We start from the raw sequence: 57,127 nt of genomic DNA on the forward strand, positions 1-57,127 counted from the left end.
CCTGAATGGTGTGATGATTAACGCTGAGCGAATAAAAAGAGACAAAGTAAGGGGTTGGGTTATGCGCAATAAGCTGCCTGCCTTCATGGCGAAAAGAGAGTTGTTGCCAGGCGTCAGCCGGATTTCCCTCCAGTTCTTTTGGTCGATAAAAGAGCTTGAATTTCGATTTAATATTGACCTGCAGCTGATTACTTTTATCGCGTGGTGTGGGTGAAATAGATTTCACATTGAGCCAGAACACCGATTCACGATCTTTCGGCAGCGGCATTCCCAGATAATTAATCCTTAACAGATTCTCTTTTCCCGCATCGAGACGAAAAAGCGGTGGCGTGACAATAAACGGCACCCGGGAATGATTATCTGGATTGAAATTCTCTATCCACGACTCCACCAGATAGGGCATATTTTTATCCTGATTCGTGACCGAAAGCGTTGCCTCCTTTTTTCCTTCCACAAAGATAATACGCGTCCCTCCCATCACAACACCTGCATGAGCAGCCATGCTCAGCATACACGCAGAGAAAAGCGAAATAAGTCTTATTACCTTAAACATAGCCATTTACGCCATTAATCTTCAGAAGGATAAGCAGGGTTGCCCCTGCTATTTATCAGTTATAAACCATCACGAAGTTTGAAACTGCGTTGGCCGGACCGACTGCGATTTCAGCACCATCACTTTTATAATCGGCATAGAAAATCAGGTCAGCAGAACCGCCCTCTTCGGTCTCCACCATTTTATCGACCCCTTTAGAGATGGAGCCAATTGCGATCGGCGTGCTGCGGTCCCCTTCGTAAAGTTTAATGCCCACGCCGGTAGCGCCTCCATCGGCCACTTTCAGCAGGGTATTATCCCCAGCGTCTTTATCGCCATCGAACAATACAGCCACTTTAGTAACCGATGCCGGGCAGTCCTTGACTGAAATAGTGAAGGGGGTTTGGGTGGTTTCGGTGCGGCTCTCGAAATAGGATTTTGCCCATTTACCTAAATCAACGCTCTGTTTTTTACTGGCAGTTGAAACGTCACATGAAACATCGGTAATTTCACCGGTAAATTTCACTTCGCCACCTGCACCCTGAGTGCCGGCTGATGCTCCCGGATTAGTATTCATCGGTGATGGGCCGTCAGTTGCTGCAGCTAATGCCGATCCGGAAATCATAAGTCCAGCCAGTGCCACTGGCAGAATACGTTTTCTGATATTCATCAAACCTGTCTCTTTTCAATACATACAAAGTGGCTGGGGTCAGCCACCTGATGGATAGATATGCATTTATTAAATGCGCCAACATAACAACCCGGAGTTTATTATGTTGCCAGCATATTAACCGCGCATAACTATATAAAAGATAAACAGACGTTTCCATTGCCCCTTCAGGCAATATAACAACCTCTTTTATTGTTCTGGATCAACCTGTGACAATTTAAGAAAAGTATTAACTGACCTTTTCACTGCACTCATCAGCTATTATATTCACTTCTGTAGCGCATTCTATTTACATTGAAAAAATAAAGACTCCAGAATGAGAATATACTTAGAGAGTAATCACAATAAAGTCATGGATGGACGTCCTGAATAATTGCCCGCCACGATCATTACGAGGCTCAGATCCCTGCTCCAAAACTAATCAGAGATGAATGTCTGGCTCGCCCGTCGCCGGTCAGTAGAACTTAAAGCCGATCATGATCCATCGGCGTGCGAAAAGCGTGACGTGCGGCAACCATCAACTGACTGGCTGTCACGGTGGTGGGGAGTCGAAGCAGAATTTTACTCGCCTGCCAGTAACAGAGCACCATGACCTCATCCTCCTCTTTTTCAGCCAGCTCATGCAGCCGTGCGCGCAGTGATAACACGTCAATACTCTGCTGCTCATCCAGCATGTCAGAGATCGTCTTGTTGATAACGCGATGGAGAATTTTCCAGGTAAGATCGGTATACAAAATCAACCTCTTCTAACGCTTATCGGTCCCAGGCAGACGATCAGCAGGCAAAAAGCAGAAATGACTTCATCATTCGGACGAGCAAATTCTGCAGATAACTATAGCTGCTCGCAAGTGACGATGCAGGGCCAGCTGTTGAGAATGCCAAAGCCGATAATTCTAACGATTAATGGCCCTGGCTGTCGCCTGTTACGCGCAGGTCAGCCGCTGATTGCTGTTTTTTGTAACAATTGCGGCTGATTCTTAACTGGCTGATGTGATGCGAATTTGCCAGGGTAAGGACACTTCCCGTTCCGTTTATCTTTAAGGAGTTTACGATGAGTCAGCATGCTGATGTCCTGGTCTGGGGCCACGGTCCCGCAATCTTTGAAGTCTTTCTGGAACCCACCTGCCCTTTTTCGGTACGCGCGTTCAATAAATTTGACGCGTTACTGGCGCACGTGGGTGAAGAGAAGATGACCCTGAAGATTCGCCTGCAATCACAGCCGTGGCACCTCTATTCCGGCGTGATTGTGCGTTATATCTTTGCCGCCGCCAGCGACAGTAAAGAGGCGGCGAAGACGGTGATGCAGGCCGTCGCCGATCATCGCGAAGAGTTTGAGTTTACCGATCACTGTACCGGCCCGAATCGGGATGCAACGCCGAACCAGATTCTGGCGCGCCTGAAAGAGTACAGCGGCGTGGATGCCAGCGCCGCATTTGATCAGCCCGATCTGCAGAATGCAATTAAATGGCACTGCAAATATGCCCGTCAGAATGGTATTCACGTTTCACCCACCTTTATGGTGAACGGTCTGGTGCAACCCGACATCAGCAGCGGTGACGACATTGAACACTGGGCGAGCTTCCTGATGCGTTAGTTATTGTGCGCGGCTGTAGCTGGCCGCGTCAGACTGTATCTCTCCTCTGCAATCCCGCACGCACGCAAACCCAATCTCCTGAAAATTAAGCCTGTTTTCCCATGAGCAGGCCGGGTAAGCTGTAGCGCTATCAGCAGCATCTACACTGCTGCACCATCATCTTAACAGCGACGCTGACCTGTATTTATGCCGGTCAGGCGCTTATTTTATTGAGGATTTTCGGATGTCGATGACGCTGGAACAACTGCAGGACAAATATCCGGGTGCCTTCACAGATGCATTCGGTGATTCCCCGGAATTAGCCAGCGCGCTGGCAACGCTGATTATTGCCGGAAAGAAGGTAGCAAGCTGCGGTTCGTTGCAGAGCTGGCAGGAGCAGGAAGCACTGCCGCAGCCAGGTGGTTACAGCATTGTGCTGAACGGCGAAAAGCAGCCCGTCTGCGTGATCCGTACCACCGGACTGTTCCTGACGCGTTTTGACCGCGTCACGCCAGAGATGGCGATGCTGGAAGGTGAAGGCGATCTCAGCCTCGACCACTGGCGCCAGGAGCATCAGCGTTACTTTGAGCGTGAAGGCTATTTCCATAAGGAAATGGAGCTGATTTTCGAGACGTTCCAGCTGGTCGAGGTTGTGTAGACCGGCAGGCTACAGCGTGTTTGCCGCCATCAGCGCCAGCCAGCTGATCCCCCGTGCGGCAAGGTTTTCTGCCGCCTGAGCTGCACGCATGCCACTGGCACACACCAGCACCACGCGCCGATCGGACGGCGGCTGCCAGGCCGCTATCTGCTGCGGCAAAATGCGTAGCACCCGTTCGGCCACACTGACCGGTGCTTCGTCGGGACTGCGCAGTTCCACAATGCAATCGTCCTCACTCAGCATCGGCTTATCGATAAACGGGATGCCCGGCGCGTCGGGTTCAGGCGCGTCATCAAAGCGGAATTGCCTGACGTGCCAGTCCACAAAGTCGCAGTGGATCATGCAGCCGAGCGGCGATGGCGTCAGTTTCAGCAATACGCTCAGCACCATCTGCGCCTGCATCGCGCCCAGCGTTGCTACCGCAGGCCCCATTACGCCAGCCGTGTTGCAGTTACCCGAAGCCATCGGCAACTGAGGAAACAGCGCACGATAACCGGGCGCACCGCCGCAGAATCCACCGACGTAACCTTTACGACCCAGTACCGAGGCGCAGATCAGCGGCAGACCACGCGGAGAGCAGGCGTCAGAGAGTTGATAGGTAATGGCGAAGTTATCCGCCGCATCCACCACCAGAACGATCCCCTCCAGCGCCTGCGGCAGTTGGCTGGCGCTCAACATCCGGGGATGCGCCTCAACGTGGCAGTCAGGATTTCGCTGCGCCAGCGCGCGCTGCGCGCAGATTGCTTTGGGCTGGCCCACATCCCCAATGCCAAACAATGTCTGCCGGTGAAGGTTGTGCAGCTCAACCCGATCGCCATCGTAAAGCCGAATAAACCCCACGCCCGCGCCGGCCAGCAATGGCAGCAGTGTGGCGCTGAGTCCGCCCGCGCCCACCACCAGCACGCTTGCCCCGCTCAGGCGCTGTTGCCCCGCTTCACCAATCTCCGGCAACATGGTCTGTCGCTGATACCGATCCATTGCTGCTCCTCAGAACTGTGCCAGACCAAAAATGGGTGTTGAAGCTGACGCCATGTCACGCTGCTCCATCAATCCCGCCTGAAACGCCTCATGCCCGCCGTGGATCGCGGCGGCAAAGGCACCCGCCATCCGCACCGGATCGCGTGCTTTCGCCACCGCGGTGTTTAGCAGCACGCCATCAAAACCCATCTCCATCGCCTGCGCCGCCTGGCCTGGCGCACCGATGCCCGCATCAATTATCAGCGGCACATCTTTAAACCACGCACGCATGGCGCGCAGCCCTTCGATATTGCGCAGCCCCTGGCCGGAACCAATCGGTGCGCCCCAGGGCATCAGCACTTCACAACCCGCTTCCAGCAGTTTCTCGCCGACAATCAGATCTTCGGTGGTGTAGGGAAAGACCTGGAAGCCATCAGCGCAGAGGATCCGGGCGGCTTCAACCAGCGCAAAGGGATCGGGCTGCAGCGTGTCGGCATGCCCAATCACCTCCAGCTTGATCCACGGCGTGTCGAACAGTTCACGTGCCATCTGTGCCGTCGTCACCGCCTCTTTCACCGTATGACAGCCCGCGGTATTCGGCAGAATCCGTTTGTTGAGCTGCTGCAACAGCGTGCGAAAGGCGCCGCCTTCGCTGCCTTCACGACGCAGGCTGACGGTAATAATCTCCGCACCTGATGCGTCGATCGCCTGATGCAGAATGTCGGGTGACGGATATCCGGCGGTGCCAAGCAGAAAACGGGATTGCGGAGTAAATTGATAGAACATGGTTAACCTCCCTGCATCGGTGACAGGATTTCCAGCTGGCTGCCCGCTTCAAGCTGCTGGCTGACATAACGGCTGCGCGGCACAAACTCACCGTTCAGTGCGGTGGCGACGGTGCGCGGGTCGATCTGCTGCTCCGCCATAAGTTCCGCCAGCGTTGTTGCGCTGGTTTCAATCGTGCATCCATTAAGTTGAACTCGCATGAGTCATCTCCTGAGTGAGTTGCAGTATGAGTTTCTCAGCCATAATCGGGGCCAGTAAAAAGCCGTGGCGGTACAGCCCGTTTAACGAGAAGCGCCCATTTTCATAGCGGACTTCCGGCAGGTTCTGGCGGTAGGCGGGACGCAGACCGGTGCCGCTCTCTACGATCCGTGCTTCAGCCAGCGCCGGATGCAGACTGTAAGCCGCGCTCAGCAGCTCCATCATCGCCCTGGCGCTGATCGGGCTGCTGTCGTGACTTTCGACCATGGTGGCTCCAAGCATGAAGTGGCCTCCGGCACGCGGCACCAGATAGCAGGAAAAGCGCGGATGCAGCAAACGGACCGGACGGGAGAGCTGAACGTCATGCGTATGCAGGATCAACATTTCGCCCCGCACGGCGCGCAGAGCGGGCTGCTGATCAAGAGCGTGGATGCCGCGGCAGTCGATGATTTTGCCGCCGGGTTTGCCGCTGTGAAAGGGTATGCCCGCCTCGTGCAGTGTGACGCGCAGTTGCTGCAGTGCGCTGCGCGGATCAAGATGCGCCTCTGCGGCAAAGAACAGGCCACGGGCAAAGCGATTTTCCAGCGCCGGTTCGATGTCACCAGGCGCAACCCACTGATGCTGCTGCGTCATGCTGGCGAAGCGCGTCAGTTCGCGGCTGTCTCGCGGCGGCGCAACCACCAGCGTGCCCTGCTGCTCCACGCCGTCGACGCGTTTCGCCCACCATCCGGCAGCGTGCTGGCCCCATTCGATGACCTGGTGTGGCGAGCTTTCTGCTTCGCACCAGGGCGCAAGCATGCCCCCCGCCCAGTGCGAGGCGGCACGACAGTCAGGCTGCGTAATGACTTCAACGGCTTCTCCCCGTTCCAGTAGTAGCGTGGCGACACACAGCCCGGCAACGCCGCTGCCGAGCACCGACCAGCGGCTCATGGTGCCCACCGGAGAGGAAGAGAGTGATTAAGAATGAGATGTTTCACTTTGGCCTCGTTATTGGTTAACGAAGACCCGTGATACAGAGGGAATAGGCAAAGACGTCGCGAACGCGCGCCTGCGGCAAGTATCGGATGCGATACCCGTCTTCCTACGCCAGTATCAACTGGGTCAGGTTCTAAGGGTCGCTAAGCCGCGCACTGCGCTATTAGCCTCTCAGTCTCTCTGGCGAGACTCCCCTGACGGCTTTAGTTGTAAGTTAAGCGGGCAGCTTCGTCAAGCCGCGTGCGTGAAGACGAGTCAGAAATCCGGGGGATAGGTGCAGGCGTTTACTGTAAGTGCAAAGACTCAGTATTCGCAGATAAGATAACAGAGAAGTGCTGAAACGGCAGGCGCCCTAAAGCGCCTGCAGCGATTGTGTCACCACGTCGGTTATTTCACGAATACGTGGTTCAGCGCGGCGATAATAGGTCCACTTCCCGACTTTGCTGGCTTCGACCAGTCCCGCATTGTGCAGGGCTTTCAGGCATAACGAAGTAGCGGGCTGTGATAAGCCCGCCTTGTCCTGGATGAGGGTGGCACAGACGCCATACTGAGCGAAGGGATAGAGCTGAGAATAGCCCGCAAACGCTTCGTCAGGATTTTTAAGCCACTTTAGTACTGCCACCCGGGTCGGGTTGGACAGTAACTTCAGGGCATTTTCGGGGGACATGCCGCCTCACATAAGATCAGGATTGAAAAACAGGATAGTCAGTATAGCCTTTCTCAGTGCCGCCATACAGGGAAGCGTGATCCACGGGATTCAGCGGATAACCTGCTTTAATGCGTGCCGGCAAATCGGGATTCGCAATAAACGAGCGGCCAAAACCCGCCAGATCGCCCCAGCCTTTATCAAGCATATGCTGTGCTTTTTCCGCCGTGTAGCGACCAGAATAGATGATCGGAGAACGGAATGTTTCCCGCAGCGCAACCCGGAAACTCTCAGGCATATCCGGGCTATTATCCCAGTCCGCTTCGGCAATAGAGAGATAGCCAACTTCCAGCTCATTCAGCAACTCCGCGGCGCGGATATAGGTCGCATGGGGATCGCGTTCAACCAGGCCAAGATAGACGCGCTCTTCGTCAGTACTCGAAAACAATGGCGCAAACCGCACGCCAACACGGTGGCTGCCAAATACCGCGCTGACCGCCTCAACAACTTCACGCAGGAAACGCAGACGATTCTCTGCTGAGCCGCCATATTCATCCGTGCGGAAGTTAGTGTGCTCCGAAATAAACTGGTTAATCAGATAACCGTTGGCAGAATGCAGTTCCACACCGTCAAAACCGGCCTCTTTGGCATTTTCCGCCGCGCGTCGGTAAAGCGCCACGATCTCTTTGACTTCCGCGTTGGTCAGTGCCCGTGGTTCGCTGGGTGCGGTCAGTATCCCCGCGCCTGGTCCGGTTTTAATGAATACCCGAACGTTATCGGCGGCGATGGCTGAAGGCGCAACGGGAGCCTGCTTGCCTGGCTGAAGTTCATTGTGAGAGACGCGACCAACGTGCCAGAGCTGACAGAAAATCGTGGCGCCTTCCTGATGCACCGCCTCTGTGACCTTTTTCCAGCCCGCGATCTGGGCGTCGCTGTGGATCCCCGGCGTCCATGCATAGCCCTGCCCACGAGGTTCAATCTGGGTGCCTTCAGTGATCATCAGTCCCGCGCTGGCACGCTGACGGTAATACTCCACCATCAACTCGCCGGGAATATTACCCGGCTGCTCACTGCGGCAACGCGTCAGTGGCGGCAATACAATGCGGTTACGAAGCGTGAGATCGCCCAGGTTCAGGGGGGTAAACAGTGACGGCATGACAAAAATTCCTCTGATGTGTAAGAGGCGCCATTATATTTACACATTTAAATTTGTAAATGTGTAATCAGTGCTTTTTGTTTTAAGCCGGGTTTATGAGAGTGTCAGCTTGCAGACTCGACGCTTCGGGGCGATGAAGTAATCAGTTAATAAGACGTAATCTCTTTGGTTCATGCAGACGCCGCCCTCAGCCCGGTATTCAGTAATTTTTCTGCCGCGCGTTATTGAACGGATAGTCGTCAGCGACCAATGTGTTAACAATACGGCTATGCTCAACCTTCGTTCAGGGCTAGTGTGATCAACCGGACTTAAATAACTCAGGACATTTGATGAAAAAAATAATTCTTGTGCCGTCAAATCTGGGCCTCAACCCACTTTATGAAGGTCATATACCGGGCACACGCCGCGCACCTGCTGTTCTTATGCAGCACGGGCTTCAAAATACTTATGCCGCCTATGAAGTCATTTCCCTCCGGTGCCCTGATTACAGTCCTGAAAGTGAACCAGGAACTGACATCCTGAACGGTCACAAACTTCGGCATCTTAATTTAAGGCTGGCTGATGAAGTTGAAATTGCCCGCACTCAAAAACTCAAGCCCGTCGTTATCGGGGGGGATTGCGCAATATTGCCGGGTGCTCTATTGGGAAGCCGGCGAAGCGAAGGGCAAATAGCGCTGCTGCATATTGACGGGCATAGTGACTTCCGACACCCTGGTAACTGGACTCGCGCGTCTAAGCCAGGTGCGGCAGCTGGAATGGATCTGGCGTTGGTAACCGGACGTGGAGAAGCATTGCTGACTGAATGGCCAGGTATTGATGGGCCGCTGGTCGCAGATGGCGCAGTTATTCAGCTGGGTGAACGTGAGTCACACCTTGAAGATTATGAATGGCCTGACATTGCAGACACAGATATCCAAAGAATAACGATCTTTGACGCTTTAGCATTATCGGATAACCAACTGATCAATATGATTTTCAAGCGGCTGGATGTCACTCCTCTGACATCCTTCTGGATACATCTGGATATCGATATTCTTGATAGCGGGGAAATGGCTGCAGTTGACTGTCCGGGCACGCCGGGATTACCCCCTGATAAACTTATTTATCTCTGCAGTACGCTGTTCAGCCACGTTCGCTGTTGTGGGATTACCGTGACTATTTATGATCCCGATCGGGATCCCGATGGCACTGCTGCTGATCTGGTTGCCCGGATTATAGGTAGCATAACCGGGGATATCTGAACCTTTCGACTGCCGTTTTTTATTTTACGTGCTCATTTTATTTTTTCTAACGCAGTCTGATTCACGTATGGCTGAACGATGAGAACGTTCACACTAAAGAAGTGTGAAAGATACTGATATTGCTCAGTATATTAGCCTGAATTTGAGGTTTTTTTATCTCTGATTCAAGGCATTAAAATGTATCAAAACCCAATCTTACAGGGATATTTAAAAGGGCATATTGTGAATAATGCACTCACTTTAGAGGCGCTGGGACCACGCATTTGTATTATGGGTCCTTCAAACAGTGGTAAATCTACCTTAGCTGAGGCTATTTCCCGCAAAACGAATTTACCTGTTGTTCATCTTGATCAACTTTACCATCTTCCGAATAGTCAATGGATTCCCAGAGCACCGGAAGCATTTCGCCATTTGCATGCAGATGCAGTGAGTCAGAAAAATTGGGTGATGGAGGGGAATTATACAAAATGCATTGAGGAACGCTTTACTCATGCCACGGGATTGATTCTTCTGGATGTAAAAGTGACCGTGGCACTGCTGCGTTATATTCGCAGGTGTTATTCATCGACACCGCGAATAGGGGGGCTCGGGATGAGCAGAGAGTCCGTAACCCTGGAGATGCTGAAATATATTATCCGTACTGCCCCGCAGAATCGTAAGTATCATCAGACGCTTTACGACCAGGTCAGATTGCCAAAAGTTCTGCTTCATTCTCCACACGAGATTAAAGCCTGTTCAGAATACTGGGGCTTAAAGTTAAAAAATAAGTAACCCACACCGCTGTGATTAATCAACAATCTTTAAGCTCGTCAGCAGTGCATTCAGCGACGTTACTGGCCCCGCATGATTAGTCTCTGAGCGGGTATGGTCCCACGGCATGGCGTCATCGGTACAATAATCCCCTATGCAGTGCATCGCGACTGGAGTATTCAGTAAGCCGATCGGAAGCCAGATGTAAGGCCGGCCGCGCAATCGGTTTGGAACGGCAGAACCACAGCTGACGCAAAAGTCAGTGCGATAACCTGTCGGTTTACGCCACGACGCGATCTGGCTTTCGCCTGCTATCCAGGCAAAATCACGCTCTTTTATCAGCGTTGCCAGGTTATAACCGGTTCCGGTCTGCTTTCTGCACAGAGAACAGTGACAGCGGTAATAGAGCGTGGGGGTTACCGAAATCTCAAAAACAACGGTTTCACACAGACATGAGCCTTTCATTTTTCGCCTTTTGAATCAGGATTCGGGGTTGTGCGCGGGCTATCGGATTGCATCGCCTCTGCCGCTTCGGCTCATCACCTGATCGTTCCGGGTGATGAGTCAAAACGGATGACGTTCCGCCATCATTAGCTGTAATTAGTTGCGGCTTAAGACCAGTTTCAATCCTGCAAGCGCAAAGCAACAGGCTAACAGTGCATCCAGCCCGCGACGAATGCGGCGGTAAAAAGCGCTCATTACAGCTGTCGAGAACAGCAAAGCATAGCCACCGAACACAACCATACAGATCGCCGCACAGCCGCAGATGATCATCGGTAACGTCGAGGAGACCGCATCCGGTTTAAGGGCAAATGACATAATTGCCACCCAGGTCAGAATCGCTTTGGGGTTGCCGATATGCATCAGGATACCCTGACGGAACAGGCTGCCATAAGCGACCCGGGTATCGCTGGTTTTAAATTCACCGGCTTCCGTGCGGCGTAATGCAGATTTACCGGCTTTAAACGCCAGCCAGAGCAGATATATTCCGCCGCCAATTTTTAACGCAATCAGCAGTTGAGCAAAGGTTGTCAGCACGGTCAGCACACCGCAGGCTGCGAGCAGCGCCCAGATCATCGAACCACTCACGACACCCGCAGCCAGCGCCAGCGCGGCACCTCTGCCCTTTTTCATCGCTGTCCCCATTATCGCCATATTGCTCGGCCCAGGGCTGGCCGTCGCGACAAAATAGGTCGTAAAGATCATGATTAACTCGTGTGAAAGCGCCATATTTTTCTCTGCGATGCGGGGTTATCAATATGTTATATCCGCTGGCAAAGAAATTTACTATTCATTCACATATTGCAGGTTTTACGGATAAGGCTTAATTAGTACCGGCAGGCAGCCGATACGGCGGCGATGGGCTGTCCTTACAGAGTGGCAGGTGTGCGTTAATGGCTACTCAGACGTTGCTTTCCGCTAATGCTGGAGCAACATCGATCAGCCTGACATCATCCACAATGAGTGACCCAGTCACATAATGGTCACCTCCTGTCAATCAGGGTCACTGACGTTAAGGGAGCAAACTATGCCGATGCCGATCTCCTGAGCATTCACAAATGCACTGTGCCTGCCGTCCAAAAAATGCAAGACGTCCAGGAACCGCTCTCTCTGCACTCATCCCCTGATATCACCCCTCTTCAGCTGCCATGACCCTTTTAACAACCCCTTCACGGTGACATATCTTGATCTGTTCATGACGAAAATTCAGCCATTTGTGACCATTGACTTATTTGGTCACAGGAATGAGAATGCGCAAACTATCCTGTTACCGCTTTAAGGGAACTTATGCTCAGGCTTAAATCCGCCACCCTTGCTGTTTACGTGTTGCCGCTGGCCCTGGTGGCCTGCGGTGAACCCTCCACCCGCGACGATCCCCGAACGCAGGCTCCACTGGTGCGGACTGCAACCGTGGTAAGCGCGATAGATCGAACCCACGCCTTTACCGGCGTTGTGGTCGCCCGGATTCAAAGCGATCTCAGTTTCAGAGTACAAGGCAAAATCCTTGAACGTCTGGTGGATACCGGTCAGGCGGTCAAACGCGGTCAGCCGCTGATGCGTCTGGATCCGATTGACCTGACACTGCAGTCTCAGGCTCAGCAACAGGTTGTGGAGGCAGCACGGGCACGGGCTAAGCAAGCCACGCAGGATGAAGCGCGCTATCGCGGCCTTGTCGCGACGGGTGCCGTGTCGGCATCAGCCTACGACCAGATAAAGGCCGCCGCCGATACGGCAAGAGCCGATCTCAGAGCCGCACAGGCCCAGGCCAGCGTCGCGCAGAATGCAACCGGTTATGCGGTGCTGCTGGCCGACGCCGATGGCGTTGTCGTGGATACGCTGGCAGAACCGGGTCAGGTGGTCAGTGCCGGACAGGCCGTTATCCGCCTCGCCAGAGCCGGTCAGCGCGAGGCCATTGTGCAATTACCGGAGACGCTCAGGCCTGCGCCGGACAGCGATGCTCAGGCCACGCTTTATGGCTCCGGCGATAAACAGGTGCCCGCCAGGTTACGCCTGCTATCCGATGCCGCTGATCCGGTGACGCGAACCTTTGAAGCGAGATATGTCCTGGAAGGTTCACTGGCTAATGCACCGCTCGGCTCGACCGTCACGCTTAACATCGCGGAAAACGCCAGCAAAGCTTCGGTCATGAACGTGCCCTTAGCCGCGCTCTACGATCCGGGGAAAGGGCCGGGCGTCTGGGGCATTTCAGGTCAGCCCACAACCGTCTCATGGCGACCGGTGCAGGTGATCAACCTTGGGGATGACAATGCCGGCGTTGTCGGAAACCTCAAGCCGGGTGAGCAGGTCGTTGCGCTTGGCGCGCACCTGCTTCATGAGGGTGAAAAAGTGCGCACGGCACCGCAAGGCAACGAGCGCAGCGCGGGGAGTCATCCATGAGCAAGGAACGTTTCAATCTCTCGGCGCTGGCTGTGCGCGAGCGCTCGATTACCCTCTTCCTGATCATTCTGATTACTGTCGCCGGTATCCTGTCGTTCTTCGAACTGGGGCGAGCGGAAGACCCGCCTTTTACCGTCAAGCAGATGACCCTTATCACGGCCTGGCCGGGTGCTACAGCGCAGGAGATGCAGGATCAGGTTGCTGAGCCGCTGGAGAAGCGTCTGCAGGAGCTTAAGTGGTACGACCGCAGTGAGACCTATACCCGTCCGGGTCTGGCGTTTACCCTGCTGTCACTGCAGGACAGCACGCCGCCTTCACAGGTACAGGAAGAGTTCTATCAGGCGCGCAAGAAAGTCGGTGATGAAGCCAGCAGCCTGCCCGCGGGCGTTATCGGACCGATGGTTAATGACGAGTTCTCTGATGTGACTTTTGCCTTATTTGCGCTTAAGGCCAGGGGGGAGCCGCAGCGTCTGCTGGCAAGGGATGCTGAATCGCTGCGCCAGCAGCTTCTGCATGTACCCGGCGTAAAAAAGGTCAACATTATTGGTGAACAGAGTGAGCGAATCTTTATCTCGTTCTCTCATGACAGGCTGGCCACGCTCGGCATTTCTCCCCAGGATATCTTTTCTGCCCTGAACAGTCAGAACGTGCTGACCCCGGCCGGTTCAATAGATGCCAGCGGTCCCCAGATTTTTATCCGTCTTGATGGCGCCTTCGACACCCTGGAGAAGATTCGCCAGACGCCTGTCGTTGCCGGGGGCCGAACACTGCGCCTTTCAGATGTCGCGACTGTGGAGCGAGGCTATGAAGATCCGGCGACCTTTATCGTGCGTAATCAGGGCGAACAGGCGCTGTTGTTAGGCGTCGTTATGCGCGACGGCTGGAATGGCCTTGATCTCGGTAAGGCACTGGATGAGGAAACGGCCAGAATTAATGACGGCATGCCGCTGGGTATGACGCTGACGAAGGTCACCGATCAGGCCGTCAACATCAGTTCAGCCGTAGACGAATTCATGATCAAGTTTTTTGTCGCCCTGCTGGTGGTCATGGTGGTCTGCTTTGTCAGTATGGGCTGGCGGGTTGGTGTAGTGGTCGCCGCAGCCGTGCCACTGACGCTGGCTATCGTGTTTGTTGTGATGGAGGCTTCCGGCAAGAATTTTGATCGCATCACGCTGGGTTCACTGATCCTTGCCCTGGGTTTACTGGTCGATGACGCCATCATCGCGATTGAAATGATGGTGGTCAAAATGGAAGAAGGTTATGACCGCATCAAAGCCTCTGCTTATGCCTGGAGTCATACGGCGGCACCGATGCTGGCGGGTACGCTGGTTACCGCTGTGGGCTTTATGCCCAACGGTTTTGCACAGTCTACTGCCGGTGAGTACACCAGCAATATGTTCTGGATTGTCGGTATCGCCCTGATCGCCTCGTGGATCGTCGCGGTGGTGTTTACGCCTTATCTTGGCGTGAAAATGCTGCCGGAGATCAAAACGGTGGCGGGAGGACATACCGCGATTTATAACACCCGCCATTACAACCGCTTCCGTTATATTCTGGGCCGCGTCATCGCAGGTAAATGGCTGGTAGCCGGTTCGGTGGTGGCTCTGTTTACGCTTGCCGTGCTCGGCATGGGGATGGTTAACGCACAATTTTTTCCCACCTCTGACCGTCCGGAAGTGCTGGTGGAAGTCCAGATGCCTTATGGCACCGCTATTGAGGAGACCAGCAACGCGGCGGCAAAAATCGAAGCCTGGCTGCAGAAGCAGCCGGAGGCAAAAATCGTCACATCGTATATCGGACAAGGATCACCGCGTTTTTATCTGGCCATGGCTCCCGAGTTGCCTGACCCCTCATTTGCAAAAATAGTTGTGCTGACGGACAGCCAGGAAGCGCGCGAAGCACTTAAACACCGGTTACGCGAAGCGGCGGCTGATGGACTTGCAGCAGAGGCGCGCATCCGCGTGACACAGCTGGTGTTTGGTCCCTACTCGCCCTATCCGGTGGCATATCGCATTATGGGGCCGGATGCCGACACGTTGCGCACCATCGCAGCCGACGTAGAGGCAGTGCTACAGGCCAGTCCGCTGATGAGAACAGTTAATACGGATTGGGGTCCAAAGGTGCCGACGCTGCATTTCACGCTTAATCAGGATCGCCTGCAGGCCGTGGGGCTGACATCGAATGCGGTGGCAGAGCAGCTTCAGTTCCTGCTCTCTGGCGTTCCGATTACCTCAGTGCGTGAAGATATCCGCTCCGTGCAGGTTATGGGACGCGCAGCGGGTAACATCCGCCTCGATCCGGCCAGAATAGCGGGCTTTACCTTAGTCGGTTCCTCAGGTCAGCGTATTCCGCTCTCTCAGATTGGCGACGTTGACGTACGCATGGAAGATCCGATTCTGCGTCGCCGCGATCGCACTCCGACGCTGACGGTGCGCGGTGATATTGCTGAGCATCTGCAGCCGCCGGATGTCTCAAAGCAGATGCTCAACGCGTTGCAGCCCATCATCGATTCACTGCCAGCGGGCTACCGCATTGAACAGGCGGGCTCGATTGAAGAATCTGGTAAAGCGACCAAAGCAATGGCACCGCTGTTCCCGATTATGATCGCCATGACGCTGCTGATTATCATTCTGCAGGTGCGTTCGATGTCGGCGATGGTGATGGTCTTTCTGACGTCGCCTCTGGGACTGATTGGTGTGGTGCCGACGCTACTTCTCTTTAACCAGCCGTTTGGCATCAATGCACTGGTTGGACTGATAGCGCTATCGGGCATCCTGATGCGTAACACGCTCATCCTGATAGGCCAGATTCACCATAATGAACATGAAGGACTCTCGCCTTTTGATGCGGTGGTGGAAGCAACGGTACAACGTGCGCGTCCGGTGCTGCTGACGGCAATGGCTGCCATTCTGGCCTTCATTCCGCTGACGCACTCCGTATTCTGGGGAACGCTGGCCTATACCCTGATTGGCGGTACGTTAGGCGGTACCCTGATTACGCTGGTATTCCTGCCAGCGATGTACGCGATCTGGTTCAGAATCCGCCCGGATCACCCCCGCTCCGCTGACGAAACGCTGAGCTGAACGTAATCTGAAACGGGCGCGATCGCTGACCAGGTGATTCACGCCCGACAGCATAGCGAATTACGCTACTGAGGTTTCAGAACAGGGAATCTGAACGTGATTTAAGAGGAGTGGAATGAAGAGCCTACAGAGATGGATAGCGGGACAGACAAAGTTAAAGTAAGGGCAGCCTCAGTCCGGCTTTCAGGCATCTGAAGCCGGACTGAGGCTACTCAGGAAAAGATTATTTTCCCAGAATTTCTCTGCGGACAATCTCTGCACCCGCACTCAACGCATGCAGTTTGCCATTGGCAACCTGACGCGGCAGAGGAATCATGCCACAGTTAGTTGAAGGATAGAGATTTTCAGCATCCACGAACTGCAGTGCTTTGCGCAGCGTGTTAGCCACTGCTTCCGGCGTTTCAATCTCATGAGTAGCCACGTCGATAGCACCGACCATGACTTTTTTACCGCGAATCAGCTCGATCAGATCCATCGGCACGCGCGAGTTCTGGCACTCCAGTGAAACGATGTCGATAGCTGAACGCTGCAGTTTCGGGAAGACCTCTTCGTACTGACGCCACTCTGTGCCCAGCGTTTTCTTCCAGTCGGTATTCGCTTTAATGCCGTAGCCGTAGCAGATGTGAACGGCGGTTTCACACTTCAGCCCTTCGATAGCTCGCTCTAACGCGGCGATACCCCAGTCATTCACTTCATCAAAGAAGACGTTAAAGGCTGGTTCGTCGAACTGAATAATATCAACGCCCGCGGCTTCTAACTCTTTCGCTTCCTGGTTGAGGATTTTTGCAAATTCCCAGGCCAGCTTTTCACGACTTTTATAATGATTGTCATAGAGGGTGTCGATCATCGTCATCGGACCCGGCAACGCCCATTTAATAGGACGATCGGTCAGCTTGCGCAGGATTTTTGCATCTTCAACAAATACCGGCTTCTGACGTGAGACTTCACCCACCACGGTCGGCACGCTGGCGTCATAACGATTACGGATGCGGACCACTTCACGCTTCTCAAAATCCACGCCGCTGAGGTGTTCAATAAACGTCGTCACAAAGTGCTGACGGGTCTGCTCACCATCACTGACGATATCAATGCCGGCGCGAACCTGGTCGTCCAGACAGAGACGCAGTGCATCTCTTTTACCGTCAACTAACTCTTCATCCTGCAGTTTCCAGGGTGACCAGAGCACCTCTGGCTGCGCGATCCAGGACGGTTTAGGCAGGCTGCCCGCAGTGGATGTCGGTAATAAAGTTTTCATAGCAGGTGACCTTTAGTTTTTAATTAATCAAAGAACGGATTCAGCAGACCATTGTGCGAGAAGTGTCTGATTCGGCTTGATGAAATGCGCCTCAGTAAACTTACCCTGCTCAACGGCCAGACGGCTGCGCTCTTCGCGATCGTAAACGATGCGGGTTAATGAATAATCCTGATGCTGCAGCGTTGGCTGATAGCACTGTCCGGCTGCAGAATTCGCGTTGTAAATTTCCGGGCGATAGATTTTCTGGAACGTTTCCATGGTGCTGATGGTGCTGATCAGCTCAAGATTGGTGTAATCGCTGAGCAGGTCACCGTGAAAGTAGAAGGCCAGCGGCGCAACACTGCCCTGCGGCATAAAGAAACGCACTTTCAGGCCCATTTTTCCAAAATAAAAATCCGTCAGCGAAGGCGCATCCTGCTGGTATTCGATGCCCAGCACCGGATGCACATTACCGGTACGCACATAGGTATTTTTGCTCGACACACTCAGGCAGATGACCGGCGACTTATTGAAGTTTTCTTTATAGGCCGCTGAGTTGACGAAGCTTTTAAAAATGTTGCCGTGCAGCTGGCCAAAATCATCCGGCAGACTGAATTCAGTCTGGCCTTTATTGTGCTCTGTCAGCACTACGCTGAAATCATAATCACGCACGTAGGAGGAGAAGTTATTGCCGACAATCCCGTCGAAACGTTCACCGGTTTTGTGATCGACGATATGGGTCTTCAGAATCTCAATCGCCGGGAACGATTCGTCGTTGCTGCCTGGCTGAAGATTCAGCTCAGCAGAAATAATCTCAAGTTCGACAGCGTAACGGTCGCTTTTTGGGTTATCCCAGTGCGCCAGCGCGTTGAACCGGTTGTCGATCATCGCCAGGGCGTTATGCAGGTTTTCCTGGCGTTTTTCGCCACGCGCCAGATTCGCGAAGTTAGTCGTCGCCCGCGTATTTTTCGAAGGGTTATAGTTTTCGTCGAAACGAATGCGCTTGAGGGTAAAGGCTAAGTTGTTCATCGCTATCGGGTATCCTGGTCGCTGATATGATTTGTTGCTTCAGGGTTATGCAGCTTTGCTATCCCTTAACACCCAGTCATATGACTCAAAGTTATTAACAATTCTTACTTTATGCCTCAACATCCGGTTGAAAAAAAGTGATTAAATTTCAACGAACATGAAGGAAATTCATGTTGAGGCGGTAGAGTGGGGGATTTTTCATGCGGCCAGCGTGCCATTAAACATCTGACGTTAAATCAGAATGTTTAAAGGCGCACCGGAAGTAAATTATTTTAACAAATATCAATGACTTAATATCACTCCATCACAGCGGCGGGTCTTTTGAGAATTAAGTACTCAGGCAAGCCAGACATCCCTTAATTCACCCTGGCTTAAATCGACCGACTCCAGCCAGAAAATCTTGCCGCTCTGGAAGAGCACAGCGCTGACATGGAATCACCTGTGCCCTTCACGTCAGCTAAATCTTGTAAAAATTATCGCATGTCACTTTATGCGCGCCTGATTTAACCGAAAGTCGGCTGGCCGCTTCTTTCATCAGTTTCCCCAGTCCGCTTTCACACTTCGCCTGCGTCAGACGTGACGATGGCCCGGTCAGTGCCAGCGCAGCGAGCAGCCTGTCGCCTTCTCCAAACACCGGTACGGAAAATGCCGCAATGTGCGGATCGCGCATCCCGGAGGTAAACAGCGGTAGTTCAGGTACAGCCTCAAACAGGGGTTCGTTCTTTCCCCAGTAGCGAAGCACCTGTCCGATGGCAGAGTTATCCAGCGGCAGAAAGGTGCCGGGCAGACGCGTTTCACGCAGTCCTTCAGAAGGCTCAGCTCTGAACAGACAGAGTCGCTGATCGTTTTCTATCACATACCATGAGGCGCTTTCGCCCGTCGCGGTCGCCAGAGCGTGAAGCTCAGGCTGAACAATGCTGGCCAGATGAAAGGATTGTTCATAGAGCTTGCCCAGATAGAGCAGCCTCGGCCCCAGGGTATAGACGCCATTGTCGCGGCGAATCACATAATTCATGCGCTCAAGTGAGTTCATCAGGCGATAGACCGTCGTTTTGTGATAACCCGATAGCTGCGCCAGCGCGGTAAGCGTCAGCGACTCCTCGCCAGGTTTGAAACAATCCAGCAGCGCCAGCGCTTTTTCTACGGCAATTACGCCTTCATTCCCCATTGGTACGTCCTCCTGTATGCGACGGCAGGCAGTTTACCGCGCAATTTGTGATTCACATCGTATTTACATCACAAATGAGTGCTTAACACTGGTGCGATGCGAATTAACATCGATATAGTAGTTTTATATTGTACAACTAAGTTGTACCTGGTAAAACGAAAGAGGAATGATCTATGCCACATGCAGAGAATACCTTCATCAATCGCGACATTATCCGTGTCGCGCCAGAACTTGTTAAACAGGCGGCTCAGTTCCAGGCCGCGATACTGGCGGATGTCGCCGGTCGACGCGGAACGCTGCATGGTCGCGTCAAACCGGTAGCCTCCACGATGAAAGTCGCTGGTCCCGCTATCACCGTCGAGGTCCGGCCTGGCGATAATCTGGCGATCCATGCCGCACTGGCAATCGCCCAGCCAGGCGATGTGATTGTGGTTGATGGCAAAGGCGATATCAGCTGTGCCTTAATCGGAGAGATTATGTCGACCCAGGCTGAAGCCTCCGGCATCGCGGGGATCATCATTGATGGCGCGGTTCGTGACGCCGATGCACTGAGCGCGAACGGTTTCCCGGTGTTTGCCGCGGGTCTGAATCCCTGTGGCCCGACCAAATCTGTTGCGGGGCGGGTCAACTACCCGGTTTCTGTCGCGGGTGCTGCTATTCAGCCCGGCGATCTGGTCATCGGTGATATTGATGGCGTGGTGATTCTGCCGCGTGAAGAGATCTCTGCCCTGCTCGAACTGGCGCAGAAAAAACTGGATTTCGAGACCGGGCGTATTGCGGCCATTCGTGATGGTGACCTTCGCGCGCCGTGGCTGGAGAAAGCCCTGCAAACCGCTGGCATGCTGACGGATGGGGAGACGCTATGATGACAACTCAGCTTCCCGTCATTCTGGTCACGGCCAGCGATCTGGCTCCGCAGGCGGTCAGCCTGCTGAACGCGTTCAGCCTGGTTTATGCAGGCAAACAGCCCGACGAAGATACCCTGTTCAGACTCTGCCAGCAGCATAATCCGGTGGCGATAATTGTCCGTTACGGAAAAATTAATGCCCGCATCATGGATGCTGCGCCTGCCCTGCGCGTGATTTCAAAACACGGCAGCGGCATTGACGTTATCGATCAACAGGCAGCCGCGGCACGCGATATCCGCGTTCAGTCTGCGCCAGGTGCCAACGCAGCCGCTGTAGCCGAGCATACCTGGGCGATGATTTTAGCCTGTGCGAAATCCGTGATAACGCTGGATCAGCGCATGCGTCAGGGGCACTGGGACAAATCCACTCATAAATCTGTAGAGCTGGAAGGCAGAACGCTGGGTCTGGTGGGGCTTGGTGCAATTGGTGGTCGCGTTGCCCGCATTGGGCAGGCGTTTGGCATGAAGGTACTTGCCTATGATCCTTTTGCAAAGACCTTTCCTGATGAGTGTGAGTCCGCTTCACTTAACGACCTGCTGCAACAGGCAGACATTATTTCGCTGCACTGTCCGCTGACCGAACAGACCCGCCAGATGATCAATGCAGAGAAACTGGCGTTGTTTAAAAAAGGCGCCATTCTGGTAAACACGGCACGCGGCGGTCTTATTGATGATGATGCGCTTTTAGCGGCGCTGAATGATGGCACCGTCGCCTGGGCCGCACTGGACAGTTTCCCCACTGAACCTCTGACGTCGCCGCATATCTGGCAGCATGTTGAGAATGTGATTCTGTCGCCACACATTGGCGGCGTCAGTGATAACTCCTACGTGAAGATGGGTACGGTGGCGGCCAGTAATATTCTGAACGTTCTGGAGTCCCTGAAAAACGAAAGCGCGGTATCCTGAGCCATCTCTGTAGCCGACTGAACAGGCTGTAACGCTATGTAGTCGGCATTTTTTCAGGTTTGAGTCTCTGCACTCATTAAAGGCGCTGAAGAGGCTATCATCGAGGCACGTAGGTTATAAATAATGCGTGTCTGCTTTAAGTGAGCAGTTGAAGTCACACTTGATGAGAAAGGCTTTCTCATTGTTTAAATCATCACATCCGTTATCGGCCTCATATTCCTGAAGACAGGCGTGCGAAATGCTTTTTCATGCTGTCGGTCAGCTCAAAAATGCAATCGAGATGCCTGCACTTTTTCACGACCTGACCGCTTAAATGTGAATTGCCGCAGCTGCTGAAAAACTCAGTCATTCGTTTCACATCAAACAACTCATCCTGTTCAGCAAGCAGAATTGTGACCGGAAAAGAGAGCTTTTTTGGTTGCCCTGAAGGATTTTTTTGTGTCAGAGCATTTGCCATGTTTACGCTGTACACCCCAACAAAATCAGGTCTTAAGCGAATAACCTCACTGGGGAAATTAAGCCTCACACCAGTGCGATGCCCTGATTTTATGGCACGTGACAGTTTTAACGAGAATGCCTGTTGAAACTGAGACTTAGCTATTAGATACGATCCTGCCGCGAGCTATTCGCTCAGGGCAGGCTAACCTCAGTACGAGTCACTGCCGGCAATACCGATAAGCTGATGCCACATCCAGATGAAAAACAATAAATCGCCTCATGACGGATAACGATCAGAGCCTGAATTATTTTCCACGTTAACGAGCCATGGCCTTTAAGCATGATATTAAGTTACGCTTAATTTAGCTGGTGAGCCAACGCAGTATAGATTTGATGGGAACGTCGATGGCTGTATCGAGGATTAATACCCGGAAAAAATAGGTTCAGAGATATTTTTCATGCGCGAAAAATAATGAATAACTGTCAGCAGGCTGATAGTTTTTGCAGAGCCGGGTGATCTCAGAATCGCCGGAAGCGTTCTTAAAATCTGGCAAATTTGGTAAATTGAAAATCAGAAGCTAAACAATTCGATATTACCAACTGATCATTCCTTATGATACCGCTGGCTGGCTAACTGCTGAAGTACTTCCAGGCAGACTGACTGCATTGGCTATCAAATGAACAGCAATGTTGCTCGCTCAATGCGTAATTTTACATTCATTATTTGACTGGATTAACTGAACAGGAAATTTTGCCCCTTAAAACAATAAGGGGCAATAAATTAATGATGGTTGTTTGACTTTTTTCGTATTCTGGTATTTTTATTATTTGAATGCTTTTTGCACTCTGTACGCGAGACTTTGAATATTACATAATCTCGTCTGGTTTTCCCTGGTGTTGCATTGGTCTTTGATAACCTGACCGCCGGGCAATGAAAGTGCTTAGTGGTCAGGCACATTTTTATTATAAGACCTGTACGATATAATAAAAGCTGTCCTAAAGGGCAGGGGTAATAGTTTCATCATGTGATTATTGAGGGCGAGTTAATGAGTTCTGCTATTGATTTTTTTTTGCGTGATTATGATCAACTATCGGTTGAAGAAGCGAATGAGTTATACCGGCTCAGAAGAAAAACATTTCGGGATCGACTCGACTGGGAAGTCGAATGCATTGACGGCATGGAAAAGGACTTTTTTGACAATAAAAACACCACTTACTTACTGGGTGTGCACGACGGACAGTTGCTATGCGGTGCACGATTCATAGACTCTACCCAGCCGACGATGATGAGCGAAATTTTCCATAAGTACTTTTCAGCAGTGTGTCGTCTCCCTACCGATATGCCCTGCTGTGAAATTACTCGCCTGTTTTTAGACAAAGAACGACGTGACGCTGCAAAACTGGATGGTTTACCCGCCAGTAAAGCATTGTTTCTTGCAATGATTATTTTTTGCATGAAGAAGAAATATACAGGGATGTACGCAGTGGTCAGTCGCGGCATGTATGCCATATTCCGTCACGCCAACTGGAAAACAGAGGTAATTCAAAAAGGGTTCTCCGAAAAGGGAGAAGATATCTACTACATTTTTATGCCTGCTAACAGTAACGTCATTGAGGATATCATCATCAAGGACAAACACTCAGACTGGCTTCGTGAAAAGCTACAGCACTTATGCCATCTTTGAATGAGTATCTGGCTCAGTTTTCCAGTAAGCGGAGTTCTGCGCCAAGTTTTATCGCGTGTCTTGCGTTATTAACACCGAGTTTTTTCATTACATTACCCATATGGAATTTTACCGTACGCTCCGCAATAGATAAAATAATAGCAATCTCAGCATATGTTTTGCCGTCGCTGACCCACTTAAGAATCTGTCGCTCACGCGGTGATAAAAAGGCATTCTTTTTCTGCTGATGTTGACTATACAGATTGAGCGTCTTCTGATGCAGATGAATAAGGAAACTCATGAATTTTGCACGATGTTTATCAATATCAAAATCAAATTCCTTTTTCCCAATAACAGATAACACAACCAGATTATTCAGGTAGTCATGGAGAGGAAATGTCTGTCCCCGATAAATGTTATATTGAAAACTTTCGTTGAAAATCCTGGTGAGGTTGTAACCTTCTGACAAAATAACTTCATTCTCCCAAAAGTAGTCTTCAACGCAGCGCAAACCACGGATAATGACGGGATCGATAAACTGATATTTCCTTTCAAGGTAAACATCAAACCACGCCGGGTTGTTGTTAATAATTTGCATCTGCGAAGGGTCTTTTTTATTCATAATAGCGTATGCATAGATAACACCCTGGTAATCCTCAAAGAACGCATCCAGTTCATCCTTGATTAACGAATTTATCTTTTGGTCGTTGTAGTAGGTATCCTTCACGTCAGTTGCTACCTTCAGGTTTAGTGGCTTACAGGTATAATCGGGTTCATAAACGACATTGAATCGTATGTTTACCCAACTCACTTATCGAAGTGACGACATCATACAGCAATATTCCACTCATTTCTGCCTTAAGACAGTGAGGACAGGATGGGTTCATGGGATTGCTGACGGTTATCGAGACGTTGACAGAACACCCTGTTCGATGGGAATAGCCGAATAAGTGTTGAGAGTTCGGGATAATGCAGGCCTGTCTGAAGCGACAACAGCAACTTTCCTGGTAAATCCTAAGTAATGAAATGTCGCAGGATAGTGTACGGACATTAGATTATAAGAACCGTAACCGTTTGATAATCAGCAATTGCTTGTTGCAGATACAGCCTTGCTGTACACATTATCATTCCATCGCTGGTTTCAGGCATTCCCCGTAGGGTGTAAACGCCTGTTAAAGTCAGTTGAAGGTAGCAGATGCTGTGTTGATCTGTTTCATGGCTTGTATACATGCTTCAGGACGTTAATACCTATAGCCCGCATATTAACCAGCGCCCGGCTGGTCTGGATGAACAGAGCCATTAAAATTGTGGTTTTGTTATGCCTGATTGTGGCGAACATGACTAAGCAGGCGTGTTATTCTGCCAGACTGATAAAATGAGTTTTTTCAGTGCGTTGTATCAGACCGGTTCTCTTATGTTCGGGTATGGCTCTGTCTTCAACAGGCGGGGATTAGGATCATGTATTTTCCAGCAGGTATTGACGCCTGACACACGCCTTTTAAACGAAGTGCTTCCTGGATTGCATCCTGTTTTTCTGATCCTGAGCAACTGCTGAACTTTCTTATTAATCCTCACCAACTCTGTAAAACAAGAATTATATAAATTGCTCCATCAGATATATCTACTTCCTGATGGCTATAATATTAGCGCTTCAGTCCAAAGAGGATTGTTTCTTCGCTCCAGCCTGATGCAGGCTTTGAGCAATCACTTTAATGTGCGAGGATTTAAATTCACTTGTAGGGTCAAATCACTATTTAAAGTTAGAACCTGAAACACAAAACCTAATCTGGTATCTGCTGAATGAGTCTATCGACGACTTAAGATCTTTGGAAGAACGTTCACAGGATGTGCCTTGAGTTTTCTGGCAGTTAAAACAGTGTTCTTGTGGCAGTAAAAGCTGAAAGGACTCACCTGCAGACGCAATGCTCAGCATCTGCAGGTGATGCTACGTTATTTACTGACTGGCGAAGCGTGAGTGTCAACTTCAATGCTTAACGCTTTTTTACGCCCCATAACCAGCACCGCAATACCGCCGATGCCGCAGAGAATAGCCAGTGGCATCATTGCCAGCGTATGGCTGCCGGTCGCCTGATTAATGATGCCGTAAACGTTGACCATCAACCCTCCGCCAATCAGGTTCGCCATCGCACCGATAGCAGCCAGACCCGCAGCAGCGGTAGTGGAAGACATCCATCCCGACGCCAGCGCCCAGAAAGGTCCTTTCATTGAGTAGGCACCAATTAATACCAGTGACAGGATGACAACACTGCCGGTCAGGCTGTTGGTGATAAAGGCGGAGAGCAGACCACCTGCAATCAGGAACAGCGTTAACGCGGTATGCCAGCGACGCTCGCCGCTCCGGTCAGAACTTCTGCCCCATACAATCATCAGAATGGATGCCAGACCGTAAGGAATCGCATTGACTAAACCGGTTGTGAAGTTATCCAGCCCGAACGATTTCAGCAGTTGCGGAGACCAGACGCTCAGAGTTGATCCCGCCGCAGAAGCCCCCGCATAAATCAGTGCCATCACCCAGATATGCTTATGACGCAGTAACTGCCATAGCGAGATATGACCAATCGCTTTTTTCTTCTCGTTTTCTGCCTGAATAGTCGTGCTCAGCCACGCTTTTTGTTCCTGATTTAGCCAGCTGGCATCGGTCGGACGATTACTGAGTAAGAAGAAAGCGGCAATCCCCAGAACCACCGCCGGAATACCTTCCAGGATGAATAACCAGTGCCAGCCGCGCATGCCTAACCAGCCGTCGAGCGACAAAATCAGACCGGAGATAGGCGATCCTATAAAGTTTGCCGCCGGGATTGCCACCATGAACGTTGCAATCACACGCGCACGGTACTTGCCCGGGATCCAGTACGTCAGATAAAGAATTACGCCAGGGAAAAATCCTGCTTCAGCTGCACCCAGTAAAAAGCGCAATACGTAGAGCGTATTGGCACTTTCAACAAAAGCAGTGCAGACCGAAATAATGCCCCACGACACCATGATGCGAGAGATCCAGATCTTTGCCCCAATTTTCTGCATGGCGAGGTTACTGGGAACTTCAAACAGGAAGTAACCCAAGAAAAACAGGCTGCTTGCAAAACCAAATACGGCTTTCGACAACCCTAAATCTTCGTTCATCTGTAACGAAGCCATTCCGATGTTGCCGCGATCGATGATGGCAATCAGATAACAGACAATCAGAAAGGGCAAAATGCGCCAGACCACCTTCTTAACGGTCTGCTGCTCAATATCAGCAGAGAATGTCGTGATGTGCTGTTTTTCAGACATGATGATCCTCACAATTTTGTCATCGGCTTAAGGGCAGTGGAGAAAGCGGCTTGTTGTACTCTGTAAAACAGTAATGTACTGAGTAAAACCATTATCACGATAAAATCTTGCCCCTGCCTGAGGATGTAATGAGGTTGTGTTATTTGTCACAAAAAAGTACATGGCAGTTTTGTTTTATGTGACGGATATGTCGTTAGCGGGGTAGCGTTCAGGGAATTTTTTACAAGTTACCAGAGAAGGGTGATGGGCAGAAAGGTGAAGGCAATTTGACGGCTTATCGCGGATGGAAAGGTATTAACATCCGTAAAAGTTTGTCATGAGTAAGGTTGTCAAAGCTGGCTGAGGGGGGGACACATCTAGTGCAATTCCCTGACAGTCTCGTTCCCAAAAATCCCTGACCGGAAACGGCGAGTCTCACCAAACGATATCCGATAACGTCATTCTTCACTGCTGAAAACGACAGGCGATATCATGAATTTTAAAATCTCAGGTCTGGATGCCGGGCCATTTACTCATCTTTTTGGACAGAGCGATAGCTATCTGAAAGAACACAACGCAATACGTCAAAAGGTGGAGTGCTATCCTGGTTATCCCGACAGAATCTCATTGTGTGATATTCCTGCAGGTGAAACCGCCCTTCTGATCAATCATATTTATCAGGCTGCAGACACACCCTATTTTGGCACGCATGCGATTTATGTCTGGGAGGGATGCACCCAACAAGGCATTTACCACAATGAATTACCTGAAGTCCTGCACAACAGAGTGCTGTCATTACGTGCTTATGATGAAAAACACTTTTTAATAGCGGCAGACATAGCTGAAGGAAATTTTGCTGAAGTTCTGCTGCGCCGTTTTTTTGCCGATCCGAAAGTGAGTTATGTTCAGATACATAATGCGAAGCGGGGTTGCTATTCCTGTTGCGCTGAGCGTTGTGAATGAATATTCAGAACCGGGCTTCTATTTACGCTGAAAACTGTCAGGGCAAGATATCGTGAAGTACCCTGCCCTGACATCAAAGATTAAGCACGTGCAGGATTAATTTTAAACACTCTTACGCTGGCAAGCAGCATTTCAGCCTGCGCTTGTAAAGCCTGCGCCGCAGCAGTGGACTGCTGAGAAAGCGCGGCGTTTTGCTGCGTGGCTGCGTCCATATGGGTGACCGCCAGATTAACCTGATCGATACCGACACTTTGCTCGTTACTGGCCGACGAAACGTTTTCAATCAGCTCACTGACCTGATGAATGCGTAAAATAATCTCTTCCATTGTCGTACCGGCATGTTGAACCAGTTCGTTGCCCTGCCCGATTGAATTCACAGAACGTTCGATCAGGATACGCACATCTTTCGCCGCTTTTGCTGAGCGCTGTGCCAGAGCACGGACTTCCGCCGCGACTACTGCAAAACCACGACCTTCGGCACCCGCACGCGCCGCTTCGACCGCAGCATTCAGGGCCAGAATATTGGTCTGGAAAGCGATACCATCAATGACTGTAATGATCTGGTTAATTTCGTTTGAGAACTGCTGGATTTCGCTCATGGTGTGGACGACTTTTTCCACCACGTTGCCGCCCTGACCCGCAATGGAGCGGGCATCATGTGCAATGCTGCTGGCATGAGAGGCGTTCTGCGCGTTATTTTTCACCACCGAAGTCAGTTCCTCCATGGAGGCTGCAGTTTCTTCAAGCGCGCCTGCCTGCGCTTCATTACGCGAGGAGAGTTCCTGGCTGCCCTGGGCAATCTGAACAGAGGCTGAGGCGATGTTCTCCGTGCCGGTGCGAACGCCAGAGACGATGGAAGTCAGGCTGATATTCATTTCTCGTAACGCCGTCATCAGCTCTGCGGTTTCGTCGCGTCCGCTGGGGCGAATCACGGTCTGCAGATCGCCTGAAGCCACTGTGCGCGCTATGTTGACAGCTTCGCGCAATGGATGGGTGATGCTGCGGATTAACCAGGCAGTGATTAATACGCCGGAAAGCAAAATACCCGCCATCGCGATCCATAAGGTCATGCGGGTTTCCTGATACTGGGCGAGATTTTGCGCCGTCATCTGTTCATTGAGCTTCTGAGCATGTGCCAGCGTACGATGAACCACGTCATCAATCATTTTGGTCGGCTCACGATCGATGCCATTGACCTGACCATCAACCAGCTGGGCGCTGGCGAGGTTTTGGATGTCGTAGTTTTGCAACGCAACCAGGTATTTTTGTCTGAGCTGAGCGTGTAGCTCGATCGTCTGTTTCACCTGGGTCGTATCCATCCCCAGTTCGGGTTGCAGTATCAGCAATTGATGGAGTAGCGCCTGAGTTTTATCACTCTGCGCCAGGAAGGCCGCTTTGTATTTTTCGAAAACACGCATGCCTTGTGTGCCGCGTAACAGGGTGTTTTTCCACTCCTGTACCTGAATTTTAAACTGAACCTGTGCATTACGTGCAGTATCAATGCTCTCCGCGACACGCGTTTCGCTTGCCATGATGTCGGTATTTTTCTGCAAAGCCTGAGTATTCAGGGTAATGCCTCGCAAACCGACAAGCAGGGTCGCCAGTAGCAGGATGGCGGCCATCACACTGAGTCTTTGCCCTATCGTAAAATGATTAAGTTTCATATTTTTTCCGTGGTGAAAACAATCAATGCCCCGGCAGATCCCGGTACAACAGTTATCGACGCGGTAAAGCATGGACTTTATGGCTGAGCAAGTCCTGAGGGCTTTTTTTATGCAGTAAAATTCTTCTAATGCTGATGTAACTGACATCTGGACTATTAACTAAAAATTCTGTCGCGGGCTGTCCCGGCGGCGTGAGTCTACTCAGCGATTTTCTTAATAGGATAAGAAACGAGGGGTTTGATCTCTTTAAGCACAAACATGCTCTGCATTTCTTTAATGCCTGGCAATCTGCGTATCACTGACATTGCGAAATCAGCATAGGAGTCCAGATCCGATGCTACAACCTGTAGCAGAAAGTCGGCATCTCCACCGATGCTATAGCAGGCCACCACGTCCTCCAGCGCAGTCACTTCTTCTTCGAACTTTCTGGCCTCGGCCTCACTATGACTGTCAATGACGACCCGAATGAAAACCATCACGCCCAGACCGATTTTCTTGCGGTCAAGAACAGCACGATAGCCCTGAATCACTTCTTCTTCCTCAAGCCTGCGCACTTTGCGCCAGCAGGGAGAAGCTGAGAGGTTTATCTTTTCTGCCAGAACCTGGTTAGTGACGCGAGCATCGTCCTGTAAAATCTCGAGGATTTTCATATCTGTCGGACTTAGGGTCATAGTCGGAAATTCCTTTCGTTATAGCACTGATAAAGGGTAATTATTACCTCAAAATCAGTATTGAGTAAATGATATAGGTAACAATTTTCCCGCTTATTGCGACATAATATATTTACTTTTTCAACGTGTTATTACGAATAGCAAAAGTGGAAAACTGAATTCAGATTGAGTGTATATCGTGATCTTATTTTAAATAAATCACGGACAGGCCATTTTTTTAAAGCATTAAACCTCCTCTCTCTTCAAATAATATTATGGAAGGAAGAATTATGTCAGATATTGCTCTGATAATATCTTATATGACTGCACTCGGTTTAGCCGCCGCAATTCCGGGGCCGGGAATGACCGCATTAGTCGCTCGCAGCGTGAGTGGTGGTGCGGTAGCTGGCTTTACCATGCTGGCTGGCCTTATTCTCGGGGATTTAATTTATTTATCTGTTGCGGTGTTTGGCCTGGCAGTGATGTCTCATAGCTATACCGCCGTCTTCACGATGATTAACTGGGCTGCCTCACTCTATTTATTCATGCTTGCATGGCAATTCTGGTGCCATCAGCCTCGGGCAATAAATATTGACCAGAAAGCGACAAAACGAGAACTGGCGTCAGCCTGGTTTTCAGGGCTGACCATCACGCTTGGCAACCCTAAAACCATCGCTTTCTATCTGGCGATACTGCCTCTGGTTATCTCTCTGGATAATGTCTCGCTACAGATTTGGGGAGGAATTCTGGTTCCACTTACCGTGTTCGTGCTGTTAAATGTTGGTGCGGTTTTTATTCTGGCCGCGCTAAGAATTCGTCATCTTCTGACCAGTGCAAAAGCGCAGAGACTCGTTTTCCGTTCAGCCGGAGCCATTATGATGCTGGCTGCGGCTGGGATGGTGGTAAAGACGCTTTAAGTTCATTACCGGCTGTTATGGATCAACTCCTTCCGACCCTGCATGTCAGGCGAAACCACGGGCAACCCTGCACTTCGCATCTATAATTCAGTGACTCAGGCCTATGCACTCGTCCATGTTAAGACGCTCATCATTAACAGAATTAAGGAAGCCTCATGATCTTATCACTCGAAAATCAGGTTGCGCTGGTTACCGGCGCCAGCTCAGGTCTCGGCTATGCCTGTGCAGAAGCACTCGCCAAAGCTGGTGCCGGTGTGGTGGTTAACTACCACAGCCAGGCGGAACCTGCCGAAGAACTGGTTGACAAAATCCGTGCAGACGGTGGACGCGCCATTGCGGTAAAGGGTGATGTCTCAAAGGAAGCTGACGTAGAAAATCTCTTTGCTCAGACGATTGCTGAATTTGGCAGGCTGGATATTCTGGTGGCGAACTCAGGGCTGCAGAAAGATGCGCCTTCCATTGAGATGTCGCTTGCAGACTGGAATACCGTCCTGGATGTGAATCTCACCGGGCAGTTCCTTTGCGCTCGGGCTGCGCTGCGTCAGTTTCGTGACCAGGCGCACCGCCCGGAGATCAGCCGGGCTGTAGGTAAGATCATTCACATGAGCTCGGTGCATCAGCTCATTCCCTGGGCCGGACATGTTAACTACGCTGCCTCAAAAGGCGGGGTTGATTTACTGATGAAAAGCCTGGCACAGGAAGTGGGTGAAGACCGTATACGCGTAAACTCAGTCGCACCTGGCGCTATCGCAACCGCTATTAACGAAGAAACCACTCAGGGCGAAGCGGGCAAAGCGCTGTTAAAACTCATCCCTTACGGACGTATCGGTGCGGCGGAAGATGTGGCGAATGCGGTGGTCTGGCTGGCCAGTGACCTTTCCGACTATGTTCACGGCACCACACTGTTTATTGATGGCGGAATGAGTCTTTATCCCGGATTCCGCGATAATGGCTGAGTCATAAGTCACTGTACCAGGTGGGTGATCGACTGATTGGAAACCTGTTGGTGGAACCTCTATCCGGAACGGGAAGTCCGGATTACGCGCTCCCGCTGCCGCAAATGAGACGCCAGCAGGCTGGGCAGTCTAGCCTGTGTCACATTGGCTTCGTTCCAGTTAAACGGAAAAGCACCGCTCAAATCCCACTGGCATCAGGACGGAGCAAACGCGCCCGGCAGACCTCCAGAATCTCATCAGCGAGTCCGGAACCATCCGGACAGGCTCGCGAAAGCATCAATGCACCAACAAGCTGCGCAATGGTATTTATCAGCTCTGCCCGCGTGACATTTTGGGATTCCAGGATGGCAATCTGTCGTTCAATCCCGGCCGCAAATGTCTCGCGGATTGATTCAGACTGCCGGGCTGCATCGGTGCCCAGAGCCGACATCACGCACCCCTTTCCCATGTCATCGCGATGCTGACGGGAAAGGTAGTACTCAATAAACGCTTCCCGACCTACCCCTTCGGTTTTTTCTGCCGACTGCGTGAAACCACAACTCATCGCTTCAGCTAACAAATCCGCTTTCGACCCAAAATGCTTGTAAAAACCGCCATGTGTTAACCCGGCGGCTGACATCAGTTCAGCGACGCCTACCCCATCGTAACCACGCTCACGAAAAAGCTCTGACGCCGTTTCAACGATCCGCAACCGGTTTTCGCGAACCTGCTCTTTAGACACTTTCATGTTTTTTTCCTCCTGAAACAGAACCCAAGCATACATTGATGATGATCATAATCAAACAAGTTGACTTTAATGATTACGATCATCATCATTAAATCAGTTATTCCTCCGAACCCTATTACAAGAGCGTACTCAGAATGAGCCAAAAACGTGTAGCACTGGTGACCGGCGCCTCTTCTGGCATTGGTGAAGCCTCTGCGAACAAACTTTTAGCAGCGGGTTATAAAGTGTATGGCACCAGCCGTCGTGGCCCACAGGCGAGTAAACAGCCCTTTCCATTACTCACTCTTGATGTGACTGACGACGTTTCGGTAGAGGGTGCTATTTACGAATTGATGCAGCTTGAGGGTCGAATAGACCTGCTGGTGAACAACGCAGGCTTTGGCGTCGCTCCGGCAGCGGCGGAAGAGAGTTCTATCGAACAGGCGCAGCATATCTTCGACACAAACTTCATGGGTATCGTCAGGCTGACACGCGCCGTACTGCCTTACATGCGTCGCCAGGGCAGCGGGCGCATCATCAATATCGGTTCCATTCTGGGGGTCGTGCCACTGCCCTATGTCGCACTCTATGCGGCCAGTAAACATGCGGTCGAGGGGTATACAGGCGCACTTGATCATGAACTGCGCACCCAGGGCATCAGGGTTTCTGTCATTGAGCCGGCATACATAAAAACGCAGTTTGAAGTCCACAATATCGAACCGGATGCGAAGCTTGAAGAGTATGAATTCATCCGGGCTAAGTTGAAGAACGTGGTCGGTAAGGCAATGGCTGAAGCGGAAAGTCCGGAGGTCGTGGCTGCGGTGGTGCTTAAAGCGGCCCAGTCCTCACGGCCAAAAATACGCTACACGGCGGGAACGCTCGCAGCAAAACTGAATTTCGTCCTCCGCTTTGCGCCTGCAACCCTGCTGGATAAGGTCGTGCGGAACAGCCTTCAGCTCGATACGAGAATCTGAAAATGAAATTTTCGGAACGGGCTACGGTCTGGGTGTTATTGGAGAGGATGAATAAATGAAAACCAGCATGATGAAAGCCTTTACGTTTAAACGCTACGGAAAATCACCTGAGCTGGGATTTGATAATGTGGATTACCCTAGCCCCGGTCCCAATGAAATCCTGGTGAAAGTTTATGCTGTGGGTCTGAATCCCATAGACAACATGATCCCTACGGGAATATTCAAACCGGTTTTACATTTTAAACTTCCAGCGACTCTGGGCAGTGATCTGGCGGGTGTGGTTATTGCAACAGGAAGTCAGGTAACGCGTTTTAGTCCGGGTGATGAAGTGTTCGCCAGCATTTTCGACAGGGGCAACGGCTCACTGGCCGAGTTTGCCCTGGTCCCTGAAAGTCTCGCGGCCATCAAACCTGAAAATCTGGATTTCGTTCAGGCTGCTTCGCTCCCGATGGTCAGCCTCACCGCCTGGCAGGCTTTCACAGAGAGAGCCCGTCTGCGGCCAGGGCAGAAGGTGTTCATTCCGGCAGGTTCGGGAGGAATTGGCAGCTTTGCGATTCAGCTGGCGAAATATCTTGGCGCAAAGGTCGCGACGACGACCAGTTCAGCTAATGTGGAGTGGGTCAGTCAGCTGGGCGCAGATCAAGTCGTTGACTATAAAAAGCAGGAATTCGAAAACGTGCTGAGTGGCTTTGATCTTGTCCTCGGCACGCTTCGGGATGATTCGATTGAGAAATCTATGAACATCCTCAAGCCAGGCGGAAAAATAGTCTCTCTGATAGGGCCTTTAGACGTTAATTTTGCGCGTACCAGACAACTCAATATCGTTCTGCGGATGATATTTGGCCTGATGAGCCGCAGGATTTTGCGACTGTCAAAAAAGCGCGGTCTGGATTATTCCTTTCTTTTTGTTCGTCCTGATGGCAACCAGCTGGGGCAGATGAGCAATTTACTTGAAGCTGGAAAAATCAGGCCAGTGATCGACCGTGTGTTCCCTTTTGCAGAAACTCAGGATGCTCTTAACTGGCTTCAACAGGGACATGCAAAGGGTAAGGTCGTGGTTAAAATTCATCATGAATAACAACCAGGATTTACATCAGATGTGGAAATAATCATCAGCGCCTGGCGATAACGTCTGAAATCCGGATGCCGGGCCTTCTCACTCAGTACCTGCTCTCCATGTTCCACTTTCCTCATGTGCTCTGTGCTAATGTTGGCGTAAAACAGTTTCCGCACTGAGGATTACAACATGTCTGCCTTTTATAAACTCACAGCCACCAGCCTGAACGGCCAGCCTGTACCGATGTCCGACTTCGCTGGCAAGATCGTGCTGGTCGTTAACACCGCCAGTCACTGTGGATTCACGCCACAATACGCCGGCCTCGAAACCCTCTACAAAAAATATGCCGATCAGGGGCTGGTGGTACTGGGTTTTCCCTGCAATCAGTTTGGGAATCAGGAACCTGGCGGAGCCGACGAAATTGCGCAGACATGCCACATTAACTACGGGGTAAGTTTTCCGATGTTTGGCAAAGTGAATGTCAATGGCACCTCAACGCACCCGATTTTTCATTACCTGAAAGATGAATTACCCGGCGTTTTGGGTGGTCGTATTAAGTGGAATTTCACTAAGTTTCTGATCGGGCGCGACGGTAAACCGATTAAACGATTTGCACCAACCACCACGCCGGAGAAAATGGAAGCCGCCATTCTTGCTGCCCTTTGAGGGCATGGCTGTGGCGGGTGACCATCAACCAGGAGGATGAATTAACAATGTTCAGGCTCCGACATTTATTATCCCTCGTCTCCTTCTCGCTCGGGATATTTTGCCTGCCGGTATCAGCGAATACTCAGATCCTACTCACTCCGCAACTCACTGCCTGCGAAAGCCAGAATGGTCTGGATGGTCAAAGCGGTTCCCCTGATGGTCAGAATGGCAGGAATGGCGTTTCTGGCACCGATTGTCTGAATGGCGGCAACGGCGGCAATGGAGCTTCAAATGGAGGCCGTGGCGGGAATGGTGGCGACGGTGCTGGTGCAGAACCCGGCACTCAACACCATCACCATAAGCACTATAAAAATACGAACAGGGATGCTAACGGAGGAAATGGTGGTAACGGCGGATCGTCCGACAACTCACCAGGTGGGAAAGGCGGAAACGGCGGAAACGCGGGCCCTGGCGGGTCTGGTGGTCTGGGTAGTCGCGGAGGCCAGTACGGAAGTCCGGGGATAAGCAGCGCCAGTAAAATAAAGGAGATAAATATGCAGTCAGTACACCTCATGGGTGAAGCATATGAGCCTCATGTGACACGGGAGGATGGGAAGCTGACCTACTCACTGCCTGTCGATTCTGGTTTCATGAGCTATAACTTTGACTTTGAGATCAGCCGGGACGATCTTGATATTCTGCTTTCCAATGATTACAGACGCGCGGTTCTCGAAATTACAGCGCATACCTTGCTTCAGCGCTCGACGCGAAAAGGCTATGACCGATTTACCCAGAAAGACTTCGATAAACTGATTGTAAATACACTTCACTCAGCATCAGATTTCCTGCAGACATTTATTTCTGCAATAAACCGTGAACATCACATTGGTATTGAGCATTACGTGAAAGAGATTATGGACCGACGTTCTGCTTCACAATGAATACACATCATTGCATAGAACACATTTATAGTTTTCCGAAGAGATAGCGACTGCCTCTTCAGAAGAGATAGTCAGCGCCCGACGATAGCGCCTCACCTGAACATTCAGGTAAAAAGGAGGTTTTACAGAATGAGTTGTAAGTACTGTCAGGATCTCTGTGTTAAATACATTATTCGAGAACCTCGCCAGTTAAGCCGGGCTATACGTATTGCACATAACGCGCTTAAAGAGGAGATAATTTCCGAAGTTACAACCACCATTAACTGGAATCAGTTTACCTTTACAGAATGTGCTGAACAGATGATTTGGGGGGATATCGTTGATTACCATTTCGCCTGTAATCATTGCGGAACCATATTCGTGCTGGGAGCTGAAACCTATCATGGCAGTGGGGGTTACTGGTCTCCCGAAAGTGAAAAACCTGCAGAAATAATAAACTGACGCAATATGATTTTACGCTGCGGACTGACTTTTGACTCTGAACAGTAAAGACGGGCCAGAACAAATCTAAGGGTATAAATATCAGTCTTAGACACATTCTTATCGGGGGAGCGTCTTAATGAGTCCAAACCCTCCCTGCCATGCCATTAAGCCATCCCCCATCACTCGACGAAAATCGCCTAAGCAATCATCCCGCCATCAATGACCAGCTCGGTGCCACTGATATAGCTGCTTTCATCTGAAGCCAGAAACAGTGCCGCAGCCGCTACTTCCTCAGGGTGTCCCAGCCGCTTTGCCGGGATCCGGGCGGTCAGCGTCTGCCTGACTTCATCGCTGGCCCGGTCAAACATCGGCGTGTTGGTAGGACCAGGACTCAGCGTATTAACCCTGATGCCGCGCGGTGCCAGCTCGCTATTCCAGGTGCGTGCATAAGACCGTACCGCAGCCTTGCTGGCGGAATAGCTGCCATAACCGGGATTCGCTATCGCGCCTGCAACGGAACCCACCAGCACGATACTGCCGCCCTCACCCATCAATCGCACCGCATGCTGCACCGTCAGCACCATGGCTCGCACATTCAGATTAAAAGCGCGATCGATGTGTTCTTCCGTGGTTTCCTCCAGGCTGGCCGGTTCAGACACACCTGAAGAGTTAACGAGGATATCGAGGCGACCCGCTTGGGTGCCAAGGGTTTCGAACAGACGCGCAAGGTCGTCTGTGCGGGTGATATCGCCCTGAATGGCCTCGACCTGACCGCCGATCAGTGCGACTGCCTCAGCCAGCTGTGCTTCCCGCCGGCCGGTGATAAACACGCGTGCACCTTCCTCTGCAAAACGACGAGCGACAGCAAGGCCGATACCGCTATTACCCCCGGTGACAAGGGCGACTTTTCCACTCAGTTTCATCATTGCGACTCCGGATAGAGGTTAGACACCTGATGGTATATTTATTATATTTAGTGTCAATTACGCACCTGATGTACACCAGATATCCTCAAGGAAACCTCATGGCTACTGACATCACTCAGCTACTGGCCGAGATCAACAGCACCCGCCCTGTCCTGGAACAGGTAGCGAATAAGTGGTCGGTTTTAATCCTCACCGTATTGTGCTCTCAGCCCTCGCGTTTTAATGCCATCAAGCGCAGGCTCGACCCCATCACCCATAAATCTCTGACAGAGGCATTACGCCGGCTGGAACGCAACGGACTGGTGAGCCGCCGCGTGATTGCTTCATCGCCAGTGGCGGTCGAATATGCGATTACGCCGCTGGGCCGGACATTGCAGGAGCCTTTTGTCGCGCTGGTGAACTGGGCAAAGCAACATGGAGGCGCCATGGAACAGGCACAGGCGGGTTATGATGAAGGGCGGGATGACGAAGAATCTGCATGAACTTAGCCTGAGCACCGTTCCTGCATGATAGCGCAGGGTGATGAGCAGATAAGTTCAGGATAAGCCTGACAGGAGTGAAAGCGGAGTAGCCATCATATACAACGGCTACTCCGCTGCTGGCTCAAAAAACTGATAAGAACCATCACGTCGTGCTTTAGCCTGGTACATCGCCTTATCTGCGTTTTCGAATAACATTTTGGCCGTTGCTGTCCCGAAGCGGGCAAGGCTGATACCAATCGCCGCGCCAATACGAACATCCATATTATCGATGGCGAAAGGTGCCTGCAGACTGTCAATAATCCGCAGGGCAATCGCGGATGCGGCTTTGTGATTGCTGCATTTAGCAGCCACGACAAACTCATCGCCACCCAGACGCGCCACTGAATCGCCCGGACGCATACAGTGTCGCAGCCGTTCACTGACCTGTTGCAGCAGGGCATCGCCGGTCGCGTGACCCATCAAATCGTTCACCGCCTTGAACCCATTCAAATCGATAAACATCACCGTGGTATAGGCCTGATCGTCTGCCTGCGCCAGCATGAATCCCACCTTCTCGTTAATCCAGGCACGATTGTGCAGCCCGGTCAGCGTGTCCAGGGTTGCCAGCTTCTCAAGATTACGCATCCGTTCTTTGTCCCGCGTGATATCGCGCGATACCAGCACGGCACCAATATTTTTTCCTGAATTAGGATTGATGACGCCACAGGCTTTGGTACCCAGCGAGATGTAATGGCCGTCGCGATGCAGTTTGCGCACCTCAACAACATCCGGCAGTACCCCGCCGCTGAAGATACATCCCAGCGCTTCGGTGGCTAATTCGCGGTCATCCGGGTGCAGGAAATCCACCACCAGTTGCCCCACAACCTCTTCGGTGGTCCAGCCTATGATTTCGCTGTAAGAGGGAGAAATTGATACGTATCTGCCTTCCGCGTCACAATGGGCAATCAGATCGGTACTGTTTTCAATCAGAAGGCGATATTCCGCCGCCGTGCGCAGCGCATCTTCCAGGGCTTTACGCTGCCCGGTCACATCCAGAATAAAGCCGTTGTACTGCAGATGGGAGGTGCCAGGCTGGCAATCCGGCAGGCCGGAAACAAGGACCCGACGCGTCTTGCCATCCAGACAATGGATCGGCACTTCAATATGGAAAGGCGTCAGCAATTCCAGGGCTGCAGTCAGCTGCAGCGCGATCTTTGCATCGTCGTCAGCCTGCGCCAGACTTAGCCATGAACTCAGCGTCACGCCCTTAAGTTCAGGCATCAGACCCGCAGGAGTTTCCTGACTGGCGATGCAGATCCCCTGGGCATCCGTAGACCAAACAGCGGTAAAAGAAGGTTTGATCATTGGGTTCATGGCGGCCGGCTCCGACGTTGCTGACGATTTTAAATAAGTTCAATACACGTCGCTACAGACCTGATTATAACCGTTAATGCCTGCCTGTAGCTGAGGGAGGCTATGCATAAAGGTTCAGTATTGCGGGCCGTGATAAATGCTGGCGGAAACTGAGGCCTTTCCGGCAGCGGTTTCTGAGGTGCCCTCTCCTGTGGCATTACGCAAAGCTGTCAGGCTGCAGTATCAGAAGTATTAGCCTGTTTATATCGGCTCATCGGGGCATAATCTTTAATCACAGCATATTGTCTGAGGGCTGTGAACCATGAAACCGGCTGAACATCGCTGCTTCAGTAAAGCCCTGCGGGTTTTGGGGGGCGCTCAGTGATAACATTCCCGCTGGCTGAATGACGGGGGAAAAGATAGCCGGGCCGAAAAAGGCCATGATGCTGGCAATTAATTGCGCCTCACAATTTGTTAATTTTTTTACTCATAGATGATGTGCTGACAGAGAGAGCCATCTGAGCCATTCTGAAAATTCCTTCAGGGCTGTGACGATTTAATAGCAGGAAAGATGTATAAAAACGCCTTTAAAACAGAATAATAATGGCGCTTAGCCTGTAAAAAAACTGCACATCGTGGCGCATTTCTATTCTCAGAGCAGCAGTCAAAAGCCCATCAAAAATTTCTCTCGACTCGCCTCCAGCTTAATCTTTCCTTAAGAATAATCCTATAACATCCCCGCTGTATTAGCCCATGTTGGGCTTTTCCGGAGTATCACCCTATGCAAAATAACAACACAGCTTCTCACGCTCTGAGTAAAGTGCCGGCCGTTACCGCGGCGTTCTGGTTGACCAAAATCGCTGCGACTACCCTGGGTGAAACCGGCGGCGATGCGGTGACGATGTCGATGAATCTCGGTTACCTGACCGGAACACTGATTTTCGCCATCATCTTTCTGGTCGCTGTCGTGGTGCAGATCAATCGCAACAGCTTCAATAAATGGATCTACTGGTTCACCGTCGTGGCAACGACCACCGTCGGTACAACGATGGCAGACTTTGCCGATCGCTCACTGAACATTGGTTATCTGGGCGGTACGCTGCTGCTGAGCACTCTGCTGATCCTCTCTCTTTTCCTCTGGAAAATGACCTGTGGAACGGTTGCAGTGAGTTCGGTAAGCAACGGTGTTACTGAGAGTTTTTACTGGGTCACCATTATGTTTTCTCAGACACTGGGCACCGCATTGGGTGACTGGACGGCAGACAGCGAAGGCCTGGGTTACGATGGCGGGATCCTGCTGTTTATCGGCGCGCTGGCGATCATCTGGGCGGCAAGTCGCTTTACCTCCCTGTCACGCACCGCGCTGTTCTGGGCAGCCTTTATCCTGACACGGCCACTGGGTGCCGTTGTCGGTGACTTCCTGGATAAACCCCTTGCTTCGGGCGGACTCGCACTGAGCCGCTATGGCGCCTCGCTGACGCTGGCACTGATCATCATCGCTTTTCTGGTGGTCCTGCCACAGCGCCCGGCAATGAAGACCGCCACCGCGAATTAAAAAGCGCTATAGGAAGAATTACAGGTCACACTTATTCTTAAACGTAGTCAGGGCCGCCAGTGATGGCGGCTTTTTTATTATCTGATCTGTCATCGTCCGCGCAGGCTGTTAAATCAGGCTGGCCGCTCGATGGAAACGATACGCCCTTCATGTGCAGCAGAGAGGACGGGCAGACTTTCTGCTGGCTCCTGCATTTTCACCCGAAATGCCGTGTTGCTGGCATCAAGAAAAACGGTTCTAAGATGCCGGTTGCAGATAAACCAGATTTCGTCGCGGTCATTTGAAAGAATGTAATAAGCATCCGAGGTTTCAGAGGGGTTAAAGCAGCCCAGCGCGCGATAAGCGGTCTGCGGGGTAAAGCCACTGGAAAGCGGCAGCGGCCGGGGGCCATGCGCTAATTCTTCGATCCTGAGGTAAAGTCCCTGTTCAAGCCACAGCATAGTGTCACATCCTGGATGGAGAGGAATCGGGCTGAGCATGCCGGCTGGCTTACAGGTAATAAAAATGCCCGTTTACCGACCAGCTCAGGCAATGGGTAATTTTTCTGACATTCAGAAGCGTTATCCTGATCTGAGCATAGCAGCGGTGTGTTGTTATGCTTTTTTATCTTTGTCTGGCCCCTGCTACTCAAGCCGGCTGGCAATCAGCCGTAGTTGTTCTGCAATCTGCTTTAAATCTCGCTGCTGTTGTCCGGCGATACCGGTCGAGCTGCGCACCACCAGCTTTGCCGGCAGAATTGAGGAGGAACGCTGCTCATCCTGCTCACTGGCCAGTAACAGACGCGCAACCGCCTCTTTGCCCTGCAAATCGAGATCCAGCGACACCGTGGTCAGCGCCGGATGGAAAAAGGCACTTTCATAGGTGTCATCATAGCCAATCACCGAAATCTGCCCAGGCACCGCCACACCGCGCTGATGCAGCGCACTCAGCACACCCAGCGCCATCTGATCGTTGCCCACCAGCAGTGCACTGAACTCCGGCGCTTCACGCAGCAGTTGCAGCACGCCATTATAACCACTCTGCGCATCCCAGTTACCGTGGCTGATGCTGACCGGCTTCAGACGGTAGCTTTCCAGCGTGTCGAGCCAGCTCTTTAAGCGCAGCCTGGCGGAGACCGACTGCTCAGGACCCGCCAGTAGTGCAAACTCGCGATGCCCCTGCTCATAGAGATATTTAACGCTGGCACGTGTGCCATCAGCCGGGTTAAACGAAACGTTAAACACTGCGCTGTAGGGATCAACATCAAGGAACAGACAGAGAATATCGTCGTTCTCCTGCACAACCTGCTCAGCAGCGCTGCTCTCCAGCGGGACATTGATGATCACTTTATCCACCCGCTGAGACTTCAGCTCATTGATGCAATCCTGCAAACTTTGATTGACGTTCTCATTAATCATCGCGATCAGCACCTGGTAGTCCGCAGCATTCGCATAACGTTTAACCGCAGCGGCCACCTGGGAGGGCGCATGCAATGCCAGCGACGTCGTTACCAGACCCAGTGTTGTGCTCTGCTTGCCCACCAGCTGCTGCGCCAGCCGGTTAGGCACGTAGCGCAGCGTCTCAATTGCGTGTTCCACCTTGCGACGCGTTGATTCCGAGACGTTTGCCGACTTATTCAGAACCCTTGATACCGTCTGATACGACACGCCAGCATGACGGGCGACATCCTCTAAGGTGGCATTTTTTGATTTCATAATTCGCATCCCTGATTACCGATGGCGGAATGTTATCACAGCCCTGATGTCAGCCAGACTACTGCAGTCACATTGCGCGAATAAAAAGCAAAAGTAATACCTTCACATTGTGAAATTTGGTGATCTGATTCACTAATCGTTACAGATTGCGTCACTTTATTTGCAGTGCATCACACATTATCGCGATTTTATTTGTCACTCATCCGACAAAAGGCGTTTACTGCCGCTGTCATGTGAACGTATTACAAATAAAATTGAGGATAACATGGAAACAAGGTTACGTACTGCTGCTGTGGCGCTTGCTGCGGCCCTGACCTCCCCGACGCTCTATGCCGCCATCGACAACATCGATTTCCATGGCTATCTGCGTGGTGGCGTGGGCGTCTCACAGGATGGCGGTATTGAGGAGTATCAAAAGAACAAGGTTGGCCGTCTCGGCAATGAAGCCGACACTTATGGCGAGGTTGAGCTGGGCAGCGAAGTCTACAAAAAGGATGATGTCAGTTTTTACGTCGACACCATGGTCAGTATGTTCTCCGACGGCTCAAACGATAACGAAACCACCTTCGGCGATGATGCGCAGTTTGGCCTGCGTCAGCTCAACCTGCAGATCAAAGGACTGGTGCCGGGTGATAAAGATGCGGTGATCTGGGGCGGTAAACGCTACTACCAGCGTCACGATCTGCACATCATTGATACCAAGTACTGGAACATCTCGGGGTCAGGTGCCGGTATCGAAAACTACACGCTCGGTCCGGGCGCTATCTCCTTTGCCTGGATTCGTGGCGATGCGAATGACGTGGATTACCGTGTCGATGGCGACAACGACGTCAACATTAACTACCTCGATCTTCGCTATGCCGGCTGGAAACCCTGGAACGGTGCCTGGACCGAATTTGGTATCGATTACGCCATGCCAAACACCACCAACAAACAGAAAGAATATGGTGGCCTGTATGACGCAGATAACGGCGTCATGCTCACCAGTGAAATCAGTCAGGACATGTGGGGCGGGTACCAGAAGCTGGTGTTCCAGTACGCCAACAAAGGTCTGGCGCAGAACATGATTTCGCAGGGCGGCGGCTGGTATGACATGTGGAATGATACTCAAAACGCCACTGGCTACCGCGTGATTAACACCGGTCTGCTCCCAATCACCGATAAGTTCTCCCTGAATCAGGTCTTTACCTGGGGATCGGCGGACGATATCACCGCGCAGACCAGCAAAAGCACCCTGCTGTCGCTGGTGGGTCGTGGTCAGTATCAGTTTACGCAGTATGTTCGCGGCATCGGCGAAGTCGGCAGCTTCTGGCAAAAAGATGAGAATAAGGTGGGCAGCGACTACAAACAGGCGGGTCAGAAATATACGCTGGCCCTGGGCCTGGCAGCCGGTCCTGAATTTATGTCACGTCCGGAACTGCGTCTGTTTGCCTCTTACCTGAATGACTCAGAAGATGGACACAGCTTCAAAGACAACACCAGTAATAACACCTGGAACTTCGGCGTACAGGTCGAAGCCTGGTGGTAATCGAGCAGTCTCCTCATTGTGATCGTTGCTAAGCTCTTATGCAGGGGCTTATTTGGATAACCGGCGATGGTTATCCATTTTTTTTATTCGTATTTCACTGGCGGCTGTTACTCCGGTTTAAAGAAACGTTCTTCCAGCAGCTGACGCAGCTGGTCAGACTGCTTACCAAAGATCGCATGCACCTCATGCCCCAGGATCACCACGCCAATCGCGCCCGCCTTCTGTAATCCCGCCGTATCTACCGCCTTCAGCGACGTCACCTTTACCCGCAGCCGCGTTAAACAGGCATCCACCTGCTGAATATTGTCACGCCCGCCAAAACAGTTCACCAGACGCTCCAGTAGCGCGCTGTCTACCTCAAGCTCTTCCACCGTCAGCGGCTGCCGACTGAAATAGTGCTTAAATGATTTCAGACTCACCATGTTGTTCTCCTTCAGATAATAAAAAGGCGGGCTGCTGCCCGCCACTCACCACTGATAAACGAAAACGCGGGATACATGCCCGGGACTGCTCACTGAATATACACGCTTCCTGCACCCATCCTGCAATCAGGCTCTAAAAAACCTGCCCTACATCAACAGTAAAACCCAGCTATTCCTACAGACAATGCCCGGTCTCAAAAGCGATGGGGGCATATGCCTGTAGCAAAGCATCACGCCGCCCGGATAAAAACGCCGGGAGCGTTTTTGAACAACGCAAAGCGTTGGCCCGGGAACGGGCGCACCTCAGGGATGAGGTGCGTAATTGCCCGTGCTGAGCGGGCAGGGATGCCATCTTTTGCGCCTTTGCGGGAGGCATATGCCCCCTGAGCATGTGCTCAGACTGCCAGAAAGCGCCAACATCCCCCCTGAGCCAGCGCTCATCATTGCTCCAGAAGCACACTCAAAACCCGACATCCCCACGGCCCCAGCATCAGCGTTCCCCCTACACCCGAGCCATCGATTAAATCCCTTAACCCGGCAGGCAACGATAACTGCTGCGCCTGCCCCGTAAAGTTCTGCACAAACAGAAAAGCCTGCTCACCATCAGTACGGCGCTGTACCACCACGCCTGGCGGCAGCTCAGTCGCCAGCGCACGCGGCAATCCCAGCTGCTTAATCAGCGCACCATAAAAATCCCGATGGAACGGCAGATCATTACGCGACGCGATATACCAGGCTTTACCCTCACCGACCCGATTCACCGTCACCGCAGGGGTTCCGGCATAAAAATCACTCTCGTAGCTGGCCAGCGCCGTGGCCCCTTCCAGATGAATATGCTCGCAAAGCTCCCGCGCCTGATATGGCCCACTCAGACCCAGCTCATTGCCGCGCACCCCGCGCACGCCGTTACACTCCCCATCGGTCAGACTGTCGATCTCTTCTGACCAGATGCCGAGCAGTGGCCGCAGCGGACCCGGGAATCCTCCCAGATAACAGAGATCGCTCTCATTCACGATGCCGCTCCAGTAGCTGGCCACGAAATGCCCGCCCCGCTCAACATGCGCTTCTGCTCGCGCGGCAAAACCGTCGCGCACCATATAGAGCATCGGTGCTATCACCAGATCGTAACCGCTGAGATCGCTATCGCCGTTAATCACATCTACCGCAACGCCCTGTTCCCAGAAAGCACGGTAGTGCTCGTTTACCGTACGCTCATAATGCAGACCCAGATTGCGTGGACCCTGCGCATTATCCATCGCCCAGCGACTCTCCCAGTCGAAAATAATCGCAACGCGCGCCTCAACCCGACTGCCCATCACCGGCGTCATCGCTGCCAGCATCCGGCCCAGCTCACTCACTTCACGCCCGGTTCGCGTATCAATATGACCGACATGATCGACCACCGCACCGTGAAACTTCTCGACCGACCCCCGACTCTTGCGCCACTGGAAATACTGCACCGCGTCCGCACCATGCGCCACTGCCTGCAGTGAAGAGAGAATATGCATCCCCGGCTTCTTCAGCTTACTGGTCGGCTGCCAGTTCGTTGATCCCGGCGTCGATTCCATCAATACAAACGGTTTACCCTGCTTCAGGGTGCGCATCAAATCGTGATACATCGCGGTGTAACAGGCGAGCGTGGTCTCATCCTTCTCGTTATGCCACATCGGGTAGCTGTCCCAGGAGATAAAATCGAGCGCCGTTGCCAGCTTCCAGTAATCGTAGTCGTAGAAATACTCCATGAAATTGGTGGTCGCGGGCAGATCGGGATTCGCCTGTTTCAGCGGCTTAATCTCCTCCCGACAGAAGTCAGTGACCTGATCGGTCATAAACCGCCGCCAGTCCAGATTCAGACCATGAATCGACATTTCGCCCTGCGGAGCAGGCGACGCAATCTGTAACCAGTCTGAGTAGGTATGACTCCAGAAATCACTCCACCAGGCGAGATTCAGCGTCTCCAGCGTCTCATAGCGACGCTGCAGCCAGCCGCGAAAGGCCTGCTGACAGCGATCGCAATGACACTCACCACCATACTCATTTGAGATATGCCAGCCGACCACCGCCGGATGATGCGCGTAACGCGCGGCCAGGCGGCTATTCATCGCCTGCACTTTCTGGCGATAAACCGGCGAGGTCATACAGTGGTTATGACGGCCACCGTGCAGTGCATGAACGCGATCGCGCCCCACGCGCAACACCTCCGGATACGCCTGCGACATCCAGGCAGGCCTGGCCCCGCTCGGTGTGGCGAGAAACACGGAAATCCCCTGCAGCCACAGCGTATCGATTAACTCATCCAGCCAGCCAAACTCATAGCGCCCCTCTTCCGGCTCCAGCTTCGCCCAGCTGAAAATACCCACTGACATTACGTTACAGTTCGCCTGCTTCATCATCGCGACGTCGTCATCAATAATGCCCGGCTGGTGCGCCCACTGTTCCGGATTGTAGTCAGCACCATGCAGCAGCCGGTTAACCCGGGCGCTCAGCGGGGGAAATTTATTCATACCTGTTCCTCAGAGGAAGAGATCAGCGTTAATGCTGATAAGTTAATCAAAAACCTGTAGCGAAGGCAGCGCCTTGCCGTGACAGTCAAACAGCGCCTGGTTCTCGCGGGCGTTACCCTGTTTCCATTCGTCGTGGATATATTTCATGCCGGCGGGCGTAGCCCAGGTATTGCCGGGCGCGGGTATCCACGCCGGTTCCCAGTAGACCACGCCCTTGCCGCGATGCTGCGGCACCGCCAGCACCGCTTTAATCAGGTCATGCAGATAGGCCGCCTGGCCCTGTACCGTGCCGGGATAGCCGCCTGCCTGCTCCTCTTTTGCCTGGAAACTGTTCTCGGCGTTGTCACAGTTTTCCAGCGTGTAGCCATAGGCGGCTTCCACCACCATCACGTCTTTGTCATAGTGCCGGGAGATATCATCCATGTTGGCTTTCAGGGCGCTGATGGGGCCGTTCCAGTAGGTGTACATCGATAGACCGATCACATCGAACGGCACATCACGCTTAACGATTTCATCGAACCACCAGCGGAAGGTATCGTTTTTAGTACCCTCAGCCAGATGCAGCATGATCTTCACCTGATGCGGATCGCTGAGGTTCTCGCGCAGCCCGCTGATGCCCGCCTTCAGCAGGCCCGCCAGCCGATCAAACTCGCCGCCGTTCTGGCCCCAGCTCTTGCCTTCCGGCCAGAGCATGCCGCCGTTAAGCTCGTTACCAATCTGCACGATATCCGGCAGCACCCCTTCCGCTTTAAAACGGGCGATAGCGTCGCGGGTATAGTCATGCACCCGCGTTTCCAGCTGCGGAAAGGTCAGCGACTGCCAGGCTTTAGGCTTGAACTGCTTGCCGGGATCGGTCCAGAAATCGCTGTAATGGATATCCAGCAGCAGCTTTAGTCCCGCCGCTTTTACGCGCTTCGCCAGCGCCAGCGTAGTCGCCAGATCGTTGCCGCCACCGCCGTAGGTGTGACCGCTGCCGTCGGTGGGATCGACCCACAGCCGCAGCCGGATAGTGTTGATGCCGCTGGCTTTCAGAATGGCGATAGCATCCTGCTGCTGATTATCCGCGTTGTAGAATTTCGCACCCTGCTTCTCGAGTTCTGCCAGTGAAGAGATGTCCGCACCTTTGATAAAATCGGCGGGCCACGGCCCGGCAGAGGCGATGACAGGCTGATCGGCGGCGAGCAGCGGCGTCGCCCAGGCCAGTGCCAGGGCGAGAATCAATGTTTTGGGCGTCATGATTTATCCTTTAGTACTGCCTGAGGCCAGGCCGGAGACGAAGTATTTCTGCAGCGCCAGATAGAACACGGCTACCGGCACAGCGATCAGCACGGCTCCGGCCGCATAGGTGGTGTAACTGGCTCCCATTTTTTGCGACACCAGGTTGTAGAGGCCAATCGGCAGCGTGAACTGTTCCGGCGTGCGCAGAATGGTGCTGGAGAGAATGAAATCGCCCAGCGGTCCCGTGAACGAGAACAGCGCAACGACCGCCAGAATCGGCTTCGACAGCGGCATGATGATCTCAACAAAGATGCGGAAATTGCCCGCGCCATCCATGCGCGCTGACTCATCCAGATCTTTGGGAATCGAATCGAGATAACCTTTCATCAGATAGGTGTTCATCGGGATCATCCCGCCGACATAGATCAGCACCAGCGCCAGGTGGCTGTTGATTAATCCCAGCAGCTGCGACAGGACGAAGATTGCGATCAGCGCCGAAAACTGCGGGATCATCTGCAGCAGCAGAAACAGCATCAGTCCGTTCTGCCGTCCCTTAAACCTAAAGCGGGAAAAGGCATAGGCGGTACAGCTGACGCTGATGAGCGTCAGCACCATGGTCAGGAAACTGATTTTCATCGAATTCCAGTACCAGGTCAGGTAAGGCACCGTGCCGTTGAACAGGTCGCGATAATGCTGTAGCGACGCATTCTCCGGAATGATCGAACTGCTGAGCAGACTGTTGCCCGCATTCAGTGATGCCCCTACCGTCCAGACCAGCGGATAAATGATGATGGTCGAGACGGCCAGCACCACCAGCCAGGTCAGCGACAGGCGTATCCACCTTTCGCGTTTAATACTGCCGGACTTCGCCATAACTGCTCCCTTACGCCATCTCATCTTGTTTAAACGACCGGGTCGCGCGGAACTGCCACAGCGCCAGACCTACCACGAAAATCGACAGCAGAATGGTGATCGTGGCGGCGATAGCATATTGCGACGACGACATGGTGAGCTTGTAGATCCATGACACCAGGATATCCGTGCCCCCGGCATTCGATCCCGCCACCGCCGGACCGCCGTTGTTAAACAGATAAATGATGTTGAAATTGTTAAAGTTGAAGGTGTATTGCGTGATAATGATCGGCGCAATGGCGTAGAGCACCAGCGGCAGCGTGATGGTTTTCAGCCGCGTCCAGGCGCTGGCGCCATCCATGATTGCTGCCTCATAGAGGTCGTCCGGGATCGCCTGCAGCACCCCGGTGGTCATCGCAAAGACAAACGGGAAGCCGAGCCAGGTCTGCATCATAATCAGCGCGGTTTTGGTCCAGAACGGATCGGTCATCCAGGCTTTCGGTGCAATGCCAAAGAAGTCGAGAATCGCGTTGTTGATCACCCCAAAGCTGTCGTTGAACATCCCGGCAAACACCAGAATGGTGACAAAACCCGGCACCGCCCACGGCAGGATAAAGATGGTGCGGATCAGCGGTTTAAAGCGCAGGTCTTTCTGATTGACCAGAATCGCCAGCATCACGCCGACGGTGCACTGCAGCGTGGTCGCCAGCAGCGTCCAGACCACCGTCCACTGCAGCACATCGAAGAAGGTGGAGCGCCAGATCGACAGCGTGAAAATGTTGATGAAGTTTTTGAATCCTACCCAGTCCACCAGTTTCGCCGGCGGCGTGTGATAGAGGTTGTAGTTAGTGAAGGCGATGGCAAAACCAAACAGAATCGGAAACACCACCACGAAAACCAGCAGAATAAAGCCTGGCGAAATCATCAGGTAGGGGAAGCCGTCGCGCAGCAGCAGCTGATACTGCTGGCGCACGCTGTTAAGCGGTTGCCCCCTGTCGCGTTTAACACCATTGACCCAGGCATCGCGCACCGACAATCCCCAGGCCGCCACGCCGAAGGCGGCGATCAGCACGCTGATAATTCCCTCCGCCAGCAGGAAAATGGAGTTATCGCGCGGCACCGATTCACCCAGCGTGTATAGCCCCCGGAATCCTTCACGCAGAAAATCGTGGAAGACGCCGGTAAAACTGCTGAGCAGAATCAGAAAGCACAGGCCTTTCGCCCACTGGCGGTGATAAAACTGGCCGAAGCCAGGCAGCAGTGCCAGCAACGCACCGGTCGTCGCATGACGACGCGGACGCTTAGCGGTCACCAGATGTTCATCGGAAGATATAGCCACACTCTGATCCTTATCCTGTACGGTTATCCCGTGAACCGGCATTACTGGTTGCTGGCCTGCATCGCTTCAATCTGCATGGTGATCTGTTTCACCGCGTTATCCAGCGCCGCTTTTGGCTCCTGCTTGCCGGAAACGCTCAGCTCCAGCGCCGCATTGGCCGGGCCCCACACTTCCTGCATCTCTGGCACACCCGGCATGGCCGAGGCTCGCGCCGCCTGTACTGCCACTGCGTTGGCTTTCTCATCATCTTTGATAATCGGATCGTTCATCAGCGCAATAACCGGTGGGATCTCCTGGGTTTTCTGATAACGCGCTTTCACGTACTGCGGCTGGTTGATAAAGGTAAGGAACTTCTGTGCCAGCACCTGATTTTTGCTCCAGGTCGATACCACATAGCCTTTAACGCCCAGGAAGGAGCTCATCGGCTTGCCATTTGGCAGCAGCGGCAGGGGTGCCACGCCAAAGTTGATCCCGGCCGCCTGATAAGGCTGGAACGCCCACGGCCCGTTGATCACCGCCGCCGCTTTCTTCTCGGTAAAAAGCGAGTCAATAGCGTTAAGGCCGTTGTCGCCCATGATGCCGCCAGGCAGCAATCCTTCGCTGAAGAAGCGCTTAAGGTACGTCACCGCCTCCACGCTGCCTGGGGTGTTCAGCCCGATATCCTGAGTGTTAATCCCGCCTTTTGCGTCTTTACAAAAAATGTAAGATCCCATTGGTGCCATCACGCCCCAGCTGTAGTAAATCTGGTCGAACTTCGCCAGCAGGCCATACTGTTTTGCCTCGCGCTGCTTCTGCGAGAACGCGCGATACTCATCCAGGGTTTTCAGCGGCGCGGGCAGCAGATCTTTGTTGTAGATCAGCACCAGGGTTTCAACTGCCTTAGGCACCCCGTAGACCACGTTATTCTGTGTGAACGCGGCCATCGCCGAAGGCGTATAAGCGCTCTGCTCTGACGCATCGATTTTCAGCGGAGCCAGCAAGCCCTGCACCACCGCACTGCCGAGCTGGTCGTTGGGGATCACCAGCACATCCGGGCCGATACCTGCCGGACCATCCAGACGCAGCTTCTCAATCTGCTGCGCAAAGGGCATCTCCTGCACTTTCACTTCAACGCCGTACTGTTTCTGAAAATCGGCGATCGCCGTTTTGATGCCGTCCGATTTTTTAATGTCTTCCCAGACGGTGAGTTGCTGAGCGGCCCAGACGGATTGATTAAGCATCATGGCTGACAGAAGTAGCGTAACGCTGATTTTGATTTTCATTACCGGCCTCGTGTGAAGGTATGACATTTTAGCTGTCATTTACTGTTGTTCTTTTTTCAGACACATGCTGAACAGGGTTCATCGGTCATATAAAACGTGAATAACGTATCGCATTTTCGCCATACGCTACGCGGAATGCGTAACGTGCTCCAGCCCGTTCGCACCAATGTGTGATCGGTATTACAGAAATCAAAAACAGCGATAGGGTGTGCCCTGACGGAACGTTATAGTCAACGCAGGCACCATCAGGGCTGACGTGGAAAATGGCCAACTGTTATACGTCGTACATTTCAGCCGCCAAACTCTTTGCCATGAGGTTCAGCATGTCCAGCATCAGATTGAGAAATGTCACCAAACGCTTTGGTAAAACAGAAACGCTGAAAAATATCGCACTTGATATTGAAGCTGGTGAGTTTGCAGTATTCGTCGGTCCATCAGGCTGCGGAAAATCCACGCTATTGCGGCTGATTGCCGGGCTGGAAGAGATCAGTGACGGTGAGATTCTGATTGCCGATGAGGTGATGAATGATGTGGCACCTTCGCACCGGGGCGTGGCGATGGTGTTCCAGAGTTATGCACTCTATCCCCATATGACGGTGGCGGAGAATATCGGCTACGGCCTGAAAGTGAATGGGCTGCCCAAGGCGCAGATTCAGCATCAGGTGGAGATGGTGGCGAAGACGCTGCAGCTGGGACAGTTGCTGGATCGCAAACCTAAACAGCTTTCCGGCGGACAGCGTCAGCGTGTCGCCATTGGTCGCGCCATCGTGCGTAATCCCCGGGTATTTATGTTTGATGAGCCATTATCGAACCTGGATGCAGAGTTGCGCGTCGATATGCGTCTGCACATCGCTAAGCTTCACCAGGAGCTGAAAACCACCATGGTTTATGTGACGCACGATCAGACGGAAGCGATGACGCTGGCCGACAAGATTGTGGTGATGAACTACGGCAAGGTAGAGCAGGTCGGTTCGCCGATGGAACTCTATTACAATCCAATCAACCGATTTGTCGCGGGCTTTATCGGCTCCCCGAAGATGAACTTCCTGCCCGCGTGCGTGGAGCAGTGTAGCCCTGGCGGGCTGGTCGCCCTGATCAATGACGGCGAACACCGGCTGCAACTCCCCTCCCCCATCCGCCAGCTGCAGCCAGGAGATGAGATCACCCTGGGTATCCGACCGGAACAGTTGCAGATCAACGGCGATGCGCCTCTGAATATCGACTTCCACTGCGAGGTCGTCGAACGGCTCGGCAACAATACTTATCTGTTTGGACAGAGCCACGGCCACGACGGCTTTAAGATGCTGCTGCCGGGCGATGTGCATTTCCGCCCTTATCAGACGCTGCGGCCCAGCTTCCATCCGCATCACTGCATAGTGTTTGATGCCGACGGCGCACGTATCAGCGCAGATATTGCGATGCCGCAGGTGCGCGCGGCCTGAAGTGAGTGTCTGGAGGAATGTAACAAGAGGCCGGAAACGGCCTCACACTGCTGACAAACTTAAATAAGGCTGAATCTGACAGCAACGAATAACTTATTTGCGCAGGGAACACGGGCAGAATAGGAAAGCGTCCCGCGCCATGGACGGCGCGGGCCGAGCGGCCAGGGATTGGCTCAAGCGACTTTCCGATCTGACCGTGTTCCCTTCGCAGGCTCCGTCTTACCGCTAACCAAGCTTATCGGCTTATTTGCCCAGAATATTGTTAACCGCTTTCAGGTGGCCAGCCTTGTCTTTGTGATTTGAAACCACCTGGATAACGGTGAATTTCTTGTTGGCGACCGCCAGCAGAGTAGCCTGCTGCACATCGTTGCCACCCATCTTGTCAGTGGCTTCGATATGATAGACCGGCAGACCATTGGCATTTTCGGTTTTCTCACTAATCACTTTGTAAGAAGGTGAGGCCTGCTTCTGCTTGTCTTTGATCGACTTCATGCCGTTAAGAAAATCAGCGTCACTGGCGCCACGGGCAATCACCGGGATCTCTTCTTCGCCAATGATCAACACGCGTTTTTCCTGCTTGTTGACATACATAGTACCTGGTCCGCCGCCCGGAACAGACTGCTTTTCATAGCCCTGCAGAGTGAAAGTCTGTTTGCCATCCAGCAGAGAGAGCGTCTGAGTCTGCGGATTTGCGGCTTGTGCTGTTTTCGCTTCGGCTGCCGATGCAATCATCGGAGCGCTGCCAAGAGCAGCAGTCAGGCAGACTGCAGCCATAATGTTTAATGATTGACGTAATTTCACCGTGAACTCCTTTGTGTAGTGGATATTTCCATTTCACTGACACCACATCGGGTGTCGGCGAGGCAGAGGCGTTACTGAGGTTTAGTTCTTCTACGGCCGGGTCACGAAGCCGCTTCCTTACTCAGCCTTTTGCGCATAGCTTTAAGCAGTGCCTGCGTCACCTCAGAAGCCTTTCCTGAGGGCGAACAGACCAGCCCGAACTCACGGTGTATCGCAGGGGTTATCGGCACGACAGACAGGCCTCGCCGCTCTGCCGGCAGGGCTGATTCGGGTACCAGCGCAATACCCATGTTCTCACGTACCAGCATGCAGGCGCTGATCCAGTCGCGAACTTTTATGCGCACGTCGGAGAGCTGGAATCCCGCCTGTTCGATCAGGCTTTTGCCATTCACCACGCACCCGCCTGTTGCCAGCACAAAGGGCTGATCTGCCAGTGCCTGCAATGTTATCCCGTTTGCGCCAGACTGCGGGTAGCTGACGGGCATCACCGCGACCCATGCGTCCCGGCCTAATATCACATCTGTACGTCCGGGCGCGGGATTCATCACCACTCCCAGCTCAACGGTGTCTGCTGCGAGCCACTCCTCAACTTCCTCGTCTGTTCCTTCAAGCACCACAACCTCGATGCCCGGATAGAGACGCCTGACGTTCCGCAACAGGCCAGGCAGAAGTGTGGAGGTCACAGAGGGAAAGCTGGCAAGCCTGATACGCCCGCCCTGTAACCCCCGACTCTCATCAGCAAGCTCACGGATCGCATTGAGCTGCACCAGCATTGTTCGCGCATGTTCAATCACCTGTTCACCCAGCGCGGTGACACTGATGTGCCGACGCTCACGCACAAACACCGGGAACCCGAGTGACGACTCCAGCTGGGCAATCGCCTGGCTGGCAGCGGACTGGGTCATGCCTGTCGCTTCAGCGGCACGTGAGATGTTTCGGACGTCGGCCACGGCCACCATCAGGCGCCAGTGCACAAGATTCATCATCTTTATCAGTAGCTCGGCTAATAGTTGACTTATGAATCATTAATTTTACAGCAGCATTCAGGTTAAACATAGTATGTCGAGGAACAGCACTCATTCTTAACGGAGAACCGATGAAACTTTACTACGCCCCGTCTACCTGCTCGCTTTCACCTCACATCGTGCTGCGCGAGCTGGCACTGGAGTTTGAACTGATCAGAGTCAATAACAGGAGCAAACTCACCGCTGACGGTCGCGATTTTCGCCTCATTAATCCTAAAGGCTATGTCGCTGCGCTGGAGTTGGATGATGGTCAGATACTGACTGAAGGGCCTGCGATTGTGCAGTATCTTGCCGATCTGATGCCACAAAGCGGGCTGGCACCACCAGCAGGAAGCTGGGAGCGGGTTCGGCTGCAGGAGTGGCTTAACTTCATCAGCAGCGAAATCCACGCGCGGTCCGCGCTCTTGTTCAATACGACACTTCCGGACGCTGTTCTGGCAATCTTTCGTGAGAAGCTCTTTAAACGATTCGACTATTTGCAGGAGGTGCTGACGGATAAAACGTATCTGATGGGGGCGTCATTCAGCGTTGCCGATACTTACCTTTTTACCGTACTGGGCTGGTGCAAGTACTTCAATATTGAACTCGATCGCTGGTCTGCGCTGGTGGCTTACAGGGCAGCGATCAATACGCGCCCTGCTGTTCAGGCAGCCTTACTGGCAGAGACGTTACAATAAATCCGGCATCGTTTTCGCCATAATGGGATACATAGCAGGTCTGATCTGCTCAGATGCTTACATCTTGCCTACAGGGCGCCTGATAGACAAAGCGGACACTGACATCCGGCTTTGCCGGCTAACGGAGCAGACCTTAATCAAACGGAACCCTCTTTTTCAATGACCAGCACGCGGGAGACACCTTGCGGACGCGCAATATGTTCTGTCCCTTCGCTGGCATAGAAAATATCACCTGTGTTGAGTGTCCTGCTTTTGATCTCACCGTTTTCTTTGTATTGCATCTCAACACAACCATCCATGACAGCAAAAACCTCCTGTCCGTCATTGATGTGCCATTTATAGGGCTGATCGGTCCAGTGAAGTTTCACGCTGATATTGTCGAAGCTGGCAATGTGTTGAGCATCCCAGGCTTTTGAGCCGGTAAATGCTTTACTGCGATAAAAGTTCATCTTTTCTCTCTCACAAACGTGATTTAACGTCATGAATAGCAGAGAGCGTTGATGGGTTCTACACGCTTGCCGTATGTTGTCCTGATTTGTCCCTGGGTTGTCCGTGACGTCTGATACGCAGTCATTGCCTGCGCTGATTGAACTGGCAGGCGCGGCAACAATTGATGGCGTCCCTCTTCCGACCGCTGTAATAAGCCAGGCCAGGCTACGGCTGAACATTATCAGCGAACTTGAGCAACGACTGGCTGACCATGCACGAATGGATTTTGCATTTCTCTACAATAGTGCGACCAGTATGCTGAGTGTGGGTTACAACTGCGAAACCAACGCGCTGGACAAAAGCCATTACGATCTTCTTCCCTCTGAAATCCGCCTGACCAGTTTTGTTGCTATTGCGACAAATCAGCTATCGATTAAAAGCTGGTATGCACTCGGCCGCCTGTTTACCACCATAGATCGGGAGACCGCCCTGATGTCATGGAGCGGTTCAATGTTTGAATATCTGATGCCGAATCTGGTGATGCCGACATGGCACGGCAGCCTGCTGGATACGATGAGCAAATCCGCGGTGATACGGCAGATAGATTGGGGTAAAGAGCGTGGTGTGCCATGGGGTGTCTCCGAATCTGGCTATCATGCGTTTGATGTCCAACACAATTATCAGTATCAGGCATTTGGCGTACCCGGTCTGGGTCTTCGGCGTGGACTCGCTGACGATATGGTTGTTGCGCCATATGCCACCCTGCTGGCGTTATTGGTTGCCCCGCAGAAAGCCTGTGAAAATCTGTTCACTCTGGAGAAAAACGGCGCGCACGGTGAATATGGGTTTTATGAAGCGCTGGACTATACGCCATCGCGTCTGGCATCCGGTCAGCTTTTTTTAGTCGTACAGTCCTGGATGGCGCACCATCAGGGTATGGCCTTCCAGGCGCTGGGGCATCTGCTGCTTGATGCGCCAATGGCCACGCGATTCATGTCAAG

At 52.4% G+C, this 57,127-nt stretch carries 54 protein-coding genes, 1 pseudogene and 1 riboswitch (2 of these 56 only partly in view); of the genes and pseudogenes, 22 read left to right on the forward strand and 33 right to left on the reverse strand.

Annotated elements, in window-relative coordinates; genetic code table 11:
* The 3 genes from BY447_RS20030 to BY447_RS20040 form a co-directional block, all read right to left on the reverse strand.
* A protein-coding gene (locus BY447_RS20030) for a molecular chaperone (RefSeq protein ID WP_110332000.1) crosses the window boundary here: on the reverse strand, window positions 1-553 show its 5' portion. Its footprint begins 116 nt before the window's first position; only the first 553 of its 669 coding nucleotides appear in the window; it begins with the start codon at window positions 551-553; its stop codon lies off the left edge, out of view.
* A 55-nt stretch (window positions 554-608) separates the two neighbouring features.
* Window positions 609-1,202, reverse strand: coding sequence for a fimbrial protein (locus tag BY447_RS20035; RefSeq protein ID WP_013196138.1), 594 nt, complete (start codon window positions 1,200-1,202; stop codon window positions 609-611).
* Window positions 1,203-1,666: 464 nt separating this feature from the next.
* Window positions 1,667-1,936, reverse strand: coding sequence for a hypothetical protein (locus tag BY447_RS20040; protein ID WP_013196137.1), 270 nt, complete (start codon window positions 1,934-1,936; stop codon window positions 1,667-1,669).
* Window positions 1,937-2,253: 317 nt separating this feature from the next.
* On the opposite strand from BY447_RS20040, the gene BY447_RS20045 reads away from it, so the two are divergent.
* Window positions 2,254-2,796, forward strand: a complete 543-nt coding sequence (locus tag BY447_RS20045; RefSeq protein WP_110332001.1) for a DsbA family protein — start codon at window positions 2,254-2,256, stop codon at window positions 2,794-2,796.
* Between the two features lie 223 nt (window positions 2,797-3,019).
* Window positions 3,020-3,433, forward strand: coding sequence for an ASCH domain-containing protein (locus BY447_RS20050; RefSeq protein ID WP_013196135.1), 414 nt, complete (start codon window positions 3,020-3,022; stop codon window positions 3,431-3,433).
* Between the two features lie 9 nt (window positions 3,434-3,442).
* On the opposite strand, the gene BY447_RS20055 is transcribed toward BY447_RS20050, so the two are convergent.
* From BY447_RS20055 to BY447_RS20080, 6 genes are all read right to left on the reverse strand, one after another.
* The gene (locus tag BY447_RS20055) at window positions 3,443-4,411 is read right to left on the reverse strand and encodes a ThiF family adenylyltransferase (protein ID WP_110332002.1); all 969 of its coding nucleotides are present in this window, start codon (window positions 4,409-4,411) and stop codon (window positions 3,443-3,445) included.
* A 9-nt stretch (window positions 4,412-4,420) separates the two neighbouring features.
* Window positions 4,421-5,176, reverse strand: coding sequence for a thiazole synthase (locus BY447_RS20060; protein ID WP_061060876.1), 756 nt, complete (start codon window positions 5,174-5,176; stop codon window positions 4,421-4,423).
* A gap of 2 nt (window positions 5,177-5,178) precedes the next feature.
* Window positions 5,179-5,376 carry a sulfur carrier protein ThiS gene (gene thiS / locus BY447_RS20065; RefSeq protein ID WP_110332003.1) on the reverse strand — a complete coding sequence of 66 codons (198 nt, stop codon included), beginning with the start codon at window positions 5,374-5,376 and terminating at the stop codon, window positions 5,179-5,181.
* Window positions 5,360-6,304 (reverse strand): FAD-dependent oxidoreductase, encoded by a 945-nt coding sequence (locus BY447_RS20070; RefSeq protein WP_110332004.1) that lies wholly within the window; start codon window positions 6,302-6,304, stop codon window positions 5,360-5,362. The genes thiS and BY447_RS20070 overlap by 17 nt, the downstream gene beginning before the upstream one ends.
* 131 nt (window positions 6,305-6,435) lie before the next feature.
* Window positions 6,436-6,555: riboswitch (TPP riboswitch) on the reverse strand.
* Between the two features lie 146 nt (window positions 6,556-6,701).
* Entirely contained in the window at window positions 6,702-7,016 is a 315-nt protein-coding gene (locus BY447_RS20075) for an ArsR/SmtB family transcription factor (protein ID WP_013196130.1), read from the reverse strand.
* Window positions 7,017-7,032: 16 nt separating this feature from the next.
* Window positions 7,033-8,151 carry an alkene reductase gene (locus BY447_RS20080; RefSeq protein WP_110332005.1) on the reverse strand — a complete coding sequence of 373 codons (1,119 nt, stop codon included), beginning with the start codon at window positions 8,149-8,151 and terminating at the stop codon, window positions 7,033-7,035.
* A gap of 329 nt (window positions 8,152-8,480) precedes the next feature.
* Between BY447_RS20080 and BY447_RS20085 the strand changes: the two genes are divergently transcribed.
* Window positions 8,481-9,392 (forward strand): arginase family protein, encoded by a 912-nt coding sequence (locus BY447_RS20085; protein WP_110332006.1) that lies wholly within the window; start codon window positions 8,481-8,483, stop codon window positions 9,390-9,392.
* Window positions 9,393-9,569: 177 nt separating this feature from the next.
* Window positions 9,570-10,163: an AAA family ATPase gene (locus tag BY447_RS23535; protein WP_323859515.1), complete on the forward strand. Its 594-nt coding sequence runs from the start codon at window positions 9,570-9,572 to the stop codon at window positions 10,161-10,163.
* A 15-nt stretch (window positions 10,164-10,178) separates the two neighbouring features.
* Here the strand turns inward: BY447_RS23535 and BY447_RS20095 are convergent, their stop codons facing one another.
* Window positions 10,179-10,607, reverse strand: a complete 429-nt coding sequence (locus BY447_RS20095; protein ID WP_110332008.1) for a GFA family protein — start codon at window positions 10,605-10,607, stop codon at window positions 10,179-10,181.
* A gap of 135 nt (window positions 10,608-10,742) precedes the next feature.
* Window positions 10,743-11,372: a LysE family translocator gene (locus BY447_RS20100; protein WP_110332009.1), complete on the reverse strand. Its 630-nt coding sequence runs from the start codon at window positions 11,370-11,372 to the stop codon at window positions 10,743-10,745.
* 558 nt (window positions 11,373-11,930) lie between these two features.
* Here BY447_RS20100 and BY447_RS20105 point away from each other — a divergent pair.
* Together BY447_RS20105 and BY447_RS20110 are read left to right on the forward strand one after the other, a co-directional pair.
* A complete protein-coding gene (locus BY447_RS20105; protein WP_110332010.1) occupies window positions 11,931-13,040 on the forward strand; it encodes an efflux RND transporter periplasmic adaptor subunit in 1,110 nt (369 codons plus the stop codon).
* Window positions 13,037-16,123, forward strand: a complete 3,087-nt coding sequence (locus BY447_RS20110) for an efflux RND transporter permease subunit (RefSeq protein WP_110332011.1) — start codon at window positions 13,037-13,039, stop codon at window positions 16,121-16,123. The genes BY447_RS20105 and BY447_RS20110 overlap by 4 nt, the downstream gene beginning before the upstream one ends.
* A gap of 223 nt (window positions 16,124-16,346) precedes the next feature.
* Here BY447_RS20110 and BY447_RS20115 read toward each other — a convergent pair whose 3' ends face one another.
* From BY447_RS20115 to BY447_RS20125, 3 genes are all read right to left on the reverse strand, one after another.
* Window positions 16,347-17,378, reverse strand: a complete 1,032-nt coding sequence (locus BY447_RS20115) for a methionine synthase (protein WP_033735535.1) — start codon at window positions 17,376-17,378, stop codon at window positions 16,347-16,349.
* 27 nt (window positions 17,379-17,405) lie between these two features.
* Window positions 17,406-18,386, reverse strand: coding sequence for a DUF1852 domain-containing protein (locus BY447_RS20120; RefSeq protein WP_033784978.1), 981 nt, complete (start codon window positions 18,384-18,386; stop codon window positions 17,406-17,408).
* A 457-nt stretch (window positions 18,387-18,843) separates the two neighbouring features.
* A complete protein-coding gene (locus tag BY447_RS20125; RefSeq protein ID WP_013196119.1) occupies window positions 18,844-19,554 on the reverse strand; it encodes an IclR family transcriptional regulator in 711 nt (236 codons plus the stop codon).
* A 173-nt stretch (window positions 19,555-19,727) separates the two neighbouring features.
* Between BY447_RS20125 and BY447_RS20130 the strand changes: the two genes are divergently transcribed.
* Window positions 19,728-20,420 carry an RraA family protein gene (locus BY447_RS20130; RefSeq protein ID WP_110332012.1) on the forward strand — a complete coding sequence of 231 codons (693 nt, stop codon included), beginning with the start codon at window positions 19,728-19,730 and terminating at the stop codon, window positions 20,418-20,420.
* Window positions 20,420-21,367, forward strand: coding sequence for a hydroxyacid dehydrogenase (locus BY447_RS20135; RefSeq protein ID WP_110332279.1), 948 nt, complete (start codon window positions 20,420-20,422; stop codon window positions 21,365-21,367). The genes BY447_RS20130 and BY447_RS20135 overlap by 1 nt, the downstream gene beginning before the upstream one ends.
* A gap of 211 nt (window positions 21,368-21,578) precedes the next feature.
* Here the strand turns inward: BY447_RS20135 and BY447_RS20140 are convergent, their stop codons facing one another.
* Window positions 21,579-21,824, reverse strand: coding sequence for a hypothetical protein (locus BY447_RS20140; protein WP_110332013.1), 246 nt, complete (start codon window positions 21,822-21,824; stop codon window positions 21,579-21,581).
* 1,027 nt (window positions 21,825-22,851) lie between these two features.
* Between BY447_RS20140 and BY447_RS20145 the strand changes: the two genes are divergently transcribed.
* A complete protein-coding gene (locus tag BY447_RS20145; RefSeq protein ID WP_013196115.1) occupies window positions 22,852-23,490 on the forward strand; it encodes an acyl-homoserine-lactone synthase in 639 nt (212 codons plus the stop codon).
* Between the two features lie 13 nt (window positions 23,491-23,503).
* Here BY447_RS20145 and BY447_RS20150 read toward each other — a convergent pair whose 3' ends face one another.
* Window positions 23,504-24,196, reverse strand: coding sequence for a LuxR family transcriptional regulator (locus BY447_RS20150; protein WP_013196114.1), 693 nt, complete (start codon window positions 24,194-24,196; stop codon window positions 23,504-23,506).
* 1,223 nt (window positions 24,197-25,419) lie between these two features.
* Window positions 25,420-26,760 (reverse strand): MFS transporter, encoded by a 1,341-nt coding sequence (locus BY447_RS20160; RefSeq protein ID WP_110332015.1) that lies wholly within the window; start codon window positions 26,758-26,760, stop codon window positions 25,420-25,422.
* Window positions 26,761-27,231: 471 nt separating this feature from the next.
* Between BY447_RS20160 and BY447_RS20165 the strand changes: the two genes are divergently transcribed.
* Window positions 27,232-27,702, forward strand: a complete 471-nt coding sequence (locus BY447_RS20165) for a DUF1203 domain-containing protein (protein ID WP_013196111.1) — start codon at window positions 27,232-27,234, stop codon at window positions 27,700-27,702.
* Window positions 27,703-27,782: 80 nt separating this feature from the next.
* Here BY447_RS20165 and BY447_RS20170 read toward each other — a convergent pair whose 3' ends face one another.
* Both BY447_RS20170 and BY447_RS20175 read right to left on the reverse strand, forming a co-directional pair.
* Complete coding sequence (locus tag BY447_RS20170; RefSeq protein ID WP_110332016.1) at window positions 27,783-29,366, reverse strand: methyl-accepting chemotaxis protein; 1,584 nt, start codon at window positions 29,364-29,366, stop codon at window positions 27,783-27,785.
* A gap of 197 nt (window positions 29,367-29,563) precedes the next feature.
* Complete coding sequence (locus tag BY447_RS20175) at window positions 29,564-30,037, reverse strand: Lrp/AsnC family transcriptional regulator (protein ID WP_110332017.1); 474 nt, start codon at window positions 30,035-30,037, stop codon at window positions 29,564-29,566.
* A gap of 269 nt (window positions 30,038-30,306) precedes the next feature.
* On the opposite strand from BY447_RS20175, the gene BY447_RS20180 reads away from it, so the two are divergent.
* Both BY447_RS20180 and BY447_RS20185 read left to right on the forward strand, forming a co-directional pair.
* Complete coding sequence (locus BY447_RS20180) at window positions 30,307-30,933, forward strand: LysE family translocator (protein WP_110332018.1); 627 nt, start codon at window positions 30,307-30,309, stop codon at window positions 30,931-30,933.
* A 155-nt stretch (window positions 30,934-31,088) separates the two neighbouring features.
* Window positions 31,089-31,889 carry an SDR family oxidoreductase gene (locus BY447_RS20185; RefSeq protein ID WP_013196107.1) on the forward strand — a complete coding sequence of 267 codons (801 nt, stop codon included), beginning with the start codon at window positions 31,089-31,091 and terminating at the stop codon, window positions 31,887-31,889.
* A gap of 178 nt (window positions 31,890-32,067) precedes the next feature.
* Here BY447_RS20185 and BY447_RS20190 read toward each other — a convergent pair whose 3' ends face one another.
* A complete protein-coding gene (locus tag BY447_RS20190) occupies window positions 32,068-32,616 on the reverse strand; it encodes a TetR/AcrR family transcriptional regulator (protein ID WP_110332019.1) in 549 nt (182 codons plus the stop codon).
* 134 nt (window positions 32,617-32,750) lie between these two features.
* Between BY447_RS20190 and BY447_RS20195 the strand changes: the two genes are divergently transcribed.
* The 4 genes from BY447_RS20195 to BY447_RS20215 all read left to right on the forward strand — a co-directional run bounded on the left by BY447_RS20195 (window position 32,751) and on the right by BY447_RS20215 (window position 36,215).
* Window positions 32,751-33,569, forward strand: coding sequence for an oxidoreductase (locus BY447_RS20195; RefSeq protein WP_110332020.1), 819 nt, complete (start codon window positions 32,751-32,753; stop codon window positions 33,567-33,569).
* Window positions 33,570-33,624: 55 nt separating this feature from the next.
* On the forward strand, window positions 33,625-34,647 hold the full coding sequence (locus tag BY447_RS20200) for an NADP-dependent oxidoreductase (RefSeq protein WP_323859516.1): 1,023 nt from the start codon (window positions 33,625-33,627) through the stop codon (window positions 34,645-34,647).
* A gap of 168 nt (window positions 34,648-34,815) precedes the next feature.
* Window positions 34,816-35,292 carry a glutathione peroxidase gene (locus tag BY447_RS20205; protein WP_033784969.1) on the forward strand — a complete coding sequence of 159 codons (477 nt, stop codon included), beginning with the start codon at window positions 34,816-34,818 and terminating at the stop codon, window positions 35,290-35,292.
* Between the two features lie 536 nt (window positions 35,293-35,828).
* A complete protein-coding gene (locus BY447_RS20215) occupies window positions 35,829-36,215 on the forward strand; it encodes a hypothetical protein (protein WP_110332281.1) in 387 nt (128 codons plus the stop codon).
* Window positions 36,216-36,835: 620 nt separating this feature from the next.
* Here the strand turns inward: BY447_RS20215 and BY447_RS20225 are convergent.
* The gene (locus tag BY447_RS20225; protein ID WP_013196099.1) at window positions 36,836-37,564 is read right to left on the reverse strand and encodes an SDR family NAD(P)-dependent oxidoreductase; all 729 of its coding nucleotides are present in this window, start codon (window positions 37,562-37,564) and stop codon (window positions 36,836-36,838) included.
* A 98-nt stretch (window positions 37,565-37,662) separates the two neighbouring features.
* Here BY447_RS20225 and BY447_RS20230 point away from each other — a divergent pair, with 98 nt between their 5' ends.
* On the forward strand, window positions 37,663-38,046 hold the full coding sequence (locus BY447_RS20230; RefSeq protein WP_033784966.1) for a winged helix-turn-helix transcriptional regulator: 384 nt from the start codon (window positions 37,663-37,665) through the stop codon (window positions 38,044-38,046).
* Window positions 38,047-38,151: 105 nt separating this feature from the next.
* Here the strand turns inward: BY447_RS20230 and BY447_RS20235 are convergent, their stop codons facing one another.
* On the reverse strand, window positions 38,152-39,399 hold the full coding sequence (locus tag BY447_RS20235; RefSeq protein ID WP_110332022.1) for a diguanylate cyclase domain-containing protein: 1,248 nt from the start codon (window positions 39,397-39,399) through the stop codon (window positions 38,152-38,154).
* Between the two features lie 760 nt (window positions 39,400-40,159).
* Between BY447_RS20235 and BY447_RS20240 the strand changes: the two genes are divergently transcribed.
* Entirely contained in the window at window positions 40,160-40,933 is a 774-nt protein-coding gene (locus tag BY447_RS20240) for a hypothetical protein (RefSeq protein WP_110332023.1), read from the forward strand.
* Between the two features lie 113 nt (window positions 40,934-41,046).
* Here BY447_RS20240 and BY447_RS20245 read toward each other — a convergent pair whose 3' ends face one another.
* Window positions 41,047-41,373, reverse strand: a complete 327-nt coding sequence (locus BY447_RS20245) for a hypothetical protein (protein ID WP_013196093.1) — start codon at window positions 41,371-41,373, stop codon at window positions 41,047-41,049.
* A 183-nt stretch (window positions 41,374-41,556) separates the two neighbouring features.
* Window positions 41,557-42,627, reverse strand: coding sequence for a LacI family DNA-binding transcriptional regulator (locus BY447_RS20250; RefSeq protein WP_033784965.1), 1,071 nt, complete (start codon window positions 42,625-42,627; stop codon window positions 41,557-41,559).
* A gap of 265 nt (window positions 42,628-42,892) precedes the next feature.
* Between BY447_RS20250 and BY447_RS20255 the strand changes: the two genes are divergently transcribed.
* Window positions 42,893-44,155: a maltoporin gene (locus BY447_RS20255; protein WP_095708040.1), complete on the forward strand. Its 1,263-nt coding sequence runs from the start codon at window positions 42,893-42,895 to the stop codon at window positions 44,153-44,155.
* Window positions 44,156-44,262: 107 nt separating this feature from the next.
* On the opposite strand, the gene BY447_RS20260 is transcribed toward BY447_RS20255, so the two are convergent.
* From BY447_RS20260 to BY447_RS20285, 6 genes are all read right to left on the reverse strand, one after another.
* Window positions 44,263-44,577: a glucose PTS transporter subunit EIIB gene (locus BY447_RS20260; RefSeq protein ID WP_013196090.1), complete on the reverse strand. Its 315-nt coding sequence runs from the start codon at window positions 44,575-44,577 to the stop codon at window positions 44,263-44,265.
* Between the two features lie 440 nt (window positions 44,578-45,017).
* Window positions 45,018-47,081, reverse strand: a complete 2,064-nt coding sequence (locus BY447_RS20265) for a beta-galactosidase (RefSeq protein ID WP_110332024.1) — start codon at window positions 47,079-47,081, stop codon at window positions 45,018-45,020.
* Between the two features lie 42 nt (window positions 47,082-47,123).
* The gene (locus BY447_RS20270; protein WP_110332025.1) at window positions 47,124-48,317 is read right to left on the reverse strand and encodes a glycoside hydrolase family 53 protein; all 1,194 of its coding nucleotides are present in this window, start codon (window positions 48,315-48,317) and stop codon (window positions 47,124-47,126) included.
* A gap of 3 nt (window positions 48,318-48,320) precedes the next feature.
* The gene (locus BY447_RS20275) at window positions 48,321-49,172 is read right to left on the reverse strand and encodes a sugar ABC transporter permease (protein WP_013196085.1); all 852 of its coding nucleotides are present in this window, start codon (window positions 49,170-49,172) and stop codon (window positions 48,321-48,323) included.
* Between the two features lie 10 nt (window positions 49,173-49,182).
* Window positions 49,183-50,532: a carbohydrate ABC transporter permease gene (locus BY447_RS20280; RefSeq protein WP_416376693.1), complete on the reverse strand. Its 1,350-nt coding sequence runs from the start codon at window positions 50,530-50,532 to the stop codon at window positions 49,183-49,185.
* Window positions 50,532-51,752, reverse strand: coding sequence for an extracellular solute-binding protein (locus tag BY447_RS20285; protein ID WP_110332026.1), 1,221 nt, complete (start codon window positions 51,750-51,752; stop codon window positions 50,532-50,534). The genes BY447_RS20280 and BY447_RS20285 overlap by 1 nt, the downstream gene beginning before the upstream one ends.
* Window positions 51,753-52,075: 323 nt before the next feature.
* On the opposite strand from BY447_RS20285, the gene BY447_RS20290 reads away from it, so the two are divergent.
* Window positions 52,076-53,194, forward strand: a complete 1,119-nt coding sequence (locus BY447_RS20290) for an ABC transporter ATP-binding protein (RefSeq protein WP_110332283.1) — start codon at window positions 52,076-52,078, stop codon at window positions 53,192-53,194.
* 243 nt (window positions 53,195-53,437) lie between these two features.
* Here BY447_RS20290 and BY447_RS20295 read toward each other — a convergent pair whose 3' ends face one another.
* Together BY447_RS20295 and BY447_RS20300 are read right to left on the reverse strand one after the other, a co-directional pair.
* A complete protein-coding gene (locus tag BY447_RS20295; protein ID WP_110332027.1) occupies window positions 53,438-53,995 on the reverse strand; it encodes a hypothetical protein in 558 nt (185 codons plus the stop codon).
* 101 nt (window positions 53,996-54,096) lie between these two features.
* Window positions 54,097-54,981 (reverse strand): LysR family transcriptional regulator, encoded by an 885-nt coding sequence (locus BY447_RS20300; protein ID WP_199226958.1) that lies wholly within the window; start codon window positions 54,979-54,981, stop codon window positions 54,097-54,099.
* Window positions 54,982-55,091: 110 nt separating this feature from the next.
* Here BY447_RS20300 and gstA point away from each other — a divergent pair, with 110 nt between their 5' ends.
* On the forward strand, window positions 55,092-55,697 hold the full coding sequence (gene gstA / locus BY447_RS20305; RefSeq protein WP_110332029.1) for a glutathione transferase GstA: 606 nt from the start codon (window positions 55,092-55,094) through the stop codon (window positions 55,695-55,697).
* Window positions 55,698-55,834: 137 nt separating this feature from the next.
* On the opposite strand, the gene BY447_RS20310 is transcribed toward gstA, so the two are convergent.
* Window positions 55,835-56,146, reverse strand: coding sequence for a cupin (locus BY447_RS20310; protein WP_110332030.1), 312 nt, complete (start codon window positions 56,144-56,146; stop codon window positions 55,835-55,837).
* A 118-nt stretch (window positions 56,147-56,264) separates the two neighbouring features.
* On the opposite strand from BY447_RS20310, the pseudogene BY447_RS20315 reads away from it, so the two are divergent.
* A pseudogene (locus BY447_RS20315) lies at window positions 56,265-57,127 on the forward strand (GH36-type glycosyl hydrolase domain-containing protein); its annotated part runs 3,991 nt beyond the window's last position; the annotation flags it as partial.

Source organism: Pantoea sp. JKS000250 (assembly GCF_003201065.1).
In the GTDB taxonomy this organism is placed as follows: Bacteria; Pseudomonadota; Gammaproteobacteria; order Enterobacterales; family Enterobacteriaceae; genus Pantoea; species Pantoea vagans.

Excerpts from the sequence above, each read along its gene's own strand:
- BY447_RS20035 (WP_013196138.1), bottom strand. The coding sequence starts at position 1,202 with ATGAATATCAGAAAACGTATTCTGCCAGTGGCACTGGCTGGACTTATG.
- BY447_RS20045 (WP_110332001.1), top strand. The coding sequence starts at position 2,254 with ATGAGTCAGCATGCTGATGTCCTGGTCTGGGGCCACGGTCCCGCAATC.
- BY447_RS20050 (WP_013196135.1), top strand. The coding sequence starts at position 3,020 with ATGTCGATGACGCTGGAACAACTGCAGGACAAATATCCGGGTGCCTTC.
- BY447_RS20055 (WP_110332002.1), bottom strand. The coding sequence starts at position 4,411 with ATGGATCGGTATCAGCGACAGACCATGTTGCCGGAGATTGGTGAAGCG.
- BY447_RS20060 (WP_061060876.1), bottom strand. The coding sequence starts at position 5,176 with ATGTTCTATCAATTTACTCCGCAATCCCGTTTTCTGCTTGGCACCGCC.
- thiS (WP_110332003.1), bottom strand. The coding sequence starts at position 5,376 with ATGCGAGTTCAACTTAATGGATGCACGATTGAAACCAGCGCAACAACG.
- BY447_RS20070 (WP_110332004.1), bottom strand. The coding sequence starts at position 6,304 with ATGAGCCGCTGGTCGGTGCTCGGCAGCGGCGTTGCCGGGCTGTGTGTC.
- BY447_RS20075 (WP_013196130.1), bottom strand. The coding sequence starts at position 7,016 with ATGTCCCCCGAAAATGCCCTGAAGTTACTGTCCAACCCGACCCGGGTG.
- BY447_RS20080 (WP_110332005.1), bottom strand. The coding sequence starts at position 8,151 with ATGCCGTCACTGTTTACCCCCCTGAACCTGGGCGATCTCACGCTTCGT.
- BY447_RS20085 (WP_110332006.1), top strand. The coding sequence starts at position 8,481 with ATGAAAAAAATAATTCTTGTGCCGTCAAATCTGGGCCTCAACCCACTT.
- BY447_RS23535 (WP_323859515.1), top strand. The coding sequence starts at position 9,570 with ATGTATCAAAACCCAATCTTACAGGGATATTTAAAAGGGCATATTGTG.
- BY447_RS20095 (WP_110332008.1), bottom strand. The coding sequence starts at position 10,607 with ATGAAAGGCTCATGTCTGTGTGAAACCGTTGTTTTTGAGATTTCGGTA.
- BY447_RS20100 (WP_110332009.1), bottom strand. The coding sequence starts at position 11,372 with ATGGCGCTTTCACACGAGTTAATCATGATCTTTACGACCTATTTTGTC.
- BY447_RS20105 (WP_110332010.1), top strand. The coding sequence starts at position 11,931 with ATGCTCAGGCTTAAATCCGCCACCCTTGCTGTTTACGTGTTGCCGCTG.
- BY447_RS20110 (WP_110332011.1), top strand. The coding sequence starts at position 13,037 with ATGAGCAAGGAACGTTTCAATCTCTCGGCGCTGGCTGTGCGCGAGCGC.
- BY447_RS20115 (WP_033735535.1), bottom strand. The coding sequence starts at position 17,378 with ATGAAAACTTTATTACCGACATCCACTGCGGGCAGCCTGCCTAAACCG.
- BY447_RS20120 (WP_033784978.1), bottom strand. The coding sequence starts at position 18,386 with ATGAACAACTTAGCCTTTACCCTCAAGCGCATTCGTTTCGACGAAAAC.
- BY447_RS20125 (WP_013196119.1), bottom strand. The coding sequence starts at position 19,554 with ATGGGGAATGAAGGCGTAATTGCCGTAGAAAAAGCGCTGGCGCTGCTG.
- BY447_RS20130 (WP_110332012.1), top strand. The coding sequence starts at position 19,728 with ATGCCACATGCAGAGAATACCTTCATCAATCGCGACATTATCCGTGTC.
- BY447_RS20135 (WP_110332279.1), top strand. The coding sequence starts at position 20,420 with ATGACAACTCAGCTTCCCGTCATTCTGGTCACGGCCAGCGATCTGGCT.
- BY447_RS20140 (WP_110332013.1), bottom strand. The coding sequence starts at position 21,824 with ATGGCAAATGCTCTGACACAAAAAAATCCTTCAGGGCAACCAAAAAAG.
- BY447_RS20145 (WP_013196115.1), top strand. The coding sequence starts at position 22,852 with ATGAGTTCTGCTATTGATTTTTTTTTGCGTGATTATGATCAACTATCG.
- BY447_RS20160 (WP_110332015.1), bottom strand. The coding sequence starts at position 26,760 with ATGTCTGAAAAACAGCACATCACGACATTCTCTGCTGATATTGAGCAG.
- BY447_RS20165 (WP_013196111.1), top strand. The coding sequence starts at position 27,232 with ATGAATTTTAAAATCTCAGGTCTGGATGCCGGGCCATTTACTCATCTT.
- BY447_RS20170 (WP_110332016.1), bottom strand. The coding sequence starts at position 29,366 with ATGAAACTTAATCATTTTACGATAGGGCAAAGACTCAGTGTGATGGCC.
- BY447_RS20175 (WP_110332017.1), bottom strand. The coding sequence starts at position 30,037 with ATGACCCTAAGTCCGACAGATATGAAAATCCTCGAGATTTTACAGGAC.
- BY447_RS20180 (WP_110332018.1), top strand. The coding sequence starts at position 30,307 with ATGTCAGATATTGCTCTGATAATATCTTATATGACTGCACTCGGTTTA.
- BY447_RS20185 (WP_013196107.1), top strand. The coding sequence starts at position 31,089 with ATGATCTTATCACTCGAAAATCAGGTTGCGCTGGTTACCGGCGCCAGC.
- BY447_RS20190 (WP_110332019.1), bottom strand. The coding sequence starts at position 32,616 with ATGAAAGTGTCTAAAGAGCAGGTTCGCGAAAACCGGTTGCGGATCGTT.
- BY447_RS20195 (WP_110332020.1), top strand. The coding sequence starts at position 32,751 with ATGAGCCAAAAACGTGTAGCACTGGTGACCGGCGCCTCTTCTGGCATT.
- BY447_RS20200 (WP_323859516.1), top strand. The coding sequence starts at position 33,625 with ATGAAAACCAGCATGATGAAAGCCTTTACGTTTAAACGCTACGGAAAA.
- BY447_RS20205 (WP_033784969.1), top strand. The coding sequence starts at position 34,816 with ATGTCTGCCTTTTATAAACTCACAGCCACCAGCCTGAACGGCCAGCCT.
- BY447_RS20215 (WP_110332281.1), top strand. The coding sequence starts at position 35,829 with ATGCAGTCAGTACACCTCATGGGTGAAGCATATGAGCCTCATGTGACA.
- BY447_RS20225 (WP_013196099.1), bottom strand. The coding sequence starts at position 37,564 with ATGATGAAACTGAGTGGAAAAGTCGCCCTTGTCACCGGGGGTAATAGC.
- BY447_RS20230 (WP_033784966.1), top strand. The coding sequence starts at position 37,663 with ATGGCTACTGACATCACTCAGCTACTGGCCGAGATCAACAGCACCCGC.
- BY447_RS20235 (WP_110332022.1), bottom strand. The coding sequence starts at position 39,399 with ATGAACCCAATGATCAAACCTTCTTTTACCGCTGTTTGGTCTACGGAT.
- BY447_RS20240 (WP_110332023.1), top strand. The coding sequence starts at position 40,160 with ATGCAAAATAACAACACAGCTTCTCACGCTCTGAGTAAAGTGCCGGCC.
- BY447_RS20245 (WP_013196093.1), bottom strand. The coding sequence starts at position 41,373 with ATGCTGTGGCTTGAACAGGGACTTTACCTCAGGATCGAAGAATTAGCG.
- BY447_RS20250 (WP_033784965.1), bottom strand. The coding sequence starts at position 42,627 with ATGAAATCAAAAAATGCCACCTTAGAGGATGTCGCCCGTCATGCTGGC.
- BY447_RS20255 (WP_095708040.1), top strand. The coding sequence starts at position 42,893 with ATGGAAACAAGGTTACGTACTGCTGCTGTGGCGCTTGCTGCGGCCCTG.
- BY447_RS20260 (WP_013196090.1), bottom strand. The coding sequence starts at position 44,577 with ATGGTGAGTCTGAAATCATTTAAGCACTATTTCAGTCGGCAGCCGCTG.
- BY447_RS20265 (WP_110332024.1), bottom strand. The coding sequence starts at position 47,081 with ATGAATAAATTTCCCCCGCTGAGCGCCCGGGTTAACCGGCTGCTGCAT.
- BY447_RS20270 (WP_110332025.1), bottom strand. The coding sequence starts at position 48,317 with ATGACGCCCAAAACATTGATTCTCGCCCTGGCACTGGCCTGGGCGACG.
- BY447_RS20275 (WP_013196085.1), bottom strand. The coding sequence starts at position 49,172 with ATGGCGAAGTCCGGCAGTATTAAACGCGAAAGGTGGATACGCCTGTCG.
- BY447_RS20280 (WP_416376693.1), bottom strand. The coding sequence starts at position 50,532 with ATGCCGGTTCACGGGATAACCGTACAGGATAAGGATCAGAGTGTGGCT.
- BY447_RS20285 (WP_110332026.1), bottom strand. The coding sequence starts at position 51,752 with ATGAAAATCAAAATCAGCGTTACGCTACTTCTGTCAGCCATGATGCTT.
- BY447_RS20290 (WP_110332283.1), top strand. The coding sequence starts at position 52,076 with ATGTCCAGCATCAGATTGAGAAATGTCACCAAACGCTTTGGTAAAACA.
- BY447_RS20300 (WP_199226958.1), bottom strand. The coding sequence starts at position 54,981 with ATGATGAATCTTGTGCACTGGCGCCTGATGGTGGCCGTGGCCGACGTC.
- gstA (WP_110332029.1), top strand. The coding sequence starts at position 55,092 with ATGAAACTTTACTACGCCCCGTCTACCTGCTCGCTTTCACCTCACATC.
- BY447_RS20310 (WP_110332030.1), bottom strand. The coding sequence starts at position 56,146 with ATGAACTTTTATCGCAGTAAAGCATTTACCGGCTCAAAAGCCTGGGAT.